At 52.1% G+C, this 55822-nt stretch carries 64 protein-coding genes (2 of these 64 cut by a window edge); 24 read left to right on the top strand and 40 right to left on the bottom strand.

What is annotated here, in order from left to right:
• On the top strand, positions 1-267 hold the final stretch of the coding sequence (locus CWO84_RS05065; protein ID WP_101051953.1) for a ComF family protein. The gene continues 435 nt to the left of window position 1, outside the view; the window shows 267 of its 702 coding nt (coding positions 436-702); its start codon lies off the left edge, out of view; it ends in the stop codon at positions 265-267.
• A gap of 9 nt (positions 268-276) precedes the next feature.
• Here the strand turns inward: CWO84_RS05065 and CWO84_RS05060 are convergent, their stop codons facing one another.
• Positions 277-1878: an AAA family ATPase gene (locus tag CWO84_RS05060; protein ID WP_101051952.1), complete on the bottom strand. Its 1602-nt coding sequence runs from the start codon at positions 1876-1878 to the stop codon at positions 277-279.
• 226 nt (positions 1879-2104) lie between these two features.
• Here CWO84_RS05060 and CWO84_RS05055 point away from each other — a divergent pair, with 226 nt between their 5' ends.
• The 4 genes from CWO84_RS05055 to CWO84_RS05040 all read left to right on the top strand — a co-directional run bounded on the left by CWO84_RS05055 (position 2105) and on the right by CWO84_RS05040 (position 4919).
• Positions 2105-2641: a flavoprotein gene (locus CWO84_RS05055; protein ID WP_033156583.1), complete on the top strand. Its 537-nt coding sequence runs from the start codon at positions 2105-2107 to the stop codon at positions 2639-2641.
• Entirely contained in the window at positions 2638-4032 is a 1395-nt protein-coding gene (locus tag CWO84_RS05050) for a DUF6513 domain-containing protein (RefSeq protein WP_033156584.1), read from the top strand. Before CWO84_RS05055 ends, CWO84_RS05050 begins: the two co-directional genes overlap by 4 nt.
• 156 nt (positions 4033-4188) lie before the next feature.
• A complete protein-coding gene (locus CWO84_RS05045; protein ID WP_033156585.1) occupies positions 4189-4551 on the top strand; it encodes a NifB/NifX family molybdenum-iron cluster-binding protein in 363 nt (120 codons plus the stop codon).
• On the top strand, positions 4548-4919 hold the full coding sequence (locus CWO84_RS05040) for a hypothetical protein (protein WP_033156586.1): 372 nt from the start codon (positions 4548-4550) through the stop codon (positions 4917-4919). The genes CWO84_RS05045 and CWO84_RS05040 overlap by 4 nt, the downstream gene beginning before the upstream one ends.
• A 7-nt stretch (positions 4920-4926) precedes the next feature.
• Here the strand turns inward: CWO84_RS05040 and CWO84_RS05035 are convergent, their stop codons facing one another.
• Complete coding sequence (locus CWO84_RS05035) at positions 4927-6003, bottom strand: PA0069 family radical SAM protein (RefSeq protein ID WP_101051986.1); 1077 nt, start codon at positions 6001-6003, stop codon at positions 4927-4929.
• 451 nt (positions 6004-6454) lie between these two features.
• Positions 6455-6862, bottom strand: a complete 408-nt coding sequence (locus CWO84_RS05030; protein WP_033156742.1) for a flagellar basal body-associated FliL family protein — start codon at positions 6860-6862, stop codon at positions 6455-6457.
• A 62-nt stretch (positions 6863-6924) separates the two neighbouring features.
• Between CWO84_RS05030 and nagZ the strand changes: the two genes are divergently transcribed.
• Genes nagZ through CWO84_RS05015 form a run of 3 tightly spaced genes read left to right on the top strand, consistent with a single transcriptional unit; the run spans position 6925 to position 9216 of the window.
• On the top strand, positions 6925-7941 hold the full coding sequence (gene nagZ / locus CWO84_RS05025) for a beta-N-acetylhexosaminidase (RefSeq protein WP_101051951.1): 1017 nt from the start codon (positions 6925-6927) through the stop codon (positions 7939-7941).
• Positions 7934-8479: a hypoxanthine-guanine phosphoribosyltransferase gene (locus CWO84_RS05020; protein WP_165786271.1), complete on the top strand. Its 546-nt coding sequence runs from the start codon at positions 7934-7936 to the stop codon at positions 8477-8479. The genes nagZ and CWO84_RS05020 overlap by 8 nt, the downstream gene beginning before the upstream one ends.
• Entirely contained in the window at positions 8476-9216 is a 741-nt protein-coding gene (locus tag CWO84_RS05015) for an S-methyl-5'-thioinosine phosphorylase (RefSeq protein ID WP_101051949.1), read from the top strand. Before CWO84_RS05020 ends, CWO84_RS05015 begins: the two co-directional genes overlap by 4 nt.
• 97 nt (positions 9217-9313) lie before the next feature.
• Here the strand turns inward: CWO84_RS05015 and CWO84_RS05010 are convergent, their stop codons facing one another.
• Positions 9314-9508: a hypothetical protein gene (locus CWO84_RS05010; protein WP_033156590.1), complete on the bottom strand. Its 195-nt coding sequence runs from the start codon at positions 9506-9508 to the stop codon at positions 9314-9316.
• 123 nt (positions 9509-9631) lie between these two features.
• Between CWO84_RS05010 and CWO84_RS05005 the strand changes: the two genes are divergently transcribed.
• Positions 9632-10090 (top strand): thiosulfate oxidation carrier protein SoxY, encoded by a 459-nt coding sequence (locus CWO84_RS05005; RefSeq protein WP_133120647.1) that lies wholly within the window; start codon positions 9632-9634, stop codon positions 10088-10090.
• 1 nt (position 10091) lies between these two features.
• Positions 10092-10403, top strand: coding sequence for a thiosulfate oxidation carrier complex protein SoxZ (gene soxZ, locus CWO84_RS05000; RefSeq protein WP_101051947.1), 312 nt, complete (start codon positions 10092-10094; stop codon positions 10401-10403).
• A gap of 8 nt (positions 10404-10411) precedes the next feature.
• Here the strand turns inward: soxZ and CWO84_RS04995 are convergent, their stop codons facing one another.
• Genes CWO84_RS04995 through CWO84_RS04980 form a run of 4 tightly spaced genes read right to left on the bottom strand, consistent with a single transcriptional unit; the run spans position 10412 to position 13937 of the window.
• On the bottom strand, positions 10412-11350 hold the full coding sequence (locus tag CWO84_RS04995; protein ID WP_276308149.1) for a beta-ribofuranosylaminobenzene 5'-phosphate synthase family protein: 939 nt from the start codon (positions 11348-11350) through the stop codon (positions 10412-10414).
• Between the two features lie 55 nt (positions 11351-11405).
• The gene (locus tag CWO84_RS04990; protein WP_101051946.1) at positions 11406-12083 is read right to left on the bottom strand and encodes an HAD family phosphatase; all 678 of its coding nucleotides are present in this window, start codon (positions 12081-12083) and stop codon (positions 11406-11408) included.
• The gene (locus CWO84_RS04985) at positions 12080-13006 is read right to left on the bottom strand and encodes a hypothetical protein (RefSeq protein WP_101051945.1); all 927 of its coding nucleotides are present in this window, start codon (positions 13004-13006) and stop codon (positions 12080-12082) included. The genes CWO84_RS04990 and CWO84_RS04985 overlap by 4 nt, the downstream gene beginning before the upstream one ends.
• 4 nt (positions 13007-13010) lie before the next feature.
• Entirely contained in the window at positions 13011-13937 is a 927-nt protein-coding gene (locus tag CWO84_RS04980) for a diguanylate cyclase (RefSeq protein WP_101051944.1), read from the bottom strand.
• A 158-nt stretch (positions 13938-14095) separates the two neighbouring features.
• Between CWO84_RS04980 and CWO84_RS04975 the strand changes: the two genes are divergently transcribed.
• A complete protein-coding gene (locus tag CWO84_RS04975) occupies positions 14096-15652 on the top strand; it encodes a Re/Si-specific NAD(P)(+) transhydrogenase subunit alpha (RefSeq protein WP_101051943.1) in 1557 nt (518 codons plus the stop codon).
• Positions 15653-15662: 10 nt separating this feature from the next.
• On the top strand, positions 15663-17051 hold the full coding sequence (gene pntB / locus CWO84_RS04970) for a Re/Si-specific NAD(P)(+) transhydrogenase subunit beta (protein WP_033156597.1): 1389 nt from the start codon (positions 15663-15665) through the stop codon (positions 17049-17051).
• Between the two features lie 81 nt (positions 17052-17132).
• Here pntB and CWO84_RS04965 read toward each other — a convergent pair whose 3' ends face one another.
• Positions 17133-17756, bottom strand: a complete 624-nt coding sequence (locus CWO84_RS04965) for a hypothetical protein (protein ID WP_101051942.1) — start codon at positions 17754-17756, stop codon at positions 17133-17135.
• A 176-nt stretch (positions 17757-17932) separates the two neighbouring features.
• Between CWO84_RS04965 and CWO84_RS04960 the strand changes: the two genes are divergently transcribed.
• Positions 17933-18238 (top strand): hypothetical protein, encoded by a 306-nt coding sequence (locus CWO84_RS04960; protein ID WP_101051984.1) that lies wholly within the window; start codon positions 17933-17935, stop codon positions 18236-18238.
• 9 nt (positions 18239-18247) lie between these two features.
• Positions 18248-18670 carry a hypothetical protein gene (locus tag CWO84_RS04955; protein ID WP_101051941.1) on the top strand — a complete coding sequence of 141 codons (423 nt, stop codon included), beginning with the start codon at positions 18248-18250 and terminating at the stop codon, positions 18668-18670.
• A 222-nt stretch (positions 18671-18892) separates the two neighbouring features.
• On the opposite strand, the gene CWO84_RS04950 is transcribed toward CWO84_RS04955, so the two are convergent.
• From CWO84_RS04950 to rpoE, 12 genes are all read right to left on the bottom strand, one after another.
• Positions 18893-20545 (bottom strand): ATP-binding protein, encoded by a 1653-nt coding sequence (locus CWO84_RS04950; protein ID WP_101051940.1) that lies wholly within the window; start codon positions 20543-20545, stop codon positions 18893-18895.
• Positions 20542-21813: an HD domain-containing phosphohydrolase gene (locus CWO84_RS04945; protein ID WP_101051939.1), complete on the bottom strand. Its 1272-nt coding sequence runs from the start codon at positions 21811-21813 to the stop codon at positions 20542-20544. Before CWO84_RS04945 ends, CWO84_RS04950 begins: the two co-directional genes overlap by 4 nt.
• Positions 21814-22172: 359 nt before the next feature.
• On the bottom strand, positions 22173-22700 hold the full coding sequence (locus CWO84_RS04935) for a hypothetical protein (RefSeq protein ID WP_240617966.1): 528 nt from the start codon (positions 22698-22700) through the stop codon (positions 22173-22175).
• Positions 22701-22884: 184 nt separating this feature from the next.
• Positions 22885-23619, bottom strand: a complete 735-nt coding sequence (locus CWO84_RS04930; protein WP_101051936.1) for a hypothetical protein — start codon at positions 23617-23619, stop codon at positions 22885-22887.
• Entirely contained in the window at positions 23606-24670 is a 1065-nt protein-coding gene (locus CWO84_RS04925) for a hypothetical protein (RefSeq protein WP_101051935.1), read from the bottom strand. Before CWO84_RS04925 ends, CWO84_RS04930 begins: the two co-directional genes overlap by 14 nt.
• Entirely contained in the window at positions 24663-25919 is a 1257-nt protein-coding gene (locus CWO84_RS04920) for a hypothetical protein (RefSeq protein WP_101051934.1), read from the bottom strand. The genes CWO84_RS04925 and CWO84_RS04920 overlap by 8 nt, the downstream gene beginning before the upstream one ends.
• Positions 25920-25970: 51 nt before the next feature.
• Positions 25971-26105, bottom strand: a complete 135-nt coding sequence (locus tag CWO84_RS25145; RefSeq protein WP_276308147.1) for a hypothetical protein — start codon at positions 26103-26105, stop codon at positions 25971-25973.
• 118 nt (positions 26106-26223) lie between these two features.
• Positions 26224-26361 (bottom strand): hypothetical protein, encoded by a 138-nt coding sequence (locus tag CWO84_RS04915; RefSeq protein ID WP_205800344.1) that lies wholly within the window; start codon positions 26359-26361, stop codon positions 26224-26226.
• A gap of 13 nt (positions 26362-26374) precedes the next feature.
• Positions 26375-27781 (bottom strand): DegQ family serine endoprotease, encoded by a 1407-nt coding sequence (locus CWO84_RS04910; protein WP_101051933.1) that lies wholly within the window; start codon positions 27779-27781, stop codon positions 26375-26377.
• Between the two features lie 43 nt (positions 27782-27824).
• Positions 27825-28769, bottom strand: coding sequence for a MucB/RseB C-terminal domain-containing protein (locus tag CWO84_RS04905; protein WP_101051932.1), 945 nt, complete (start codon positions 28767-28769; stop codon positions 27825-27827).
• 4 nt (positions 28770-28773) lie between these two features.
• Positions 28774-29280 (bottom strand): sigma-E factor negative regulatory protein, encoded by a 507-nt coding sequence (locus tag CWO84_RS04900; protein ID WP_101051931.1) that lies wholly within the window; start codon positions 29278-29280, stop codon positions 28774-28776.
• Between the two features lie 10 nt (positions 29281-29290).
• A complete protein-coding gene (rpoE, locus tag CWO84_RS04895) occupies positions 29291-29881 on the bottom strand; it encodes an RNA polymerase sigma factor RpoE (RefSeq protein WP_101051930.1) in 591 nt (196 codons plus the stop codon).
• A gap of 127 nt (positions 29882-30008) precedes the next feature.
• Here rpoE and nadB point away from each other — a divergent pair, with 127 nt between their 5' ends.
• From nadB to CWO84_RS04875, 4 genes are all read left to right on the top strand, one after another.
• Positions 30009-31664: an L-aspartate oxidase gene (gene nadB / locus CWO84_RS04890; protein ID WP_101051929.1), complete on the top strand. Its 1656-nt coding sequence runs from the start codon at positions 30009-30011 to the stop codon at positions 31662-31664.
• A gap of 263 nt (positions 31665-31927) precedes the next feature.
• Positions 31928-33649 (top strand): lysophospholipid acyltransferase family protein, encoded by a 1722-nt coding sequence (locus CWO84_RS04885; protein WP_033156611.1) that lies wholly within the window; start codon positions 31928-31930, stop codon positions 33647-33649.
• 14 nt (positions 33650-33663) lie between these two features.
• Positions 33664-34680, top strand: a complete 1017-nt coding sequence (locus CWO84_RS04880; RefSeq protein WP_033156612.1) for a M14 family zinc carboxypeptidase — start codon at positions 33664-33666, stop codon at positions 34678-34680.
• Entirely contained in the window at positions 34673-35449 is a 777-nt protein-coding gene (locus CWO84_RS04875; protein ID WP_033156613.1) for an alpha/beta hydrolase, read from the top strand. Before CWO84_RS04880 ends, CWO84_RS04875 begins: the two co-directional genes overlap by 8 nt.
• 9 nt (positions 35450-35458) lie before the next feature.
• Here the strand turns inward: CWO84_RS04875 and CWO84_RS04870 are convergent, their stop codons facing one another.
• A complete protein-coding gene (locus tag CWO84_RS04870) occupies positions 35459-35776 on the bottom strand; it encodes an H-NS histone family protein (protein WP_033156614.1) in 318 nt (105 codons plus the stop codon).
• 62 nt (positions 35777-35838) lie between these two features.
• Positions 35839-36534, bottom strand: coding sequence for a DUF2914 domain-containing protein (locus tag CWO84_RS04865; protein ID WP_033156615.1), 696 nt, complete (start codon positions 36532-36534; stop codon positions 35839-35841).
• A 139-nt stretch (positions 36535-36673) separates the two neighbouring features.
• On the opposite strand from CWO84_RS04865, the gene CWO84_RS04860 reads away from it, so the two are divergent.
• Genes CWO84_RS04860 through CWO84_RS04850 form a run of 3 tightly spaced genes read left to right on the top strand, consistent with a single transcriptional unit; the run spans position 36674 to position 41389 of the window.
• Positions 36674-39517 (top strand): 2-oxoglutarate dehydrogenase E1 component, encoded by a 2844-nt coding sequence (locus CWO84_RS04860; protein ID WP_101051928.1) that lies wholly within the window; start codon positions 36674-36676, stop codon positions 39515-39517.
• Positions 39507-40691 (top strand): 2-oxoglutarate dehydrogenase complex dihydrolipoyllysine-residue succinyltransferase, encoded by a 1185-nt coding sequence (gene odhB, locus CWO84_RS04855; protein ID WP_033156617.1) that lies wholly within the window; start codon positions 39507-39509, stop codon positions 40689-40691. Before CWO84_RS04860 ends, odhB begins: the two co-directional genes overlap by 11 nt.
• A gap of 59 nt (positions 40692-40750) precedes the next feature.
• Entirely contained in the window at positions 40751-41389 is a 639-nt protein-coding gene (locus CWO84_RS04850; RefSeq protein WP_033156618.1) for an MBL fold metallo-hydrolase, read from the top strand.
• A gap of 182 nt (positions 41390-41571) precedes the next feature.
• On the opposite strand, the gene CWO84_RS04845 is transcribed toward CWO84_RS04850, so the two are convergent.
• Positions 41572-42018 (bottom strand): Rrf2 family transcriptional regulator, encoded by a 447-nt coding sequence (locus tag CWO84_RS04845; protein WP_033156619.1) that lies wholly within the window; start codon positions 42016-42018, stop codon positions 41572-41574.
• Positions 42019-42129: 111 nt separating this feature from the next.
• On the opposite strand from CWO84_RS04845, the gene CWO84_RS04840 reads away from it, so the two are divergent.
• Genes CWO84_RS04840 through CWO84_RS04830 form a run of 3 tightly spaced genes read left to right on the top strand, consistent with a single transcriptional unit; the run spans position 42130 to position 44572 of the window.
• The gene (locus CWO84_RS04840) at positions 42130-42468 is read left to right on the top strand and encodes a hypothetical protein (protein WP_051669963.1); all 339 of its coding nucleotides are present in this window, start codon (positions 42130-42132) and stop codon (positions 42466-42468) included.
• Complete coding sequence (locus tag CWO84_RS04835) at positions 42461-43066, top strand: cytochrome c (RefSeq protein WP_033156620.1); 606 nt, start codon at positions 42461-42463, stop codon at positions 43064-43066. Before CWO84_RS04840 ends, CWO84_RS04835 begins: the two co-directional genes overlap by 8 nt.
• A complete protein-coding gene (locus CWO84_RS04830) occupies positions 43067-44572 on the top strand; it encodes a cbb3-type cytochrome c oxidase subunit I (protein WP_174843452.1) in 1506 nt (501 codons plus the stop codon). It begins immediately after the preceding gene.
• A 91-nt stretch (positions 44573-44663) separates the two neighbouring features.
• Here CWO84_RS04830 and CWO84_RS04825 read toward each other — a convergent pair whose 3' ends face one another.
• From CWO84_RS04825 to CWO84_RS04760, 16 genes are all read right to left on the bottom strand, one after another.
• Complete coding sequence (locus CWO84_RS04825) at positions 44664-44858, bottom strand: hypothetical protein (RefSeq protein ID WP_033156621.1); 195 nt, start codon at positions 44856-44858, stop codon at positions 44664-44666.
• Between the two features lie 246 nt (positions 44859-45104).
• Positions 45105-45233 (bottom strand): type II toxin-antitoxin system RelE/ParE family toxin, encoded by a 129-nt coding sequence (locus CWO84_RS25235; RefSeq protein ID WP_308441640.1) that lies wholly within the window; start codon positions 45231-45233, stop codon positions 45105-45107.
• 119 nt (positions 45234-45352) lie between these two features.
• Entirely contained in the window at positions 45353-45583 is a 231-nt protein-coding gene (locus CWO84_RS04815; RefSeq protein ID WP_033156622.1) for a hypothetical protein, read from the bottom strand.
• Between the two features lie 47 nt (positions 45584-45630).
• The gene (locus tag CWO84_RS24310; RefSeq protein ID WP_165385946.1) at positions 45631-45795 is read right to left on the bottom strand and encodes a hypothetical protein; all 165 of its coding nucleotides are present in this window, start codon (positions 45793-45795) and stop codon (positions 45631-45633) included.
• Between the two features lie 69 nt (positions 45796-45864).
• On the bottom strand, positions 45865-46245 hold the full coding sequence (locus CWO84_RS24800; RefSeq protein WP_230410264.1) for a tyrosine-type recombinase/integrase: 381 nt from the start codon (positions 46243-46245) through the stop codon (positions 45865-45867).
• Positions 46169-47005, bottom strand: coding sequence for an integrase arm-type DNA-binding domain-containing protein (locus CWO84_RS04810; protein ID WP_051669967.1), 837 nt, complete (start codon positions 47003-47005; stop codon positions 46169-46171). The genes CWO84_RS24800 and CWO84_RS04810 overlap by 77 nt, the downstream gene beginning before the upstream one ends.
• A 392-nt stretch (positions 47006-47397) precedes the next feature.
• Positions 47398-47685 carry a hypothetical protein gene (locus CWO84_RS04805; protein WP_101051927.1) on the bottom strand — a complete coding sequence of 96 codons (288 nt, stop codon included), beginning with the start codon at positions 47683-47685 and terminating at the stop codon, positions 47398-47400.
• Positions 47682-48308: a helix-turn-helix domain-containing protein gene (locus CWO84_RS04800; protein WP_101051926.1), complete on the bottom strand. Its 627-nt coding sequence runs from the start codon at positions 48306-48308 to the stop codon at positions 47682-47684. Before CWO84_RS04800 ends, CWO84_RS04805 begins: the two co-directional genes overlap by 4 nt.
• Entirely contained in the window at positions 48305-48808 is a 504-nt protein-coding gene (locus CWO84_RS04795) for a hypothetical protein (RefSeq protein ID WP_101051925.1), read from the bottom strand. The genes CWO84_RS04800 and CWO84_RS04795 overlap by 4 nt, the downstream gene beginning before the upstream one ends.
• On the bottom strand, positions 48805-49281 hold the full coding sequence (locus CWO84_RS04790; protein ID WP_101051924.1) for a hypothetical protein: 477 nt from the start codon (positions 49279-49281) through the stop codon (positions 48805-48807). Before CWO84_RS04790 ends, CWO84_RS04795 begins: the two co-directional genes overlap by 4 nt.
• 354 nt (positions 49282-49635) lie before the next feature.
• Complete coding sequence (locus CWO84_RS04785; protein WP_101051923.1) at positions 49636-51249, bottom strand: phage tail tape measure protein; 1614 nt, start codon at positions 51247-51249, stop codon at positions 49636-49638.
• Positions 51250-51266: 17 nt separating this feature from the next.
• Positions 51267-51584: a hypothetical protein gene (locus tag CWO84_RS04780; RefSeq protein WP_101051922.1), complete on the bottom strand. Its 318-nt coding sequence runs from the start codon at positions 51582-51584 to the stop codon at positions 51267-51269.
• A 935-nt stretch (positions 51585-52519) separates the two neighbouring features.
• The gene (locus tag CWO84_RS04775; protein WP_101051921.1) at positions 52520-54514 is read right to left on the bottom strand and encodes a cell wall-binding protein; all 1995 of its coding nucleotides are present in this window, start codon (positions 54512-54514) and stop codon (positions 52520-52522) included.
• Positions 54504-55442: a toprim domain-containing protein gene (locus CWO84_RS04770; protein ID WP_101051920.1), complete on the bottom strand. Its 939-nt coding sequence runs from the start codon at positions 55440-55442 to the stop codon at positions 54504-54506. Before CWO84_RS04770 ends, CWO84_RS04775 begins: the two co-directional genes overlap by 11 nt.
• The gene (locus CWO84_RS04765) at positions 55439-55705 is read right to left on the bottom strand and encodes a hypothetical protein (RefSeq protein WP_101051919.1); all 267 of its coding nucleotides are present in this window, start codon (positions 55703-55705) and stop codon (positions 55439-55441) included. Before CWO84_RS04765 ends, CWO84_RS04770 begins: the two co-directional genes overlap by 4 nt.
• Positions 55705-55822: the end of an AlpA family phage regulatory protein gene (locus CWO84_RS04760; protein WP_117433613.1), read on the bottom strand. 152 nt of this gene lie beyond the right edge of the window; only the last 118 of its 270 coding nucleotides appear in the window; its start codon lies beyond the right edge, outside the window; its stop codon occupies positions 55705-55707. Before CWO84_RS04760 ends, CWO84_RS04765 begins: the two co-directional genes overlap by 1 nt.

Raw genomic sequence — 55822 nt, 5'->3', positions numbered from 1 at the left:
CGGCATTTATCCCGGCAGCTCCGCATTCCGCTGGATTTGTATAGCTGCGTTCGCCAGCGCGATACCGGCCACCAAACCGGCTTACCTGCCAAGCAACGCCGGAAAAACATGCGCCTGGCTTTCAAGATTGTTAAGCCACTGACGTTTCAACATATTGCAATCATTGACGATGTCATGACCACCGGCGCCACTGCCTCGGCGCTGGCCGCCACGCTAAAACAAGCCGGAGTCGGTAAAGTCGATGTATGGGTTTGCGCGCGAGCCTAAAATACCGTCTTAATTATCCCGGACGGCCGAGGCGGCCAGCGGTAAACCGGAATTTTGCAAGGCATTAAGAGTGGTCAGCAACTTTTCACGCCGCGAACCCAACAGCTGAAAACCGTGCATCAGCATCGTGATTTCATCCTGCAAATTGTGTTGATCGACGCCCATGACATTTAAAGCCTCGACCGCCGACGCCAGCGCCAACTCGTGCCGACTTTGGTAAGGCCGTTTAAAGCGGGTCTGAAAGCCGTCCCGCAATTTTTGCAGCAATTCTTCGAAATGCTGTTCGGTGAAATCGTCGGCCTGCATGCGTTCCAGCAACATCTGCTCGGCATCGAATACCTCGGTGTGAAAAGCCTGCCGATAAGCCGCGCATAATTGTTCCACCAAATTTTTATGCTGTTCTTGCTGTCCTTGCAGTTGCGCCACCAATCGCGCCGCATTTTCTTCCAGGCTGAACATTGGCCGTTGATAACGCATCGCATGCAAAGCCTCCAGCGTCGCCACCAATTCAATCAATCTGGGCTCGGCATAATTTTCGGTTTCCAGCCAGCGATAAAACAGCGGCTTGAAGGCATTCGGAAAACGGCCGAATTGCTCGCAGTAGGTTTCTACAAATTCGCCGATAAAGCGTTCCAGCGCCGGTTGATCGAGCAGTTGCTGCTTCATCGCCAACAACAACCTCCGACTCAACTCACTGATACTCATTTCCGCTCTATCAGCAGGACTTAGCGCGTTAACCGGCTCAGCATCGGCATCATCACCCACAATTTGCCTGGTCGGCGTAGCACTTAACAGCCTTTGCCAGTACTCCACCAACCCGGTACCTGCGGTTTCGCACCCGATGTGCTTGATAATATTGTCCGCCAAGGCCAACAAACAGCGACTGGCCGGGGAATTGACAGCCAAATCCACAACCGACATCTGTAAAGCCACGGCTTTGGGCAGATTCTCGTCGCGAATCACAAAGCCGCCGTACTCCACTTTCAATTTCAAGCATTTTTCCGCCACGGCGGCAAACCGCCGATAGGTATCGGTCGCAGCCGGGTAATCCACGGCCTGATTGACCACGACGCGCAGGCTGCCTGTATACTGGCGGGTATTCAAAGACTTCAGCAGCGCAAAGGCATCGGTTAGCGCCGCAGGATCACCGCTGACCACTAAAAAAGTTGATTGCGCCAATTCGATAAAGCGCAACAGCGTTTCGGTATGCGTCGCAGCCGTGTCGATCAAAAAATAATCGAATTGCGTTTCCAGATCCGCCAACGCAGCCGCCAGCCTATGTGTCTGCTCGGCGGAGACCGGCGCACCACCCATTAGATGCGCAGCTGACACGACGCCAACACCGTCGCCGGTTTTCAGCAACACCTCAGCAATGGCCTTTTCACCGCGTAACACCTGCTCCAGGCGATGTGCCGGCCGCAGCCCGAGCAATGTATTGATATTGGACAAGCCGGTATCGACATCGACTACGCAGACCCGCTTGCCGCGCAAAGCCATTGCCGCCGCTACATTAGCCACCACACTGGTTTTACCGACGCCGCTCTTGGCACCGGCAAACACGATAAGGTGCGGTTTTGATGGGCCCTGTTCTGAGATATATAAACTGTCCATGATGGCAATGAAATAGGCTGTTTAGGTCGCGTACAGATCGGCAAACCAAACCAGCCGAATTCGGGCAATATTGTAAGCCCAAACTTATAAATTCATGAATTCATACAACAAACCAAATTGTAAATGTCGGCACATAAGCGACAGCCCGGACCGTATCGCCGGCGAATGGTCGATTAACCACCGTCTTCACGTATAATGCCCCGTCCACAAAACGACTACACATGCTATGACCACACCGCGTCTCGCCTGGGCTATTACCGGCTCCGGACACTATATAGAAGAATGTCTTGAATACATGCTAACGCTGGATAATGTTGATTTGTATTTGAGTCAGGCCGGCGAGGAAGTTTTGAAAATGTACGGTATTCGCCTGGACGACATCCGCGCCAAGATGCCGGTGTATCGGGATAAAGCCGCCTCGGCGCCACCGGTCGGTTTGTTCTACAAAGGTCATTACCACACCTTTGTGATGGCCCCCACTACCTCCAATACCATCGCCAAATGCGTGTTGGGCATCGCCGATTCGTTGATCACTAACCTGTATTCCCAGGCCGGCAAATGCCGCGTGCCCAGCATCGTTTACCCTTGCGACACCCAGCCGGAGATTGAAACCACCGCGCCCGGCAAGAAAAAATTCATGGTCTATCCGCGCCCAATCGACCTGGAAGCCACCGACAAAATCCGCAGCTTTCCTTACACCCAAGTGGTTGATGATGTCGAGCAGCTAATCGTTGCCGTCAACACGCGATTGGCCAGTCTATGACCGAACGCATCCTGTTCATCACCGGCCGGCTGGCGGAGAAACAAGTCCGGCAAGTATTGGAAAAAATGCAGCCCGACTTTCAATACAAGGTGTATGTGATGGGCGTAACGGTGGCGGCGTTGATTACCAGCGACATGATCATCCGCCGCTTGCCGGACGCGCAAGGCGCTGACCGGGTGATTTTACCGGGCCGCTGCCGCGGCGATCTTTACGCATTAGCACAACACTTTGGTGTGCCATTCGAACGCGGTCCGGAGGAAATCAAGGACTTGCCGCAGCATTTTGGCCTGGCCGCTCAGCATTACGACCTCAGCCAATACCAAACCAAAATTTTCGCGGAAATCACCGACGCGCCTAGCATCAGCGTCGAGGCGGCGATTGAGCGCGCTTATTATTACAAAGCCAACGGCGCGGATGTGATCGATATTGGCTGCCTGCCCGGCACGCCGTTTCCACATCTGGCTGAGTGCATCCTCACCTTGAAACAAGAAGGCTTTACCGTCAGCATCGACTCGCTGGAAGACGCCGATCTGCTCGCAGGCGGCCAAGCGGGTGCCGATTACATGCTGAGCCTGACCACCAAAAGTCTGTGGATTGCCGAGGAGGTGGCGACAACGCCGATTCTGATTCCGGAAACGCACGGCGACTTGGACACGTTGGACGAGGCCATCGCGATCTTACAGCGTAAAAACCGCGCTTTCATCGTCGATCCCATCCTCGATCCAATCCACTTTGGTTTCACCGACTCCATCGTCCGCAATCATGAATTCCGCCGCCGCTATCCGGACGTGGAAATGATGATGGGCGTCGGCAATCTCACCGAACTGACCCACGCCGACACCTCCGGCGTCAACGCGATTTTGTTGGGGATTTGTTCGGAGTTGAATATTAACCATATTCTGGCAACGGAAGTGAGTAAACACGCGCGCCGCGCCATCAAGGAAGCCGACAGCGCCCGCCGCATCATGTACACCGCCAAGCGGCACAATACCCTGCCCAAGCATATCGCGCCGGATTTGCTGACCGTGCATGACAGCTCGCCGTTTTTGAACAGCCGCGAGGAAATCGAAAGTTTGGCTGCGGAAATTAAAGACCCCAGTTACCGCATCCAAGTCAGCAGCGACGGCATTCATGTATTTAACCGCGATGGCCTGCACACCGCACAAGACCCATTTGATTTATACCCCAAACTGCACGTCGAAACCGACGGCGGCCACGCCTTTTATTTGGGTGTGGAACTGGCCCGAGCCGAGATAGCCTGGCAGTTGGGCAAGCGCTTCACCCAGGATCAGCAATTGAGTTGGGGCTGTGCCGCGCAAGGCACCGAGCCGACGGTGGATTTACATACATTCAAACCCGCCGGCAACACCTTAAAAAAGCACGAAGACTAAGCCGTTTGTCGGTTGCGCTTGTCGTAAACTCGACAAAGCCTCAATCCGGCTTTGCGTTAGTCTCGCCAAACCCCCGCTATTTCGGCCTCAGTTCATTTGGTATTGGTCTTGCTTGTTTCTTGGCTAAATCCCATTCACCCGAACGAGCCCTCGCACATGCCCGAGTTTCCGTTAAAACTGGCGGTCGCCACCAAGGACAACATTTCCATCAACGAACATTTCGGCCATGCCACGAAGTTTTCCGTGTATAGCGTCTCCGAAGCCAGTTGCGAATTATTAGAAACCCGCGAAGTGGCCAATTACTGCCTGGGCCAGCATGCCGACGAGTCCGCAATGCCCGGCATTTTGGCAACCATTAAAGACTGCTACGCAGTGTTCGTGGCGCGTATCGGCGACGGTCCCACCGCCAAAGTCCATGCCATCGGTGTGCGCGCGGTTTCTGAATACGCCTATGCGGCGGTTGAAGAATCCTTGCTGGACTATGCCAAGCGCACCGCAGCCGGCGAGGAGATCGGATGACCCCTGAGCATGTGCAGCAATGGGTAAAAGATCACCCCATCAGTCCGATTCACGTCGATTGCGCGGTGACGGTGATGCTGAAAATCATCGACGGCAAATGCAAGATGCGGCCGACTGAAAAAGTGGTGATGGCGCTGCTGTACGACTGCGTCAAACACTTGCCTGGGCAACTGCTGCCAGCCGATCTACATCCTTTGATTGCGACCGCCCGCACTCGTGAAGACGACGAAGCCCTGAAAAATCTGATTTACGAAAAACGTCTGATGGCGGAAACCGCGATTTCCCGGCCGGTGATGAAAGGTTTTAAAGCGATGATCCGCGAGCAAGGCTTGCTGGAGCGCCGGGATGTAGAAGAAACGGAAGCCTAAGTCGCGTTCAATCGAAAAAATCGAAACTCAGCTGTCCGCCCAAGCTTGGTGGACGAAACAAATCGCTGCGCAATGCCGGTAGAGAACCCGTTAGTTCCAGCTTTCTGGTAATCAGCTTGAAACGCTGCGCCAGCAAATCGGCGTAACTACCACTACCCGTTTGGCGTTGATGAAACGCCGCTTCGTAAGCTTTGCCGCCGCGGCTGTCTCTGACTCGATTCATCACGTGCTCGGCTTTCAGCGGGTAGTTTTGTTGCAGCCATTCTGCAAATAAATCCGCCGTTTCCAAGGGCAAGCGCAACAGAATGTATTGCACGCTTTGCGCGCCGGCCGTATGAGCCGCGCTGACGATGCTTTCCAGTTCGTAATCGGTGAGAACAGGGATTAAAGGCGCCAGCATCACGCCAACCGGAATCCCGGCTTCCCGTAAGCGCGCTAATGCCTCCAAACGACGTTGCGGCGCAGCGGCGCGCGGCTCCAGCGTCCTGGCAAGCGTTCTATCCAGCGTGGTAATCGACAGGTAGACGCCAACCAAACCCTGCCCGGCCATCGGCGCTAAAATATCGATGTCGCGTTCGATCAAGGCCGATTTGGTGACGATACTGACTGGATGCCGGGTCTCTGATAGCACTTCCAAAATCTGCCGCATGATGCGCTGCTGCCGTTCCAGCGGTTGGTAAGGATCGGTGTTGGTTCCCAAGGCCAGCGGCGCGCAACGATAACTGCGTTTGGCCAACTCTTCGCGCAACAAACGTGCAGCGTCAGGCTTAACCAGAATTTTGCTCTCGAAATCCAGACCGGCAGAATAGCCCAAGTAGGCATGGGTCGGCCTGGCAAAGCAATAAATACAAGCATGCTCGCAACCGCGATACGGGTTTATCGACCGATCAAACGGAATATCCGGCGAATCGTTATAGGTAATCACCGATTTGCTGCTATCGATAATGACTTCGGTGGGCAACGGCGGCAACGCTGCATCCAAACAGCCCCAGCCGTCGTCTTCAGCCTGCCTGTTCAATTTTTCAAACCGACCGACTGCATTACTGATACTGGCGCGACCTTTGTAAATTAATGGCTTAGGCATAGCATCATCTTCAAGCAATTGATAACTGGGCAAAGGGATTATACCCTGCACGCGCCAATCTCCAGATAGTCGCACAGATTTTGCCACCCGACATTGGCTCTACCGGTTCAGCGTCTAATCTTACATCCGCTCTTGAAAGCTCATCAGACGAATGCCAGACAAACGATGAAAAAGCCGCTGATTAAATATACCACCGGGTTAAACTAAATTTATCTGCTGCCAAATCGACGGTAACAGCGGTTGCTATCAAAACGGCCTCACTGGCACACTCATTCTGGCAGGGAGCTATCTATTGAAATGGGAGCGCCGACCGCGAGAAAAATCCAAGCCTCATAACCGTCAAGAACATAAAGGCGAACGGTATTTAAACAACGGCAAAATCACAGCGCAAAAAAAAGCTCGCATCGCTGCAAGCCTTAGTTTTGTTTGGGGACAATAATGACCGCGGCGTCTAGTTAATTAAAAACTCCGAGAAAAACACATCACGAAAACCGTCGCTATTTTGAATTTTGCTCAACAGATCAGTTATCACTTGTTTGGTTTTCAAGCGTAAGGCTTCGCGCTGTTCCATGCTTTGCAGGTCGGCACTTTTCATGCCGCTAAGCATCATTATCATTTCATGACGCAGAACCGGCATGTGCTTTTTAATGACTTCCAAATGATCGGCACCTTCCACCAGTAACTGCACGTTCAACATCAGGTATTTTTTGGGCTCGGCCAGATTGACGGTAAACTTGGGTTTCATCTCCAGATACTCAATGACCGGCCCGGCGCTTTCGTCGGCTTTTTTCTCGCCGGAGTTCGCCCAGGTCATCGCCGGCAACAGCATCAAACTGATCAACAAAATAAATGTTCGCACGGATTCCTCATATAATGTAGTGACTACACCAAAAGTATATTCCAATTTCGCCATTTGACACCATGAAACCACAAGCTATCGGCCCGGTCATGATCGACATCGAGGCCCACAGCCTCAGTGCGCTGGACAAAGAAAAAATCGCTCATCCCAATACCGGCGCCTTAATCCTATTTTCCCGAAACTACGACAATCCTCGACAAGTCGCTGACTTAATCAAACAGATCCGCGCTGCACGCAACGGTGACATCCTGATCGCCGTCGATCAGGAAGGCGGCCGCGTGCAACGCTTTCAAAATGGCTTTACCCGCCTGCCGGCCGCGGCTTTTTACGCCGAGCAACCTGAGTTGGCAGAAGCTGCCGGCTGGCTGATGGCCAGCGAACTGCTGGCCGTGGATGTGGATTTCAGCTTCGCGCCGGTATTGGATGTGGATTGCGGGGTTAGCGAGATCATCGGTAACCGCTCGTTTTCCCAAGACGCAAAATTAGCCGCAGAACTGGCCGGCGCATTTCGGCAAGGCATGCGCGGCGCCGGCATGGCTGCCACCGGCAAACACTTCCCTGGTCACGGCGCGGTGGCACTGGATTCGCATTTGACGCTACCCGTCGACGAACGCGATCTGGAAACCATCCGCCAACAAGATTTACTGCCGTTCAAACAATTGATAGCACAAGGCCTGGAGGCCATCATGCCGGCTCATGTGGTTTATCCGCAAGTAGACCGTTACCCGGCCGGCTTTTCCAGCTTCTGGCTACAGACCATTCTGCGCGGCGAACTGGGTTTCGATGGCGCCATATTCAGCGACGATCTGAGTATGGAAGGCGCGGCCAGCATAGGCGATTTCACCGAACGCGCCGGCTTAGCCCAACAGGCCGGCTGCGATATGCTGCTGGTTTGCAATAATTCGACAGCGGCGGAGCAAGTGCTGGATAAACTGCCCATCAGCCAAAACAGCAAACGCGAACAACGCCTGCAAGCGATGCGCGGCAAATGCCAGCTCGATAAAGACGCCTTAGCAAAAAGTGACAAATGGCAAACCATTTCCAAACAAATCACGGAGTTTTATGAAGCCCATGCTTGAAGAAATCGGCATTGTTAAACAGCAAGCACTGCTGCTCCACAGCGCCGAGGAAGTCGAAGCGGCATTGGATAGCATGGCGGCGGCGATCACCGACAAACTGCAAGACAGTAATCCCTTGGTGTTGTGCGTCATCAACGGCGGCATCATCGCTACCGGCAAGTTACTGCCGCGCCTGGACTTTCCGTTGAATCTGGACAGCGTCCACGCCAGCCGTTACCGCAACGCCACCTCGGGCAGCGATATACATTGGCTGTTCAAACCGACTACGCCATTGGCCGGCCGTACCGTGTTGGTAGTCGATGATATTCTCGACGAAGGCCATACCCTACAAGCGATAGTCGAATATTGCCGGGAAGAAGGCGCCAGCACCGTTTATACCGCTGCGCTGTTCGACAAAGATTTGCAAGTTACCAAGCCCATCGAGCCCGACTTTATCGGTCTCAAGGTCGCCAATCATTATTTGTTTGGTTACGGCATGGATTACAAGGGTTATCTTAGAAATGCGCCAGGCGTATTTGCCTGCAAGGAAGTACTATGACATTGGCTATCATTGGCGGCACCGGCCTCACCCAAATCGAAGCACTCACCATCACCGGTGAGGAACGCCTGACCACACCTTTCGGCGAGCCATCCTCGCCTTATTTGCTGGGTGAGCTAAATGGGAAGAAATTGGTGTTCCTGGCCAGACACGGCAATCCGCATCGAATCCCACCGCACAAGATCAACTACCGGGCTAATATCTGGGGATTAAAACAACTAGGCGTTACTGAGATTATCGGTGTAGCGGCGGTCGGCGGTATCGGCGCGAAAATGGCGCCGGCCGTTATTGCCATTCCGGATCAATTGATAGACTACAGCTACGGCCGCGAGCATACGTTTTTTGCCGAAGATCTGGAGCATGTCACGCATATCGATTTCACCGAGCCCTATACGCCTTCATTACGCGCCAGAATTATTCAAGCCGCGCAACAGGCAAACATTTCCCTCACCCCATCAGGCACTTACGGCTGCACCCAAGGGCCAAGGCTGGAAACGGTTGCCGAAATCAAACGTATGGCTAACGACGGTTGCGATTTGGTGGGCATGACGGGCATGCCGGAAGCCGCGTTGGCACGGGAATTGGGTTTGGCTTATGCCAACATCTCGGTGGTAGCCAATTGGGCGGCTGGTGTGGTGGAGGGCGAAATCACCATGGCCGAGATCGAGAAAAACTTGGAAGTTGGCATGACCAATGCCATCGCCTTGCTGAAAGCAACGGTATTATTCAACGACTAGCAGAAACAGAAACGGATTTTGACGGGGCCCGGATGCCCCACCAAAATCCGCGAATTTGGGAAACGTAGATTACATTTCCCGAACCTTTGCAAAGCGCTTATCTTTTCGTGCCACCGCTGTGAAGTACATCATTGCGGTAAGCTGAGTTGGCGGAGTCTTCGGCGATATTTTTTGCCGCAGTAGCATATTTATCATGCTCGGCATTTTTTACCATCAGTACGGCGCCAGCCGCCAATACGACAGCAATGACGATATAGAGCCAGAAATTATCTTTTTCTTGTACTTCACTCATTTTGTACCTTCCTTTTGTTGTTTGTGATGGTGGTGCTGAAAAAAATTTCAACGGGGCAAAAGATAACAAACGGAAGCTTATATTTTTTGATATACATCAAACTTTTTATGGTTGTTGAATTTTATGCCTAGTCGCCGCCTATTTCTAAAGCACTCCGGTATTTTGCTGACCGCGGCTTTATTGACCGGCAAATTCGCAAACGTCCTTGCCGAGAGGTTGGCAACGCATTTTGCCGCCGATGACTTCGTCGCCCTCTACTCGCAGCTTATCGATCAGCGAACGGTGATTGATAGCGATAAACTCAATTTGATCCTGCCCGAGATTGCCGAAGATGGCGCGGTGGTGCCGGTTAGCATTGCTAGCGAGCTGGACGACATCGAAAAACTGTATCTGTTCGCCGATAAAAATCCTACGCCGCTGCTAGCAGAATTCGAACTCACGCCGCTGATAGCGCCCTTCCTTAGCGCGCGGATTAAATTAGCCGAATCTTGCAATGTGATTTTGCTTGCCGAACACGGCGGCGAGTTACTGCGCACCAGCCGCTGGGTGAATGTGATGCGCGGCGGCTGCGGTACAGGTTGATATGGCTAACAGTATTAAAATCAGAAGTCAGCGGCGCGACGGTTACACGGAAGTTAAATTACTGATCACGCATCCGATGGAAAACGGCCGCAATCGCGACGCCAACGGCGAATTGATTCCGGCGCATTTTATCGAGCGGTTACTGGTTAAATTAAACGATCAACTAATCCTAACCACCAATATGGCCGGCAGCCTATCCAAAAATCCGTTTTTTACGTTTAGATTAAAAGCAGGAAATAGCGGCGATAGACTCAGTGCCGAATGGACTGACAATAGACAAAACCAAGATCACGCCGAGCACGTGCTCGACTGAAGCATAGGCTAGTTAAGAATAATTTCGGCGGTCTGATTTCGGGCGCTGGCTACCAGAAAACTCAACGGCGATGCAGCAAATTGCCGTTCCAACTGCGCCAACAGCTCTGCCGCGCGCAGCGGATCGGCAACCGCGCAAAATCCGGTCGGCCCCCACGAAGTTTGACCTATCGCCACCGCGCCTTGCTCAGCCAGACTAGCCATCGCTGCCGCGACATCCGGACTGGTAAACACCCCACCCTGCACCGGCGCGAAGTGTTCGCCCACCGCCTGCTGCAACGCAGTAATCACTTCGCCGAATTTATTAAGATCGCCTTCAGCCAGCGCCGGCAAACCCTGCATCAATAGCAAGTAACATAAGCGCTCGGCCTGGGTTTGCGGAAACGGCGGCAATTGCTGAAAAGCGCTGACCTCCTGTTCGCCATGCAAACCTTGGCCGCGTTGATCAAACACCAAAATAAACCGCCAGTCTTCCGGCACCGCCATTTGCGCGATCATGGGCGGAGTTTTGGTGTCGGGTCCGCGACCGCCGTCAACCACCAAGCCGCCTGTTTCGAAGATACCAATACCAATACCGGAACGCGCGCCGCGATCAGAGAGTTGCGCTATTTCCCGCACCGACAACTTCAAACCGTAAAAAGCATTCAACGCCGCACCAACAGCCAGAGCCATTTGCGTACCGGACCCTAAGCCAATATGTTCAGGAATGGCATGGTCGATAGTGATATTAAGTGCATCGGAAACGCCCAGCAGCTGAGAAAATTGCCGGGTACATTTCAGAGCACGCTCGGCGGACGGACCGCTGACTTGCAGGGTATCCGCGGCAGTTATGGTGAGCTGGGTATTGATTTCGTTCAGCGCCAAACCGATGCTACCGAAATGCCGCCCCAAAGCCCCGCTCAAATCGATAAAGCCCATATGCAAGCGAGCCGGTGCTATGACCGTCACTGATTGGTACCGCGCTTTCACCACCTGGATTCCGTCAAATAATAAGGAGCCGGCATTATAGCGGATGATGTTGGCGGGCCGAGATAAAATCAGCCACTTGGTGTAGATCGGCCATGAGAAAATCGGCGTGTTCGGCAGCCCAGGTGTCCGCCGGCTGTAATGACGGCACGAAGACGCAAGACGCGCCAGCGGCCAGAGCAGCACTGACGCCTGTCGGCGAATCTTCCAGCACCAAACAGTCCTCGACCGGTTGTGTCAGCTCCGCGGCAGCGCGCAAAAAAATATCCGGGGCCGGCTTTGCCGCGGCGACCATATCGCCGGCAACGATATAAGAAAAAACATCCATCAATCCGGCCCAGGCCAGGCATTGTTGCGCCGCCGCCAGCGCGCTATTAGTGGCCAGACAGAACGGCAATTGGTACTGAGCCAATACCTCCAACACGGCAAAAAAACCGGGCTTTACGGCGATACCGTGTTGCTGCACATGTGCGAGCCAATAATCGCTACTTAAATGTTGAAACTTGTCCAGATTGAGGCCAACGCCACATTGCTCCTGCAAACGGTGCGCAACCGTCTTTCCTGAGCAACCGGACAAGCTATCCCAAAATTCAGCCGGCAGCGCAAAACCAAGCTCATCGGCCCCGGCCCGCCAAGCCTGAACATAAGTCGGTTCGCTATCCAAAACCAGACCGTCCATATCGAAAATAACCGCCCGCCAATGCCGATCTGTCACCGGATGACCTTAATAAACTCGCCTATGGCTTCCCGATTCGAACCGACTACTATGCGCTGCACACCATCTTGATCAACTTCCAACTGCCCGGCCACGCGAATCCGTTCGCCGATTTGTGCCTGGCCGTTGTAAGTGGCGGTAAAACACACCACGCTATCAACTTGGGGATGCTTGATAGCAAACCGAGCGGGATAATCGAAACTGAATTGGTCTTCACACACTTCGGCGTCGATAGTGATGAAGCCCAGTTTACGATAGCTTTTATCCTGTGCTTCCTGATCGGCAACCACCAGAGACAAATCGAATTTTCGCGCATTGATCATGCCCTTGTTGTACTTGCGCTGCTCGTGCCAGACATATTCGTCAAAGGCAAAATCGCTGGCTCGCCGCTGGTAAGCCTCCAACCAGTCTTCATCGTTTAATGCCTGGCAACGATCTTCGGCAATCAAGGCTTGGACGATATTGCGCGCACGATGAAACTCGCCACGCTCGTAACACACCAGATCAATATCGGAACTGTGTTTTTGCATACCCACCAGCAGCGAGCCGGTCACGCCGAATCGGCTAAGGTCCAAGCCATTGGACCGCAACAAACCACACAGTTTGTGCAAATCGGCCAATACCGGATCGCCGGGCTCCTCAGCCAACAATCTTTGCAATAATTTTTGAGGCTGATAATGCCGAACAATAGCGGCACTGGGCACGGCGTGTAAATGCGCGTCAAGCAGCGTCGAATAATGCAGGTACTGCGGGCAATATTGCTCAAGATGTTGGTTCGCCAGTGCGGTGTCGACCTTGCGCCAAACGCCCTCCACACAGAGGTAGCGCAGAAAACATAAGACCTTCCCATTTTCCTGGCCCTTAACAACGACCGCGAAAATCAATCCTTCCGCAGTTTCTATAAAATCTTTGGCTCGATACACGGTTTTAATTGAACTCCACCCGGTTACGGCCGCTTTGCTTGGCCTTGTACAAAGCGGCGTCTGCCGCCTCCAGCATCTCCAGCGCGGTTCTATATTGGCCAACATAGGTTGCCACACCCAAACTCAGGCTAACACACTGAGTCTCGGTGTCGCCGTAAACGATGTTTTTTTCAAAAACTTGCCGGCGAATATTTTCAGCAAGCTTAAGGGCATCTTGCAAAGCCGTATCGGGCAAGATCGCCACGAACTCCTCGCCACCGTAGCGACAAATGAGATCACTGCTACGCTCCAATTGCTCCGTGAGAACTTTCGCCACCGCAATCAAACAGCCATCGCCTTGCGGGTGCCCTAAGGTGTCGTTATATTTCTTAAAGTGATCGATATCGCAAATAATCAAAGACAACGGCGTTTTATTGCGACGGGACAGCGCAAACTGCATGGCAAGATTGCTATCGAAATGGCGGCGATTGCCCAAGCCGGTTAATTGATCGCGCAATGATAAACGCTCCAATTCCCGATTGGCGGCCTGCAATTCCCGCTGAGTGGTTTGCAGCTTTTGCCGCATCACATAAATCCGCTCCATCGCGATCACTGTCAATCGCAAACGGGTAGGATTCAGCGGCTTAGGCAGATAGGCGTCGCCGCCGGCCAAAATACCGTTAACGAACGACTCATCATCGTCGTGCATCGTAAAAAAAATGATGGGAAACCAATCGGCCTTTTTTAGCTCGCGGATGGCTTTCGTGGCCTCGAAACCGCTCAGCAAGGGCATTTCCACATCCATCAAAATTAAATCCACGTCTTGGTCGGCGACATATTGCAAGGCTTCGGAACCGTTTTCCGCATAGGACACCGCATGCCCCATTTCTTTCAGGCATTCCGCAACCAGCTGCCTGATCACTTTACTATCATCGACCACCAATATTTTCATTGTTCTTTTAGTTGGCTTAAGCAGACTCTAGGATTCTAGCGTAATTAATTGAACTCACAGAAAACAATTGATAAAACCGAGTCAATCCCCTATCCTCGCCCGCTGGCTTTTCAGCCTACCAACAATCCGTTATTCCCCTCCAAACCTTAGGAGAAATCATGAAGATCGGTGTTCCAAAAGAAGTTCACGACGGCGAAAAGCGCGTCGCTACCACGCCCGAGGCCGCTGAAAAAATCATCAAACTAGGTTTTGAAGTACTGGTGGAAAGCGGCGCCGGCGACAATGCCAATATTTCCGATGACGCTTATCGTGCGGCCGGCGTGCAAGTGGTCGCCACAGCGCAGGAATTATGGCAACACAGCGATATTGTCATGAAAGTCCGCGCTCCCGAATTTCATCCGCAACTGGCTATCGACGAAGCCGACTTGCTGCGCGAAGGCCAGCAATTGATCAGCTTTATCTGGCCGGCGCAAAACGAAGCACTAATGCAAAAATTGGCCGCCAAAAAAGTCTCTGTGTTGGCCATGGACAGCGTGCCGCGTATGTCCCGCGCCCAAAAAATGGACGCCCTGAGTTCCATGGCCAATATCGCCGGTTATCGGGCCATCGTAGAAGCCGCGCAACATTTTGGCCGCTTCTTCACCGGTCAAATCACCGCTGCCGGAAAAATCCCGCCCGCCAAAGTGTTAGTGATCGGTGCCGGCGTCGCAGGTCTGGCCGCGATTGGCGCTGCGAAAGGCATGGGTGCCATTGTCCGCGCCTTCGACACCCGGCCGGAAGTGAAAGAACAAATCGAGAGTATGGACGCCGAGTTCCTGATGCTGGACTTTCAGGAAGACGGCTCCGGCACCGGCGGTTACGCCAAAACCATGTCCAAGGAATTTATTGAAGCCGAGATGGCTTTGTTTGCCCAACAAGCCAAGGAAGTGGACATCATCGTCACCACCGCCTTGATCCCCGGCAAACCGGCCCCCGAGCTGATTACTGCCGAAATGGTGGCGTCAATGAAGCCCGGCAGTGTGATCGTGGATTTGGCTGCCGAACAAGGCGGTAACTGCGCGCTCACCGAGAAAAACCAGGTGGTGGTAAAGCACGATGTGACCATTATCGGTTACACCAATTTGCCCAGTCGCTTGGCTAATCAATCCAGCCAGCTTTACGCCACTAATCTGCGGCATCTGCTCACCGACCTTACCCCTGGCAAAGACGGCAACACTGTCATCAACATGGAAGACGAGGTGATACGCGGCGCGACCGTGATTAAGGAAGGCAATATCACTTGGCCGCCGCCACCGCCCAAACTGTCCGCTGCCCCCAAACAAGCGGCAGCCGCCGAAGCAGCCGCCGCAGTGGAAACCAAATCTTTGATACCGGAACCGATAAAGCAATGGTTGCCGATTGCCTTGGCTGCTCTGGTGTTCTTTGCGGTCGGAGCGACGGCACCTACGTCGTTTTTGTCGCACTTCACGGTGTTTGTATTGGCTTGCTTTGTAGGCTACCAGGTGATTTGGAACGTCTCACCGTCGCTACACACACCGTTAATGAGTGTGACCAACGCCATCAGTGGCATCATCGTGATCGGTGCTCTGGTGCAGGTGTCCTCGCCTGACTCCATAATCGGAATTTTGTCGGCGGTGGCCATTCTGATCGCATCCATCAATATTGCCGGCGGCTTTCTCGTGACACGCCGCATGCTTGAAATGTTTAGAAAATAAGGAGAGCTACATGTCAAACGGTCTAGTTACGATGGCATACATCGCAGCCTCGATTCTATTCATTCTCAGCCTCAGCGGCTTGAGCAAGCAGGACACAGCGCGGCGCGGCAATTATTACGGCATGACCGGGATGGCGATTGCGATTGCAGCCACGGTATTCGGCGGCAGTGTGACCGCCTACGTCATACTCACGATTGCCTTGCTGATCGGTGGCTTCATCGGCACCAAAGCCGCCGCCAAAGTGGAAATGACGCAAATGCCGGAGCTGGTGGCACTGATGCACAGCTTGGTTGGGATGGCGGCGGTATTGGTCGGCTACGCCAACGCCATGGATCACTCCAACAGTTTGGTCGGCGCCGAAAAAACCATCCACGAAGTGGAAACCTACATCGGTATATTTATTGGTGCGGTGACCTTTTCCGGTTCGGTGATCGCCTTCGGCAAGCTCTGCGGTCGCATCAGCGGCAAGCCGGTGTTGTTGCCAGCACGGCATTGGCTAAACCTGGCCATGCTGGTCGTTACCGTGATTTTGGGCGGCAGCTTTCTGAGCGCGGCAGAAAGCGGTGGCGGTATGCTGCCGCTGGCGATTATGACGGTGATTGCTTTGGTATTTGGGGTACACATGGTGATGGCCATCGGCGGCGCCGACATGCCGGTGGTGGTATCGATGCTGAACAGCTATTCCGGTTGGGCGGCAGCGGCTACCGGCTTCATGCTCAGCAATGACTTACTGATCGTCACCGGCGCCTTGGTCGGCTCCAGCGGTGCGATTTTGAGTTACATCATGTGCCGGGCGATGAATCGACACTTTCTCAGCGTGATTGCCGGCGGGTTCGGTAGCGCGGGTGGTGAAGCGGCAGAAGTGGTCGGTGAGGTACAACCCATTGAAGTGGAAGAAACAGCCCAATTATTGCTGGATGCCAAAGACATCGTGATCATTCCCGGCTATGGCATGGCCGTAGCGCAAGCACAGCACACGGTCAACGAAATCACCAAATTGCTGACCGGTCGCGGCAAAAAAGTTCGGTTTGCCATCCATCCAGTGGCTGGCCGTATGCCGGGGCATATGAACGTCTTGTTGGCTGAAGCGAAAGTGCCGTATGACATCGTGTTTGAAATGGATGAAATCAACGAAGACTTTCCACATGTGGATGTCTCCATCGTCATTGGCGCCAACGACATCGTCAACCCCTCTGCTTTGGACGACCCCAACAGCCCGATAGCCGGCATGCCGGTGCTGGAATGCTGGAAAAGTGCTGCCACTATCGTCCTGAAACGTTCGATGGCTTCAGGTTACGCCGGCGTCGGCAATCCCCTGTTCGTGCATGACAACACCCGCATGCTATTCGGAGATGCTAACGATAAATTGCAGGGCTTGTTGAAGGCTTTGCAGGGGTGACCTAAGTAATCCCATCGGTGACCGCCAATTTAGATAATTGGCGGTCACCTCAAACTGGGGAGCCGCAAAGGACAAAGAAGATTAAGCCTGTTTACGTTTCAGGCCCAGGAAACCCAGTAATCCGGTACCCATAAACCAGATCGCACCAGGCACTGGTACAGCGGCTGGCGTAATTGAAGTGACCAAATAAACGGTACTATTATCACTGCCCCATGCTCCTGCGCCATTGGTATTGATACTGTTATAGTACCAGACCCATTGCGCGCTGGAATCGATACCGGAGTGGAAGCCCCAGGGCGATATTCCATTGGCACCCTCTGCGACAATCGGGGATGCCGGATTCGCCAGCGAATCTACATACATACTCCAACCGGTACCGCCAGTTGAAATAGTATTTGCGCCATTGCCGAATAAATAGTCGTTATTCGACAGCGTAAAAGTACCCAATGCCGCACCTGGGCCGCCTTGATTGGTGACTTTTAAAATCAGATAGGAAACAGACGTGGTGGTTAGGTTGTCGACCGAAGAATACGTGCTGCCCCAATCGTTGCCGCTTAGGATAGCAGCGCTACTAATCGAGGTTGCGCTGGAGCTGACGTACGCTTCAAAAGCATTATCGGCAGTAAAAACGCTGGTCAGTAAAGTAGATGCTTGCGCGCCTGATATTGAACCAGCCAGAATAAGAGCCGAAGTCAGTTTTTTCATTTTTCAGATACCTTTAAGTTATGTGAGTAGCGTAAGGTTATCACTTGGTCGTTATCGATCATATTGCCCAAAAGCATTACGACCAAGCCTCCGGTAGTAATAAGCGCTAGTAGCCTAAACCCTGACTAAATAGAGCAGAGGCTGGTTTTGCCACAAGTTAAAAAGTTGGAGTGAATTTGTTTACCTTACCATCAATCTGGAACCTGATCATTACCACCCTCGTATTCATCTGGGTAGCCAAACGTGCCCAAACTTTGCTGGATAAGCAAGATTTGCCCCAGGGTACGACACGCAGCTTGCTGGTGTTTACCTTGGCCTCGCTGCTATCCTGGGGATCAGGCGAAGCCGTCGACTGGACCGAAGCAAAAATCCAGGGCAAGCCACAAATCGGCTCTCGCTCAACGGAAGAAGAGATTGCTCAGCTGTTAGAGGTTTTCAACCAAGTTCAAACGGCAACCCAAACTAAATCATCAAGCTATTGAAGAGACATTATGAAAAGACTGCTATTGGCATCAACGCTGGCCTTTTGTGCCCCCACCTATGCTGACAACTATTTATCGTTTAAAGCACCGAATAAAGCCGATGCGGAAACTTGGCTGAATGCCTTTACCGATGCTCAAGATATGACCCGAGACGGCATGGTGTTAAAAAGTAATTTAAAGCGGGAAGAACTCTCGGAATCGCTGAAATCGCTTCGGGCAAAAGCGGAAACCTTGTTCGGTGATGTCGTATCGCCGTTCGGCGATTGCACCAAATCGGTCGAGTCGGTCAATTGGTACTGGCAAACACAACTATCGCTCATTACCGATCCAACGAATGATACCGATAGCAAGGCGCTTAGCTTGGTTACCCTGGCCTGGGAAGGCGGCGAATATTATGCGATATGCTCACGCATGATCAGGGCTTTGCCGTAACGCTGACCCGAATTCTTCTAGCTTTAGTTAGGACTAGTTGAGACAAAAGCGATAAAGACCTGCCTTCCACGACCTTTAGCACCAAGGTCTGTTATTGCTCTGAAAGCGGCCTTGCTTCTGATCTATCACTTAAATCAGTCTGGTAGCTGGGCACCGCTATTTACCGGGGGGAATTGGCAAAAATATTTACGCCCTCATAACGGCAAAATGCTGAAGCGCCTGTCAGCCAGCCCGCGGCAAACATACGCGAAAGCACGTACCCTTCCCCAGTTCGCTCTTCACCTCTATTCGCCCATTGTGTTTTTTGACGATCCCATAGGATAAAGACAGGCCCAGGCCTGTGCCCATGCCAACTGATTTGGTGGTAAAAAACGGATCGAAGATTTTTCCAAGCTGTTCGGGCTTGATGCCCTTGCCGGTGTCCTCCACCTCAACCCAAACATTTTGCTCGTCATACGCGGTGCGAATCGTAATTCGGCCGTGATCCTCGATGGCTTGCACGGCATTGATCAAAAGGTTCATAAACACTTGGTTGAGCTGGGACGCGATGCAGTTAATCTCGGGGATTCCGCCGTATTCCTTGACGACGTCGGCCTTGTACTTGATCTCGTTCCACACCACGTTAAGCGTACTGTCGAGACCGGCCTCAAGATTCGCCGATTGCTGTTCCAGTTCGCCGACGTGAGAGAAATCCTTCAGATCCTTAACGATGCGCCGCACTCGCTGCAGGCCGTCGAGGGATTCCGCCAGAAGATCGCCAATATCTTCACGCAAATAGCCGATATTGATTTCCTGCTTCAGATGCGTGATATTTTGCAAGGCCTCATTTACCAACGACCCTTCAATCCGTTCGTAAGCCGCCAGCAGTGCCAGCATGCCATCGACATACTCTTGCAAGGTGCTCAAATTGGAGTTGACGAAGCCAATGGGATTATTGATTTCGTGAGCCACACCGGCCGCGAGCTGACCAATCGAAGCCATTTTTTCGGATTGCAGCAGTTGCATCTGGGTTTCTTCAAGCTGCCTGATCAGTTCCTCTTGACGCGCCTTCTCGGCCAGTAATTGCGTATTGGCCATTTGCAGGGATTCAGTGCGCTTTCGCACCTGTTCTTCGAGCTCGTCTCGGGAATCGCGCAATGCTTCCTCGGCCCGTTTGCGTTCGGTAATATCGTTAAAGCCGAAGACGCGGCCGATGATGTGCTCGCCTAGATATTGCGGCCGGGATCTGCATTCGAAAATCCGGCCATCATTGAGGCTCAGAATATCTTCGGTTTCGCTGTTGCCGACGAGTTCCTGTAGGCGCATACGAAATATTTCCGGCTCGGCAACCAGCCCGGCAATAAACTCGAGAATATCCGCTTCCTCACCCTCCAGCAGCAACTCGTCGGAAATGCCCCACATGCTGCTGAACTGGCGGTTCATGTTGGCAATCTTGCCATGCCAATCGATGACCAGAATGCCATTGCCTGTCGATTCCAACGTCGCGCGCAATTGGGACAATATCTGGGCCAGAGCATCCTCGGCCTTGTGCTCGTTCTGTACATCCCTGGCCTGCACCAGAATCAAAGGGCTTCCTTCGTGATCAATGACTTTGACGGATTTGGTCACCGTCAGCATCGAACCGTCGGCGCATTGGTAAAGTCCGTCCTGGGTCTCGATATCCTGGTATTGGCCGTTACGGACGTCCTCCCAATAAAACACGTCTTGCAATGAACTTTCGATGTTGGTGATCGGCATGGCCAGCAATTCGGCTTCCGAATAGCCCAGCATTTTCTCGACAATCTTGTTGGCAACGATGATCCGCAACTCACCGGGTTCAACCAACAACATCATATACCGGCTGTAATCAAGCATCAGATGTTCGAGGCTGATCATCCGGCTCGCTCCTGCCCAGGCGTATTCGGATCGAAATAGTAATTGACCCGTTTGCGCGGACTGAGATAGTTGTATATCTCCCGCGGGACCTGCGCCGGCCTGATCGCCTTTGCGATATTCGCATCCGCTTCGCACGCCGTGTCCACCAGAATCGCCTCATCCCTGGGAATATCCGCGTCGTAAATCAGCACCAGCGGTTTCATCGGCTTGGCGGTATTGACGGTGACGACCATGCCGATCACGCCATTGGAAAACTGCACGATGGTGCCGGGCGGATAAACGCCAAGACAACGGATGAAGACCTGGAGCAGTTTCTGATCGAATTTGTTGCGCAACTTGGCGAACATGGTCGACAGCGCCTCGTGGGGCGTCAGCGCATCGTTAATATTCACCGGATTGCACAATTCATCATAGTGGTTGGCAATGACAACAATCCGGGAAAGCAAACCGATAGCCTCACCCTTTAGTTTATTAGGGTAGCCAGTCCCATCGAACCATTCGTGGTGTTCGCGGATGATGGTCACCACGGCCGGCGCCAATCCCAGCCGCTGGCCAATATCCGCGCCGTACTGGCAATGCATTTCAAACAAATGCCGCTCAGCCTCATTAAGCGGCTCCTTTTTCATCAGAATTTTTGTCGGAATTTCCTTATGGCCAATATCGTGAAACAGCGCGCCTATACCCAGGCTGCCGACCAGTTCTTGCGGAAGCTGGATGTCGCGAGCCATCATCAGGGACAGCATGGTGACGTTCAAAGAGTGGTAATACATTTCCTCGGCACCCGCTTTGCCGATCATGACATGTATAGCAAGTTCCGGTGCGCAAAGCAGCGAGTCGACAATTTGGTCCACCAATTGCCCAGCCTTGCGCACGGTTTCCGCCGGCATGGTAAACAGGCTTTTCTCAATGCCGTGTATCGTTTTAGCGGTATCGATAAAGGCATTTTCAATCCGCGCCGCCACCTCGCGCTGCTGCTGGATCCGCTCGACCAGCGCCAGTTTGGCTGCCAACGCCGGCGAAATATCCGGCTTGGCGGCAACCTGTGGTTGCTCTACCTGCTGTGTTTTTTTAGGCAGCGGATGGACATCGCTGAGGGCCGGATCGTAACGAATCGATTTCAGCCCAAGACTCTGAAGGGTCTTGATCTGCGCCTCGTTTTTAATCTTGAAATGGCTGAACGAGAATGGGTGATCAAACCACTTGAGATTGAGGTGGATATACAACCCGACCCGCAGCTGATCCATGGTGATGTTGAGGTCATCTTGCATAGGGATTGGCAGTTCGATCAACTTTTGTCAGATGGAAAAATGTCGAATTCATACCGTCTCTACCCATACGCCGCCCCAGACCACTCCCGGTTTTACGATCATCTTCATACGGAAGGCGCCGCTTCAGTGAGTTTGACCGGAAGCGTAGGGGAAATAAGGAAAATAAGCAAACCAGGAGTCAAATCCAGTTGGACCCTATGCCAATCAAAAGCTTGGGAACTGAATAGCAAGTCATTCTCCTCATACCCTCTTAGCAATTGAGCCATGTGTTTCCCTCCTTCTGCATCCGGACGATGATCCATTAGAAGATAGCTAAGAGTGCCGGTGCTTGCGTTGGCAATTACCTGAAGGTGTTTAGCTTAGCGAGATCTTTTATCCCGTTCCAGTTCCAAATATTTATGCCGCAAATCGACATAATTGCCGCCTATCCATTGCCAAAATGTCGCCGCCGCTTCCGGGTCAGTGCTGATTAACTTCACGGCTATCGCGCCGTTGCTGCTGATGTCGGTAATCTGTGCGTCAATATCAATGCTGGCTTTGGTTTTGACGACGCGCCTGTCGGTATCGACCCGAAAAGTCACCGGTTCGCCTACTTGAAACAGGATGTCGCGTTTTAAGCCGCCCAAAAACTTCAGGCTATACTCCGAAACCGATTGAAACGGCAACACGAACTCTGCATGCCAACGAAACGGCGGACACTGGATAGGCCCGGCGTTCTTGGGAAAGTGCACGGTATAGCCGTCATCGACTTTGGCTTTAACCACCCCCCGGGTATAAATTTCGTGGCAATTGGTCAGTACCGCATCGCCCGGCTCCAGACCGTATTTTGCAGCGTGTGCAGTCAGGCTGTTGAAAGCCAAGACAAATCCCAAAACGATTGTTTTCATGCTGCTCTCCTGATTATTATTGTTTACTTTCATCCTTAAACTTTCGGCTCGGCCAACCGGATACTGGAGATCAAATTCGTCCCACGGCTTGGCTGGGTACCCTCAGTCTGTATCCGCCACCAAGCATTGTCAATATGTTGCCTACAATGCAGCTCAGCAGCAGGCGGACAACCCAATCCCTTCTTTATCGCGGTTGCGGTGTGCTGGGTTGATATGGACCCAGCAGGCTACGCACCAAGGTATTGGTTTCGTCTATATCCACAGTGATCATATGCCCGGTGTTAGTGCCTAGATAGGGCTGCATTGCGGCTGCCATATACGGGAACACCAGACGTAAGTCGTTACTGGAACCGTTACTTTGTACGCTGGTTTTCCATAACTGTTTGCGTTGCTGCTGTTGCAAATAGGCTTCTTTATCGCAGGCTTCCAACACCAGATAGCGCCGGAACGTCGTGTAGGATTCGGTGCGTTGCGAATAGCCGCCGTAACCCCAACCAAAACCGGGATAATAGCCATTGTAAAATCGGGACATGCGGTACGGATAGTAATAACCCATGTCGTTCCACAATGGTACTTCGTAGCTATACTGGTGGACTTCCGGCGCACCGACGCCGTAACTTAAGAACATCACCAAGTTGCTGTCTTGCAGACTCGCGGCCTTGCTGTAGCCGCGATTGGCCAGGACTTTTTCGATATAGCTTTTAAACTCGATAAACTGCAAATCCTGTTCATTGCCGCCGGCATTGCCCGGCAATACTACGAATCGCATATTGCTTTGCGGAGCGCTAACGGCGACTAACGAATCGATTTCCGTGCGGAATTGCAGAGGACGCGGTGTACTGCTACAAGCCGCCAATAATGCAGTCATTAATAAAACCAACAACCGATAATTTACACTTATGAATTTATTGCTGTGCATGGTCACTCCCTGTTTCGTTCGTTGAAGCATTCTCTTGCCATAAGCTTTGCGTGCGTTGCTGCAAGCGAATATCGGCAAGTACCTTTTTATCGTGCAATTCCGCCTGGTGGGTCAATTGTTCCGAGAGCTGCTGACTTTCCGCAAGCCTTTGCCTGGCCTGCTGGGTTTCCTGGGCCAGCAACTCCGCTTCCAGACGCATCGCCTTTAACTCGTTTTCGTGGCGTAGCTGTTCGGCATACAAACGCTTCTCAAGTTCCAACTGCTGAGTAAGCTGATCTTGTTTGTCTTCCAACAAGCGCCGCTGCTTTTCGGCTTCCTGAGCCTGCATCAGTAATTCCAGCTCGGATATACGGCGCAAATGTTCCAGTTGCAGGCGTTTTTCGTGTATTTCCTCTTCCTCCTGCAACCGCTGCTGCCGGGAGAGTTCGCGGGTGCGTTCTTCATTCAACTCAAAAGTCTTTTTCAACACGTTCAGATAAACGCTGTCCCGGCCCAACTGCACGTTCGGAAATTCGTTAAAGCTGGCAGTAAGGCTACACAGGGCTTGCGATTGAATATGCTGTTGCATTAACACTTGGTTAATGGCCAGCGCAATGCGTTTCTCGGTTTCAATTAGACCGGCTTGAATCCAGTTGCCATCAGCCAGCGTTTGCAACTCAAGATTGACCACATCATCAATAATATCGGCATACAACTGCTTGATGTGTTGGTTAATCGTAGGCAGCATTTCGCTGTTTTTCAGCACATAAGCCAGGGTGGCCTGAAAGCGCAAATCCAGCGCCAAGTCCACAGTGCAAAAATCGTCGAACATACTCAGCTGCCGCCGGTATTGCCAGCTTTCTATCGTCAGCGGGTGAATATGGTGATAAAAGCGTTTGACGAACTTTTTTGGCCGTAAAAAGAGTTTTTTATACGGCCCGAGTTTTAGCTGCACCACTTGCCGGTCGGCGTCGAAACCAGCGATCCATTGCTCCGCCGCATCGGCCAGCGACTCTTCAAATAAATCGCCGCCGGCCAGCCAGACTTCTAATTCGGTGCCAGCGCTATTCATGGCTGACAACACCGGCTGCAGCAGCGGCTTTTTGTTTAAGCGCGGCGATTTTGTCGGACATTTTTTCGGCAATCAGCGGGTAAAGATTCGGCGCAAACTCCACGGTTCTATCGTCTACTTTACGCAAGAAACCGCGGCTGAGCAGCAAGCCGACCACGAACATTCGCGACCAATCCGAGTAACGGCGGGCTTTTTCCAAGTCGGATTTTTCGATGACCATTTCCAGTTCATCGTTCTCGTTGATCCGAAACTCGGTGAATTGTCGCAGGCATTCAAACACCAGTTCTTCTTCCTGGATCGTCAACGGTCCCGGTGCTGTAAATTCCAAGCGATAAGACAGTAACACGGTGAAAAAATCCACCATCGCCGCGCAGGCAAATGCAAACCAGGAAAACCCGCGCCACATCGCAAACGAGGGTTTAACTTCCTCAACAAACTGTTTATAGGTCATCAGCAAGGGTGCATCGGGTAAAGACATACCCATGCTGCTGGCAAGTTGGTTCACCCCAAGCTGTATATCCTGATAATTTTTTAAGAATTGTGTATAGGTGGCTTCCTTGTCGTTAGTCACATCCAATTGGTTCAGGTTGCTTTGCAACAGTCGGATATTACTGTCCAAGGTCTGAAAAGCTTGTTCCTGCTGTTGCAAGGCCTGCTTCTTTTCTTGGTAAATTTGGTTGTAATGGCGCCAGAACGGTCCCTCGCCTACCTGATTTTTATAGCCGGGGCCGATTTCATTATGCGTTCCAAAATACGCCTGACTGGCATCCAGCGAAGCTTTTTCCAGATCCTGTTTTTGTTGGTGCAGCATCTGGCTTTTAACTTGCAGAATACTGTCCAGATAATTTTTGGTCTGCTGTCTTAACTCGTTCAGCCTATTAATATGCAGCGTTTCCTGCTCGGATATTTCGTAAAATTTGAAATAGGAAAAAGTCACTGAAGCCGCAATTGCCACCGCCAAAGACGCCACCACGGTAAAGTAGCGCATCCTGTTGGCCTTCCAATGAATGCCGGCCATTTCCAAAGAACAGATAACGATGATGGATTGAATGGCGACGGTAATCACCAACGCAATCCAGGGCGTGATGAAATGCGATAAACCGTAATAGGTGGTAAAGCCGGACGACAGGCTGAGCATCAGAACGATGGGTATCGTCCAAATACGCAACATGCTGACAAACAGGGTTTGAATGCGGTTAATAAAGTAACCGAGTCCGGTAGAACGGATTTTGATGCTGGGATTTGTCATTATTATTTTTTGCTCCAGCAGAATGCCGGATAAAACGGCGTCAGCTCATACTTAAAAGCGCTCGCCAGTGTCATGAACAATGGTCACCACGGCTTTCTCCACGCCCATCAATGCCGTGCTCGCGCCGCCCGAGATAACCGGAGTTTCGACTAGCTCCACCGCCAAATCAAAACGGTTTTTGATCATGTCGGCAACCCTGGATATAGCGCCCAGGACTGCCTGACGATTTGCTGGGCCTTGACAAAAGCGCCCTATTTAGCAAGCGCCCCGCTTGCTCCGCGACTTGAATCATAGCCACACCGATTCAGTCCATAACCGAGCCGCCGGGGTTTTGCGATGCCAACTTTGCCAGCACAGTCGTGGAGTTTTCCAACACGACTTCATGTAATTTCACTACCGGCGTATTGCCGATCAAGTGCATTACATCGCTGGCAACAGGCATTGAGTTACCCCTATTATTTCTCGATTTTAAACGCTAAAAACACCGGGCTGCCATTACGTTGTACCAAAAGTGCTATCGATTTTTCAACCGGTAATTTCGCGACGATAGAGTTAAACTCGGCGGCATCACGCACCACATTATTTTGAATGCGCAAAATAATATCCCCTGGCTGAATGCCGGCGTCCATTGCTATGCCTTTGTTAACTTTTTGTACTATTACGCCGTTTTTCTCAACCTGCGATTGCTGGCGTTGCTCGGTGGTTAAATCGGCAACAGCCAATCCCAGCCGATTCACAGCGACTTCAGGCGCAGCGGCGGGCGCGTTTGCCAAAGAGGACGGTTGCGCAGGCAACAAGCCAATTTTCACGCTAAGATCCTGCTTATCACCCTGGCGAATAATTTTAACCTTGGCTTTTTCGTCGATAGGCGTCATACCCACTCTAGGCGGCAATTCACCGGACGTTTCGATGACTTGGCCGTTAAACTCAACAATAATGTCGCCAATTTGAATCCCGGCTTTTTCGGCGGGTCCGCCGGGTATCACTTTAGAAACCAAGGCACCGTGCGGCCGGTCCATACCAAACGACTCCGCCAACTGCCGGGTTACATCCTGGATTTGTACACCCAACCAGCCCCGCGAGACTTTACCTTTACTTTTAATTTGGTCGACCACGTTCATCGCCACATCGATAGGTATGGCAAACGATAAGCCCATATAGCCGCCGGAACGGCTGTAGATTTGCGAGTTAATTCCGACCACCTTGCCTTGCATATTGAATAAGGGGCCGCCTGAATTGCCCGGATTGATGGCGACGTCGGTTTGGATGAACGGCACATAATTGCCATCCGGCAGACTGCGCCCTTTAGCACTGACGATACCGGCGGTGACCGATTGATCGAAACCGAACGGCGTACCGATAGCCAGCACCCACTCGCCCACTTGCAATTGCTCCGGCGAACCGACTTCCACTACCGGCAGGTCCTTAGCTTCTACTTTTAATAGGGCCACGTCGGTGCTTTCGTCGGAGCCGATCAGCTTGGCAATCAACTCCCGGCGATCTTTCAATTTAACGACAATCTCGGACGCATTGTTGACCACATGGTGGTTAGTCAAGACGTATCCGTCTTTGGAAATCACAAACCCTGAGCCCAAGGAGTTGGTTTCTCGTGGTGAATTACCTCCACGCCCAGGGCCCTGGAAAAACCGCCGAAAAAACTCTTCCATTTCCGGCGGCATATCCTCAGGCATTTGCTGTTGATCGACGCCCGCTTGCGGATCTGCAGCCTTTTGGGTCGTGCTGATATTGACCACCGCATCCCCATTGGTTTTAACCATTTCGGTAAAATCGGGCAATTGCGCATAGCTTGCATCAATCGCCAATAAAAATATCAAAACTCCATAAAACAGCTTATTAAGCATGTAATCTCCACTCATACATTTGATTTGTTACAAAAATGACACGCTAACGTAGCGCTATGCCGTCAGCAATTAGCTCGACTGTTTTGGCGGGTACTTCACCCAGTACAGTGAATTGGGTATCGCCAATCACCTTACTGAACGAATTGACAGAACCCAGGCTATGCAAACCATTCATACCTTGCGATTCTTTGGCTTCCAGATACACCGACACGGTAGAAAAACCGTCGCTAATCAATAGATGATCTACGGCTTTCTGAGATTGCTGGATGGAATTGCGAATAAAAAATACCGGCTCAAACCCAGACGGCCAATTCTTCAATACGAATGTGGCATTTTCAAACGGTTCGGCTTGAGCGGAGTGGATATGTTTGACATGAAAGCTGTTGTCGTCGACATTGCCGGCGTGGGGCTCGGCTAATGAGTCGGTCATTAAATCGGTGAAAACTACTTGCTCCAGGATACTACCGTCCAAATTGTACACTTCGACTTTCAGCGGCAAAAAATGCTGGGTATCCACCCAGATTTTTCTCGGGTAGCGCAGCGCATCGGTAGGCTCGACACTGACGATTTGCGTAGGCAACATCGCGATGGATTCCTGACCCGACAAAACTAATTGATAATTTTTTTCCAGGTTAGCGGTGTTCTGCGGCAAATTGACGATAAACGAACTATCCAACGGATGATGATTCACCACTTTTTGACTGGTTTCCTTAAATGTACAAGTCACTTCGTTGGATTTACGTGTCACTTCCCGCATCGGCGAATTCAAAGACGCCAAGCGCTCCTGTTCGACGCCGTTTTCAACACTATGCTGATATTTCATCGTATCGAGCTGACCGTTTTTCATGAAGATCACGGTACCCCGGTAGTTGAGGGTTTTCATCGCCCGGTTCATATTATCCAGCCATTGTCGGGCCGTCACTTGATCCTTATCGGCGAAAGCGCTTTGACAAACAACGCACAGCAAAAAGGCTTTTAAAACTCTCACGCGCTTATTCCTGCCGATAGCCCACCACCCGTGCGTAGGGTTGTCCCGCTTGCACGCTATTGACATACATCGCGTTGTCATGGGCTTCCAGATAATCCTTGAATCGAGCATGCATTTCCTCGGCTGATACGTCTTTACCCTGAGCCACCATCTCGACCGAACCGAGCGGGTTATGCATTTGTTTATCCACTTTACTGCTGACCCACACGACGGCCAGTGCCACCGACGCGGCAATCGCGAAAGCCGCCTTTTGCCAATTTACCGCCGATTTTTTACGGGGTAAGAAGTAGGTGGGTTCTTGCCTAATCTGTTCGTGAATCTTGTCCACAAAATCGCTGGTAACGTGAGAATATTCGCCAGTCTTCATAACTTGACTGGCAATTTGATACCGACGCAACTTGTCTTTCAGCAAGCCGTCGTTCTGCAAAGTCTGCAATAGCGACAGCGCCTGTTGGCTATCCAGTTCGTCGTCTATCAGTTGGGAAAGTTTTTCGTTAAGTTGTTCTTGCATCGATACACCTTTAGTCGAGCAATGGGTTTAATTTTTGGTCTATGGCTTCGCGAGCCCTAAAAATCCGCGAGCGTACTGTCCCGATGGGGCAATCCATTGCTTCCGCGATTTCTTCGTAACTCATCCCTTCAAACTCCCTGAGCGTAATTGCAATCCGCATCTCTTCTGGTAACCTCTCGATAGCCGATTTAATGACCGCCACGATTTGTTCGTTCATCAACAAATTTTCAGGCGTTTCTATATCTTTTAGTTGTGGCGCGTTTTCTACTTGTTCGGCATCTTGAACATCGATCTCGTAATCAAAATGACGGCGCGAACGCGACAACAAATAGTTTTTGGCGGTATTAATCGCTATGCGATACAACCAAGTGTAAAAGGCGCTGTCACCACGAAAATCTCCCAAAGCCCGGTAAGCTTTGATAAAGCTATCCTGCGCCACATCCTGAGCTTCGCTCGGATCCTTGACGTACCGATTCACCAAGTGGACGATCTTGTGCTGGTATTTGATCACCAAAAGATCGAAGGCGGCTTTATCGCCTTGCTGCACACGGCGCACCAGCTCTTGATCCAGATCTTCGGTATTCGTTTCTTGTTCGTTCACTGCGCTATTTTGATATTGAAGTGGACAGAATTAAACCTCATTAGTTCTGGCAACACAAAAAAAATTACCGCAGGATTAAAACCAGATATTATTCGAAAACGCTAAAACTATTCATCCGGCCGCAAAGTTGACCACACTGACAGCAAACCAACCCAACAATACCGCTGATTCCCATTACGACATCCTTATCGCCGGCAGTGGCGGTGCCGGGCTGAGTCTTGCGTTGCATCTTGCCGACACCTATAAGGTGGCAGTGCTCGCCAAATTTGCATTGACCGAATGCAGCACTTATTACGCCCAAGGCGGTATCTCTGCGGTATTTGACGAAGAATACGATTCGATAGAATCGCATATCGAAGACACCTTGATCGCCGGCGCCGGCTTATGCGATCCAGAGATAGTCAGACTCACCGTCGCACAGGGCCGGCAAAGCATCGAATGGCTGCGTCAACAAGGCGTGAACTTTACCGAAGAGCGTAACGCCGACGGTGCCAAACAATTGCATTTGAACCGCGAAGGCGGCCATTCGCACCGGCGAATTGTGCATACCGACGACGCCACCGGCAAAGCCGTCTCGCTGTCGTTGATCGAGCGCGCGCAGGCGCACCCGAATATCACCCTCCTGGAATACCACAATGTCGTCGAACTGATCACCGCCACCAAGCTCGGGGCAAGCGAACAACGCATATGCGGCGCCTATGTATTGGACAGCAAATCCGGCAGCATCAAATCGATTGCCGCCAAAGTCGTGGTATTGGCGACGGGCGGCGCCAACAAGGTTTATCTGTATTCGACCAATCCGCACATTTCCAGCGGCGACGGGATTGCATTGGCCTGGCGGGCCGGCTGCCGGATAAGCAATATGGAATTCATGCAATTTCATCCTACTTGTCTGTATCACCCCACCGCGCGTTCTTTTTTAATTAGCGAAGCGGTGCGCGGCGAAGGCGCACATTTGATCCTGCCCGACGGCGAGCGTTTCATGCGCCGTTACGACGAGCGCATGGAACTGGCGCCGCGCGACATTGTCGCCCGCGCCATCGATAGCGAAATTAAGAAACACGGTATCGAATGCGTCTACCTGGACATCAGCCACAAATCGCGAGAGTTCATCCAAAAGCACTTCCCCACTATTTATATGCAATGTCTGGAACTGGATATCGACATCAGTCAGCAACCGATCCCCGTGGTGCCGGCGGCGCATTATACCTGCGGCGGCGTATTAACCGACGCCAACGCCCGCACCGACATCCCCGGCCTTTACGCCATCGGCGAAGTCGCCTGCACCGGGCTGCACGGCGCCAACCGCATGGCCAGCAATTCTCTGTTGGAATGTTTGGTGTTCGCCGAGCAGGCCAATCAGGACATTCGCCGCAATTTCGCACAATTGCCGGAACCTCTGCCGCTGCCGGATTGGGACGAATCCAAAGTCGGGGACTCGGACGAGGAAGTGGTAATCGCGCACAATTGGGACGAATTACGCCGTTTCATGTGGGATTACGTCGGCATCGTTCGCACCAATAAACGCCTGGAACGCGCCATGAACCGCCTGGTGTTGCTGAAAGACGAAATCGCCGAATACTACGGCCAATTCCGCATCACCAGCGATTTGTTGGAACTGCGCAATCTGGTTATCGTCGCCGAGCTGATCATCCGCTGCGCGCAACAGCGCAAGGAAAGCCGGGGCCTGCATTACACCAAGGATTATCCGGATCTGGACAACAGCCAGCCACCGCAAAACACCGTGTTGACACCGGAAAAATCCGGCCGGAAAGCTCACTAATTGTCGTTATCAGGTTGTAAAAAACAAGAATGAAACGCGGGCCGGACGCGCTGTTCCGACCCGCATACATCAGATAGCCCGAACTATAATTCCAGCTTCGAATACACGCCAGCGACATTACCCTCTCCCGAGATGGCGCAATTTGTTACGCGCCAGCCAACCATTGATTGATCAGCTTTTATATAAGCCCACGACTGACATATTTCTGACATATTCGCTCACTAGAATCCCCCGCCATACTCCTTTTTCCAGGACACTGAGCGATGATCGATGCTGAACGCATTCTGCAAGAAACCTATCCCGACTTTAAATTTGGCAAAGACAATAAGCTGGTCGTACAAGCTTTAAAAAAACTGATCCACGAAGACGATTTCAACGACGTTATCCGTAAAAACCAACATCTACGCGGCTTCGCGTTTCTCGACAAACTACTGAATTATTTCAAGTTTAATTATCAAGTCAGCAACGATTGTTACAACAATATCCCCTCCGAAGGTCGCTTGCTGATCGTCGCCAATCACCCGATCGGCACATTGGATGGCTTAGCCCTGGTGAAATTGATTCGATCAGTAAGACCCGACGTGCGCATCGTCGCCAACCGGGTCTTGTCGCACATGGAGCCTTTGCAATCAATCTTCCTCCCGGTTGATGTGTTATCCGAGAAGAAAAAACTGAAAGACGTCTATAAAGTGATGCTGGATGCGCTGGAGCATGAAGAAGCGATCATTTTCTTTCCGGCCGGCGAAGTCTCGCGCATCACCCCTAAAGGCATCCGCGACGGTGCCTGGCAATCCGGTTTTATCAAGCTGGCCCGCAGGGCGCAATGTCCAATCCTGCCGATCTTTATCAAAGCCAAAAACTCCGCCTTGTTTTATAGCGCCTCGACGCTATACAAACCGCTGGGCACGATGCTACTAGTCAAGGAGATGTTCAACAAAAAGGGCCAGGAAATTAAATTCATGGTCGGCGCACCCGTACCTTACCAAGTTATTGCCGATAGCGAGGAAAGCAACAAACAGCTTAGTCAACGCTTTCGCAAGCACGTGCAAAACCTGGGCAGGAAAAACAAACCGGCACTATTCGAAACCGTCGCCACCGTAGTGCATCCTTCTGACACCAAAGCGGTGAAGAAGGCCTTGTACCAATCGCGTCTGCTTGGCGAAACTCGCGACGGCAAAAAGATCTTTTTATACCAGTTTCAAGACGATTGCCCGGTGATGCGGGAGATCGCCCGCTTGCGCGAGCTGACCTTCAGAACGGTCGAGGAAGGCACCGGCCTGGCTTTGGATCTGGACAAATTCGATATTTACTACAGCCATATCGTGCTGTGGGACGACAACGATCTGGAAATCGTCGGCGCATATCGAGTCGGCGAAGGCTCGGCTATTATGGCCAGCCACGGCGTGGACGGCTTTTATACGCAAACCCTGTTCGATTTGCGTAGCGAATTTGAAACTTATCTGCCCTACAGCATTGAATTGGGCCGCAGCTTTGTGCAACCGCGTTATTGGGGGCAACACAGCCTGGATTATCTTTGGTATGGCATCGGCGCGTATTTGCGCGAACGGCCGGACATCAAATACCTATTCGGCCCGGTTAGTATCAGCAACGCCTATCCACAGGCCGCCAAAGAACTGATTATCGGTTTTTATCAACAACAATTCGCCTCCGATTTACAGCACACCAAAGCCAGAACACCGTTCGTAATTTCGCAACAAGGCAAGGCATTTGCCGCCACCGAATTCAGTGCCGACTACTCCACCAGTTTCAAAATATTGAATAGCGAACTAAAAAAACTGGGCGTCAAAGTCCCTACGCTTTATAAACAATACGTGGAATTATGTGTCGATAAAGGCTGCCATTTCGTCGCCTTCAATATCGACCCGGACTTTAACAATTGTATCGACGGCCTGATCATGGTGGAGGTCGATAAAATCGCACCCAAAAAAAGACAGCGCTACATCGAAAAATCACTGGCGGGGTAGATTGGCGCGAATTCATGGAAAATCGTTCATTCCCGGAGTTGGATCAGCTCGAAGCACTGATCCGGCAATTCGGCGACCGCGCCCATTGCGAGATCGTCGAGCAAATAAGCTACAAAGACACGCAATTTCCCATCCATTGCCTCAGCCTGGGTTCAAACAGCCCGGACGTCCCGGTATTGGCTTTTTTCGGCGGCGTGCATGGCCTGGAGAAAATCGGCTCGGAAGTCATATTGGCCTACTTGCAAACCATACTGCAATTATTGGATTGGGATCAGGAATTTAACGCTCGTTTGCAGCATTCGCGATTGGTATTTGTGCCCATCGTCAACCCGGTAGGCGTCTATCGGGGAACCCGTTGCAACGGCCATGGCGTGGATTTGATGCGCAATTCGCCTATCGAAAGTAGCGGCAATACCCGTCTATACAGCGGCCAGCGTTTCAGCGCCAAACTGCCCTGGTATCGCGGCGATGAATCGAAAATGGAAAAGGAAGCCCAAGCCCTATGCCGGGTGGTGCATAAACATCTGTTCAATGCCCCGTTATCGATTGCTATCGATCTGCATTCTGGGTTTGGCATCCACGATAGATTATGGTTTCCCTATGCGTCCTGCCAGACGCCGTTTCCAGGCATCGCCGAAGCGTACGGCTTAAAACAACTGTTTGATCGCTGCTACCCGCATCATTTTTATAAAATAGAGCCTATGAGCCAGGAATACGTCATCAGCGGCGATTTATGGGATTATCTATATGACGACTTTATCGACCGGCACGGTAGACAGCGCGTGTTTCTGCCGTTGACGCTGGAGATGGGCTCTTGGCTGTGGCTGCGTAAAAGCCCGACGCATTTGTTTCAACGTCACGGCTTGTTTCACCCCTTGTTGCCGCATCGCCAACAGCGCATCATGCGTCGGCATCTGACCTTATTCGATTTCCTGTATCGCAGCCTGCTCTATCCGCAAAAATGGGCGACATTGACCAGCCAACAGCAAGAACATAATCGGCAACAAGCGATGGATTTCTGGTATGCCTGAAGCAGCAGCCGGACAACATTGGTTATTACTGCGTGGTCTGTGCCGAGAGGCTGCACATTGGGGAAATTTTCCGGATATGTTGCAACAGGCTTTTCCGCGATCAACCGTCAGTACTATCGATTTGCCGGGCACCGGCCGGTATTACCAAGAACCTAGCCCGGGCAGCATCGAAGCGATAACGGCACAAGTCCGCGGCCAGGCTTTAGACTATGGCTTGCTGGCAAAGCCGGTAACGTTACTCGCACTATCGCTCGGCGGCATGGTAGCCTGGGAGTGGTTACAGCGCTATCCGCACGACATCGCCGCTGCCGCCCTGGTCAACACCAGCTTTGCAGGCTTAAGCCCGTTTTATCGGCGCATGCGTTGGCAGAGTTATCCGCAGTTTTTTCAGTTATTACTGGAAAGGGATTTGTATCACAGAGAACTGGCAATCCTTCGGCTGGTTAGTAACCGGCCAAATCTCTACGCGGAAACGGCCAAGGCCTGGACCGCCATACAGCAAGTTCGGCCTATCAGCCTTGCTAATGGAATCAGACAGCTAAAAGCAGCGGCACGCTATCGGCCTAGTCAGAAAAAACCCGAGACACCCTTGCTGATATTGAACGGCCGGGGCGACCGTTTAGTCGCACCGGCTTGTTCCGACGCCGTTCATAATAAATGGCAAATCGACATCTTCAAGCACCCGTGGGCGGGCCATGATCTATGTTTGGACGATGGAGCCTGGGTAGCAAACCGTTTAAAAGACTGGATAAACCAGACTACGGTTTGAATCCGAAGATTATTTAATTTCGAACTCGGCTTTATTGCGACCTGAGGCCAGTAGTTCCTGCATCCATTTCGGCGCCAATCCACGGCCAGACCAAGTTAAGGACGCATCGTTAGGACTACGGTATCTAGCCGCAACTTTGCCGGTTTTTCTTTCGGATTTTTTTTCGCCGTCTTGAATATCGACCGTTACACCGATAGAAGCCGCTAATTCCTTAATTTGCGCAATAACTTCCTTACGTTTACTGGATTGTCTTTCTTTTAATGCTTTTTCGGCATTATCAATAACAGCCTGTAATTCGGCTTCGGATAGTTTATTAAAGTCAGTCATATTTTCCTCGTTAATCAAAAAACGCAAGCAATTCTATCACCCGGCGTTTATAAATAAAACTATTATTCAGGGTTAACTGAAAAATTGACCTCGGAATATACCTTACCTTTCTTATCCGTCAACTGTACTTGCCATTCGCCTTTATCTTTGGCAGACAAGATTTTACTAGACCATACCTTGGTTATTTTATCTTTCATATCCAATTGTTTTTGATGCACGATTTGACCGTTACGCGACCATCGATGAAACAAAGATCTACCCTTCATGTTTTTTATCTCACTAAAATAAAAAACTTCCCGGGATTGGTTAGGAATAACTCTCAGCGGCGACTTAATCGGTTCGCCGGGCTCATCATCCTTGGGTTCGGTATTTAAAGAGGCTCTGATAACCTTGCGGTCCAATATAATCGCCGCCGGCTTTTTAACACTGTCTATTTTTTTAACACTTTCTGAGTTAGCTGATGCCTGCTGTACTATCGGCGGCACTGGCTTTTCCAATAGCGCAGGCTCCTGCCGTTCAACCATTTCAACATCCGGTGTATTTAATTTTTGAACTTTTTCCGTGGTATCGATCTGAGTATCGGTATCTTCATCGCCGCCACCAAACCATGAAAATAATACTATTAGCATCAAAACTAACACCAGAACCGCAACCAGTATCCTGCGAATATGCCAAACCGTTACCGTTTGCGGCTCCGCGTTTATGCTTGGGTGTTTCCTATCATAATTAATTTTGATAACTACTTTATTATCAGCCATGTTTTTTCCCGATATTGAATCAACCAAATGAAACTGGAATCACTTGATGCACTAGCCCGTTACAACACATTGTCCTTGGTAATATAACATTTTAGTTCTAACATAATCGGCTGAACTTGCCGAAAACCTGGATGTTTGCATGAGTAGCCTGCTTAAACAATTTGAAGAGTCCTCCTCATTGTACGGAGGCAACGCCCATTTCATCGAGTACTTGTACGAACAGTACTTGAGCAATCCGGAATCCATCAGCCCAAGCTGGCGACAGCGCTTCGACCACATTCGCAGTGGCGCCACCGAAGACACGCCGCACAGCGTGATTGTGGAACGCTTCGAAAAATTGGCGATTGCAGAACCAGGCAGACTGGCCAGAATGCAGGGTTTTACCGAGCAAAGCGTCAAGAAGCAATCGGCGGTAGCCCGTTTGATCAATCATTACCGGGTCAAAGGCCATCAGATAGCCTCTAACAACCCGCTTGGCCAATCGCAAAGCATCCCCGCAGACTTGGAACCTATATATTATGGTCTGACGGATGCGGACATGAGCACCCTGTTCGATACCGGCGGCCTGTGCGGCGTTGATCGCTTGCCTCTAAAAGCGATTATTCAAACGCTTAACGAAATTTACTGCGGCAGCATCGGCAGCGAATACATGCACATCGTCGATGACGAGAAGAAGCGTTGGATCAAGGATAAACTGGAAGGCGCAAAACCGGATTTCAGTAGCCATCCGGAAAAGCGCCAATGGCTTTTAAAGTTGTTGATTGCGGCCGAAGGCCTGGAGCGCTTCCTGCACCGCAAATATGTCGGCCAAAAACGCTTTTCGCTGGAAGGTGGCGAGTCTTTGATTCCGATACTGGACGAATTAATCCAGCGCGCCGGCGAACACAAAGGCAAGGAAATCGTCATCGGCATGGCCCATCGTGGTCGTTTGAACGTACTCATTAATATATTGGGCAAAAGCCCGGCGGTATTGTTCGGCGAATTCGAGGGCACTCACACGTCCTCGCCCGGCGTATTGACCGGCGACGTCAAATACCACCAAGGCTTTTCGTCCAATATCGCCACACCGGGTGGCCCGATTCATTTGACGCTGGCCTTCAACCCCTCGCATTTGGAAATCATCAATCCGGTGGTGGAAGGTTCAGTAAAAGCCCGCCAAGATCGCCATGGCCCGGATGGTTTTGACGCAATTTTGCCGATATTAATTCACGGCGACGCCGCGTTTGCCGGCCAGGGTATTGTGATGGAAACCTTGAATATGTCGGAAACGCGGGCGTTTTCAACGGGCGGAACGGTACATATCGTCATTAATAACCAAATCGGCTTTACCACCAGCAACCCGTTCGACGCGCGCTCCACCCTGTATTGCACCGACGTTGCCAACATGATTCAGGCGCCGGTATTTCACGTCAACGGCGACGATCCGGAAGCGGTGATTTTCATCACGCAATTGGCATTGGATTACCGCAATACCTTTCATAAAGATGTGGTGATCGACTTGATTTGCTATCGCCGCCACGGCCACAACGAAGCCGACGAACCGGCGGCTACCCAGCCGATGATGTACAAATCCATTCGCGATCACCAAACGCCGCCGCAAATCTATGCTCAAAAATTAATGGCGGAAGGTGTCGTCACCGAAGACATGGTGCAGAAAATGGAGCAGGATTACCAACAACTGCTCAACGAAGGTCAACCGGTGTCGCGGCCGATTATCGATAACAATGTTTACTCATACTCAGCGCGCTGGGTGCCTTATCAAAACAAACATTGGGACACGCCAGCCCACACCTCTATAAATTTGGAGTATCTCCAATTCTGTAATCAACGCTTGCAAAGCTTGCCGGAGGGTTTTGAGTTGCACCCCAGAGTCGCCAAAGTCATGGATGACCGCAATAAAATGGCGGCTGGCGAAATCCCCATGGATTGGGGCTTTGCGGAAAATATGGCTTATGCGACGCTGCTACTCGAAAAATATGACATGCGATTGACCGGCCAGGACATCGGCCGCGGTACTTTCTCGCATCGCCATGCTATTTTGCTGAATCAGGCCAACGGTGAAAACTACATCCCGCTGAAACATTTGAGCGAAAACCAGGGCCGCGCCCAAATCTTTAACTCCCTGCTCTCGGAAGCCGGCGTCTTGGGTTTCGAATACGGCTACAGTTCCACCGAACCGAATAAATTGGTGATCTGGGAAGCGCAATTCGGTGATTTCGCCAACGGCGCGCAAGTGGTCATCGACCAATTCATTTCCTCCGGTGAAACCAAATGGGGCAAACTCAGCGGCTTGGTGATGCTGCTGCCGCACGGTTTTGAAGGCCAAGGCCCCGAACATTCCTCGGCTCGCCTGGAGCGCTATTTACAGTTGTGTGCCGACCACAATATCCAAGTCTGCGTACCCACCACCCCGGCGCAAATTTTTCATTTGCTGCGCCGGCAAATGTTGCGCCAATATCGTAAGCCGCTGATCGTCATGAGCCCGAAAAGCTTGCTACGACACAAGCTGGCGGTATCGACACTCAGCGATTTAACCGACGGCGAATTTTTGAACGTGATAGGCGAACAAGACGATATCGATCCCTACCACGTCACGCGCATAGTCTTATGCGCCGGCAAAGTCTATTTCGATTTGTTGGAGGCCCGCCGCCTGGATCAGGAGCAACTGCGCCATGTCGCGATTATTCGTATCGAGCAGCTCTACCCGTTTCCGAACGAACAATTCAAACGCGAAATCGACAAATATCCCAATGTCGAACATATTGTCTGGTGTCAGGAAGAGCCTAAAAACCAAGGCGCCTGGTACCAAAGCAAGCACCATTTTTTCGATTTGCTAGACAAGAATATCCCGATCAGTTATGCCGGCCGGGTCGCGTCGGCTTCTCCGGCGGTCGGCAATTACAAAACCCATCTCAATGAACAACGCGCCGTGGTAAACGCCGCGCTCTATGGCAGCAACGAAGGAAATACACATGAGCTTTGAAATACTGGTCCCCAGCCTTCCCGAATCCGTATCCGATGCCACCTTAGTCGCATGGCACAAACAGGCGGGCGAATGGGTAAACGAAGGCGACAATCTGGCTGATCTCGAAACCGACAAAGTCATCCTGGAAGTACCGGCCCCCAAATCCGGAACTCTGCTGGAACTGGTGGTACAAGACGGCGAAACCGTGGTCGGCGGCCAACTACTCGCCAAACTCGACGCCCAGCAAGCCAAACCGGCCCAGGTAACCGAAAAAACCGAAGAAGCCGTGCTTAGCCCTTCCGTTCGCAAACTGGTTGCCGAAAAGGATCTTGATCCGCAAGCCATCGCCGGCTCCGGCAAACATGGCAGGATTCTGAAAACCGACGTCTTGGATTTCTTAAACACGCAAGCGAAAGACGCGCCACCTGCTCCTACTCCCGCGCCGGCAGCGGAAACCCACTCGCCGTTGTCCGCCACAGCTGTCGCCAGCTTGAGACCGGAGCAGCGGGTGCCGATGACCCGCTTACGTGCCAAAGTGGCCGAACGCTTGCTGCAAGCCCAGCAAAACGCGGCGATGCTGACCACCTTCAACGAAGTCAATCTCAGTGCCGTCATCGATCTGCGCAATCACTACAAAGATCGTTTCGAAACCAAACACAGCATCAAGCTGGGCTTCATGTCGTTCTTCGTCAAGGCATCGATTGAAGGCTTAAAACGCTTCCCGGCCATTAACGCTTCCATTGACGGCAGCGACATCATTTACCACGGCTACTACGACATCGGCATCGCCGTGACTACACCGCGCGGCCTAATCGTGCCGATTTTGCGCGATGCTGACCAACTGGATTTCGCCGGCATCGAAAAAGGCATACACGATTTCGGCAATAAAGCCCGCAACGGCTCGATCAGCGTCGAAGACCTCAGCGGCGGCACCTTTACCATCACCAACGGCGGCATCTTCGGCTCCATGTTGTCCACGCCCATTCTGAATCCGCCGCAATGTGCAATTTTGGGTATGCACGCCATCAAGGACCGGCCGGTGGTGGAAAACGGAGAAATCGTGATTCGGCCTATCATGTACTTAGCCTTGTCCTACGACCATCGCTTGATAGACGGCAAGGAAGCGGTGCAATTTTTGGGTATCATCAAAGAGTGTCTGGAAGCGCCGGCACATTTATTACTAAATATCTAAGATACTGATCTATCACTCCCGCGCGAGCGGGAGTCCAACCTCCAGCCAACATCAATTTCATGCGCTACACCATTATTCCGGTCACCGCCTATCAACAAAACTGCACCTTACTGGTCTGCGAACAAACCAATAAAGCCGCTCTGGTCGACCCTGGCGGCGACCTTGATGTATTGCTGAAGGAAGTCAAAAAGCGAGGCGTGGAGCTGGAATCGATTCTGGTCACCCACGGCCATCTCGACCATGTTGGCGGCGTGGCGGAGTTGGCGGAAAAACTCTCGTTGCCGATCATCGGCCCGCAAATTGAAGATAACTTCTGGATCGAGGCCTTGGCGCAGCAATGCCGGATGTTCGGTTTTCCTGAATCGGTGAGTTTTACCCCACAGCGTTGGCTGAACGACGGCGATACGGTTAAGGTGGGTAATGAAGTGTTACTGGTAATTCATTGCCCCGGACACACACCTGGCCATGTGGTGTATTTCAGCGAGGACGAGCGCCTGGCGCTGGTCGGCGATGTACTATTCAAGGGCTCGATCGGTCGCACCGACTTTCCAAAAGGCGACCATCAAACTTTAATCAACTCGATTGAATTAAAACTCTGGCCCTTAGGAGAGGACGTGAAATTCATCCCCGGTCACGGCCCTATGTCTACTTTTGGCGCGGAAATGCGCAGCAATCCCTTTGTTGGAGCCTACCGCTAACCGAAAAAAACCAGCCCAAGGACAGGTTAAAACGGAGGAACTAGCATTCTGGATAAATAGCTGCCAGCGGATTTTATTGACAATGGTGGATGGGTAGGGGCGATAGCCGAAACCCATCGCATCAGTTTGAGGACACTTGATGGGTTTCGCTTCGCTCTACCCATCCTAAACATTGCAATGCCTCAACCCTGTTTTAGCGGTACGCCATCCAAGCCACTCGGCCGGGGCCCTGGTACCAAATCGCTCAAAACCGCCTTGTCCAAAGTCTGTAAAAACTGCTCGACAGCGCCGCCTAACAATCCTATCAGCCCGCACCCTTTCTCCAGCGCACAACTACCCTGCTTTTTGGGATTAAAACATTCTGCCATCTGAAAGTGCCCCTCCACTTCCCTTACCACATTGCCGACACTGATCTCCCGCGCCGGCCGCGACAAACAAATGCCGCCCCCTTTGCCGCGTACCGTCAGCACAAAACCTTTTACGCCCAGTTTGTGTACCACCTTGACCAAGTGGTTTCTGGAGATGCCGAAAAAATCGGCTAATTCAGTAATTGTTACCCGTTTTTCAGTGTTGATAGCCAGATAAATCAGTACGCGCAGCGCGTAATCGGTATGTGCAGTCAATTGCATGTCGGTGAATTTGGTAAAAGCCGTATTTGAAATAAATGTTAATGACGCTTACACTTGCCCGAAAGTTGCATTTTAAACGCATGTTATAAAACTGTCCGGCGGTAAAATTTAATGTTGATCGAACCCGTTGCCCTATCCGATTTTTTCCTGAGCTTTTTCAGTGCGGCGTTGATCATCTTGCTGGCTACCGTGTATGCGGCGTTGTATGCCTGGTCCAAGATCAGCGGCCGCCGCAAATTCGAGCTCGCCGCCTGGTTAATCTACGCTGCTTTGTTGATTTGCGTCGGGGTGTTCAGCTACGTCAATCATTTTAACGATTATTGGCTGCTGCTGTCCTTGTTAATGGTACTCGGCTACGGCTGGATGCCGCGTTTTATCTGGAAGTTGTGCGCCGCGACGCACGATGCAGATACTCACCACTCTCATCAATCTGGAGATCATCATGACTGAGCAAAGTCCGCCCCGCTGGGCGTCGGAAACATTCTGGAAAAAAACCGCGATCTGGGTGACCGGCGGATCTTTTGTACTGCTGGTTATTTTAAGCTTCGATTCGATGAAACAAATCAGTGCCGGCGGCCCGCGCGTACCCGCCTACAGCGTGATAAACAAAGACATCAGCTATCGTTTCGACAAAGCCAAGCAGCGCTACCAACCCACCATAGGCGAGGACGCGCCGTTGTTCGGCAAAACTTTGAGCGAAGAAGAAGCAGAAAAACTGATCGATCACGGCAAAAAAACCGTACAAGCCAAGAACTGCATGAATTGCCACACCCTGCTCGGCAACGGCGCCTACTACGCGCCGGACTTGACCAAAGCCTGGCTGGACCAAGGCTGGGGGGCTAAAGAATCGCGCGAACAAATGATGGTGAATTTCCTGCTCGATCCGGAAAAAAATGCCCGCACCTACGGCTCCAACCGCAAGATGCCCAATCTGGACATCACACCACCCGAAGCGGAAGCCATCGTTGCTTTCCTGAAATGGATGTCGTCTATCGACACCAATGGCTTTCCGCATAATTTCATCGCGCTGGGCGAAGAGGAACAATAAATGACCTTACAAGCTTATCAAGAAAAAGCGGCGAACTGCTGGGCCGGTTGCAAGCAACGCCATACCGAGCTCATGACCAACCCCCATCTGAGCGGCGGCCAAAAACTGGCGGTACATTACTTTACCGTGGCGATGGTGTTGTTTATGGCGCAATTGCTGTTCGGCCTGTTGGCCGGTCTGCAATTCATCTTCCCCAGCTTTCTCTATGAAATCCTGGATTTCAACGTCAACCGCATGGTGCACATCAACGCCATGGTGGTATGGATGCTGTACGGTTTCCTCGGCTCGGTGTACTGGTTTCTGGAAGATGAAAGCGGCGTCGAAATCGTCGGCCTGAAATGGGGACAATTGGCGTTCTGGGTATTGACCGGCGCCGTCACCGTCGTGGTCTTGGTGTACTTGCTGATTCAAATCGGCAGCGGTACCGATACCTCACTGTGGTTGATCAACGAAGGCCGCGAATACATCGAAGCACCGCGCTGGGCCGACATCGGTATCGTCGTCGTAGTATTAACCTTCTTCTATAACGTCGCCGCCACTTTTGCCAAGGGCAAATGGTCGGGCATCGCCGGCGTGTTGACTTTGGACCTGGTCGCGCTGGCCGGTTTGTATCTGGCCGGCATGTTTTACGTCACCAATATTTCCGTCGACCAATACTGGTGGTGGTGGGTGATTCACTTGTGGGTGGAAGCCACCTGGGAAGTATTGGTCGGTTGCATCATGGCCTGGAGCTTGATGAAGTTGCTGGGCGTGCGCCGCAAAGTCGTACAAACCTGGCTGTATATCGAAGTGGCCTTGATGTTCGGTTCCGGCATCTTGGGCCTGGGCCATCACTACTTCTGGATAGGCACACCGGAATACTGGTTTACCATCGGCGGCTTCTTTTCGGCGCTAGAACCGATTCCGCTGGTAGCGATGGTAGTGCATTCCATCTACGACGCCGGTGCACATCGTTTCAAAAACAGCAACCACCCTGCCCTGGCCTGGATCATCGCCCATGCCTTCGGCAATTTTCTCGGTGCCGGCGTTTGGGGTTTCATGCACACCTTGCCGCAGATCAATCTATACACTCACGGCACACAATGGTCGGCTTCACATGGCCATTTAGCGTTCTTCGGGGCTTATGCCACCATCAACATTGCCTTCTTCTACCTAGCGGCGCAGCAAGCGCGTGGTAAGGTCTGGATGGGTGGCGAGCTTGCCAATGGCTGGCGCTGGAAAACCGCCTCGATACTGTTAAACCTGGGCGTGATGGGCATGACGGTGGCTTTATTGATCGCCGGCTACGAACAATCGTTTATCGAACGCGCGGTGGAAGGCTCCACTTGGGCCGGCTATTTTGCCGCACAAAATCATCCCTGGTTCATGCAAGCAATGGTCTGGCGCATGGTATTTGGCTTGATGACGGCGGCGGGCGGCGGTTTGTTGTTCTGGGATTTATTGGAAATCGGCAAGGGTGAGCAACGGCCCGCGGCAGTGATTGACAGCGAAGCAGTAGCCCAATAAATCAACGGTGTGCTTACCGCTTGGGCATCCACCGATTTTTCAAACGCTTAAGGCGAATACGCTGGCGTATTCGCCTTGTAAAGGTTTTATCTCAAACCGGAGAACATTGCGAACAAGCGGTTGGCTTAGCAAATCTCTCACTGGCCTTCTTCGCCGCACTGACCACGTTGCTGATTGAACCCAGATAATAAATCGCCTCTTTAGCCGGCAGCAAAGAGCAGCTGGATTTATGAATCAGGTGGTCACCATTTTCCTGCGCGCTTATCTCAATAAAAAACTCTGCCATTGTTTGTTCCTCTTGATATAGGTTTTATAAATACAGATCGAACCGCGTGAATGATCGAACCTCTGTAGGCCATCGAACATTCGGCCTGAGCGATGTTATGAAAACGACATGAATAACCGCTAATTCAGGCCATTTTGCGGCTCAGCTAACTGACAGCAAGAAATAAACCAGAACCACCGGTAGATTAGCCCTGCTCATTCCCCGTTAAGCGACACCTTGTTTGGGCATTTGTTAATCAGAGGTTCCTTAACGGTAAATTTCTTTTCGGCGGCCGATTTCGACAATCAAAATCAGCAATTCACCATCCAAGATGCGACAGAGCAAACGGTAGTCGCCAACCCGGTAACGCCATAGACTCGACAGATTACCTTGCAAGGCTTTGCCGGTGCTGCGCGGGTTATCCGAATTCCGCCAACTGATCGATGAATTGCTCGATTCTTTGCTTGGCGGGTTTGTCCAAGCCTCGCAAGTATTTGGCCGCTTTGCCGTCGATCTTAATCTTTCAGGTCATAAAGCCCGGCTTTTACGTCGTCCCAATCCAATAACGCGCTTTCCCCGCTTTCGATACCGGCCAATACGGCTTCTGCTTGTTGGGCGTCGTGTCGGTTTTCCAGGTAGCCGCGAACGATGGCCGCTATAAGCTGGCCGGCGTTTTGGCCGTGCTTTTGGGCAATGCTGAGTATTTCTTGCTCTTCGGTAGTATTGATGGCGTCTATGGTAATCATGCTGGCACCATTGGAATGGATGGGTATAGGGTTGGATTATAGCGTTTTCAATAACAGTCCCAAACCAAGTCTAGCTCTTCGCCATCTTCGGAAAACAAGTCGTATTCGCCTTGGCCTTGGCCTTGTTTGACGACGAATCGCGCCGGTGGTTCATAGGTGTTGGCCATTGCTCGCAAAGCGTCGGGCAACGGCGGCTCATTGATGTCGATCAATATGCCGCCATCGCCTAAATCCCCTTCGCAAAAATCGCCGGCTTTGGGTTTATTTGCTCGGTCATCGATTTACCTCATAGTCTGGTCGTCCAAGCCGCAACTATCAGCCCGACGATTACGAACAACACCACGCCGATCCAGAACCCGATATTGGCACCCCAGAACACCAGCCCGCCGAAACGGTATCACCTCGGCGCCGGCCTTTAGGCCGTCCAGATAGTCCGCCCAAGCCTGCATCATCCGCCGGCGTTCATCCAGGTACTGAGCGCGATTGTAGGCCGCTCTGACAGCATCCTTGGGCATGTGGCACAGTTGCCGCTGTATGGCATCCGGCGACCAGCCTTGCTCATTCAGCAGCGTTGACGCCGTGGCTCTAAAGCCGTGGGCGCTCATCACGTCGCTTTCGTATCCCAAGGTTTTCAGCGCCCTCCGGATGGTGCCATCCGACATGGACCGGCAATCGCCCCGGCTGGACGGAAACACACCGGTGAGCGGCTGGATAGATGCCAGCAAGACGCAGCTGGGCGACCTCTTTAGGCTCGGTTACTGCGGCATTGTGTTTGACTTTTTGCGCGGGTATTTGTTTGGCTACCGGCTGGGCGGGATCATAATCGGTAAAACCGTGGGCAATGGCGTAGGAAAAAGCGGCGCTGATCTCGCTGTTGATCCTATGGGCCGTCTCCAGCTGGTTTTTGCCACTCAGCGGCTTGATGATGCCGAATATATCCGGCGATTTGATTTCAGCAATAGGTTTGCCGCCGATGACAGGGAAAACATACAGCTCAAAACGTCTGATTTTCTTTTGCTGGGTGATTGCTTGAACCGTGTGGTCTGTCCTGGCCGGCCATTCGCGGCAGACATGCTCACAGCTGTTGACGATAGGTATGCCGGCCTCAATGCGTTTTTGGTTATCTGCGGCCTGCTGCCTTTCGATTTTGGCCTGCTTTCTGGTCTCGCTGGGATCGATGCCGTTGGCGATTTGACTCCTAGCCTCTTCGGCTTTGCGTCGGGCCTGTTCAAGCGATACTTCGGGATAGACTCCAAAGCTTAACCGGTTTTGTTTGCGATCGAAGCGATAGATGAAGCGCCACAGTTTAGAGCCGTTGGTTTTGACCAGCAGCGTAAGCCCGCCACCATCGTTGACGGTGTGGTCTTTGTCTTTTGGCTTTGCCGCCCTGTAGGTCTTGTCGGTGTTGAGTTTTTCAACCATAAAGTGACACGATTTGGTGTCACTTTAACCCGTGTCACTAAATTAGCCTGATGTCCCGGCATTTCATGAGATGTCTTTGGACAATAAAAAACCCGCTAAGCCTTACGGCTAGCGGGTTTTTAAATTTCTTTGGACTACCTAAGATAGGTAGGTGGTACGAGGGTCGGAACCGATATGAAATGCAATGACTTGTTTTATAACAATTTAATTATAGAACAGCGCTCACGTATCACTATCCGTATCACTACTTCGAGTTTTGCCTACCAAAATACAATCACCGCCAGCCACTATTCCACTCGTTCGATATAGCCTTGGTATCGGCCACATCCATGCGGATGGCGTGGGAAACTGAGGGGATTGTATCAGGCCCTAATACGGCAAGGTGATTTTCTTCAATCACGGCGGTTACCCGTGCCAGTGTCATTAACGGACTGATCTGAGCAGGTTTTTGCAAACAACAGCGCGTCAGTTAATTCCAACCTAATCGCCTCAGCGGCCGCCCCTACTACAGCGGCATTAAGATTTTCAGCATCCCAACTTGCCGCTGTTTCCAGTAACTCGGCTATGGCTATTGCCCGTAACATCGGAGAATGGATGGCGTCCTCAATGTGAAAGGTCCGCTTCCGGTCATCGTTGCTCCACGGTATCCGGTGTTGGAAATTGATTGGGCTAGTGGTCATGGCTTACCCCCTTGTGGTATTGCGGTTTCGAGCAAAAACGCTCTGACGTGGGTTAATTCGCGAATGGAACGCTGAGATTTTTGGAAAGGCGGCGAACCGCGCCCGCTTGCTTGCGTCGGCTGCTGGCCCAGTGGCCTGGCCGGCTGGTTTGGCAAACGCCGGGTGTGGACAGCGCCAACCTCGCGTGCACGCGCGTTATGGTTATTTGGGTTATATGGTTTGGGTGACGTGGTGTCACTGCTTTTTGCTGAAATGTCACGGGTTTTTGACACAGTGTCACCGCTGTGTATAACTTTTTGCGGTGACACATTGTCACTGGCTGTTGAAAAGTCTGAAAAATCCGGTGACAAGGTGTCATCGGTTGTTGAAAACTTTTCAACCATCAACAGGTACCGGCTTGGCCGGCCAGTCTCCCGCACCACGACCAGCAGCCCCAGCGCTTCCAGCTCGCCAATGGCCCGCATCGCACTACGCCGTGAGCAACCGGCCCGCAGTGCAATGTCCTCCAGCGACGGGCTACAGTAGCCGGCACGGTTGGCACGATCCGCCAACGCGACCAGCACCGCTTTGGACGCCCCCATCAAACGCACCTGGAAAGCGGCGTTCAAATATTCGTTACTCATGCCGCACCACCCTGGATTTGATCACCAAGCGCCTCAGTAATATCCACCACCTTATTTACAGCCACCATAATCGATTCCAGCGTGCCGCTCCGAATATAGTTGGACTTTACTTCGTCCGGAATTTCATCGCCGCAATCGTCATCGACCAGAAATTTAAACAACAGCGATGAGCAACTGGCGATAGCACTGGACGCCGATTCGATGCTTTTCATATAGCTGTCCAGCGTGCTGCGGTCACTACTGCTTAGCGACACAAACCGAGCATCTTTCCATGACGCTTTCGAATCAGCCAATAGGACCTGCAGCGCCCACTGAGAAGCCTCCACCATGCGGACGTTGGCACCGATCAGGTAATGTAAGGCATCAGCCGACAATTCACCTTGCTGGGCTTGCTTAACAGCCTCACCATGGCCGTTGATAACATCGCCAAAGGCTTGAGTTAAAGAATTAACCAAGGCCATTTGTTGCTCGATACGAGCGGAATCGGTTTGCTGACTCATTGCGCACCTCCTTGCGCCCAGCGCTGAAAACAGGTGTCGCCGTTGTCCAGGTATTGATGGATTTCTTTCGCGGTGGCTCTGGCATCTAGGGCCAGCACGGCCATGCAATCATCGAACAGGACTTTATCCAGGCCACGCAAGGTGACTAAATTGAAGGGAAAGCGGTAGCCGTTATACAGGCCCAGTAGAAAGCGGCGCACGGTACCAGCCTGGCCGGTGTCGCGGTTGGCAATGGCGGACAACCTGATCAGCGCCGGCAGACCCGTTGCGGTGACGGTTTGGCGCTCAGCGTCAAGTTCGGCAATTTGCCGGAAAAAATCATTACCGGCTTGGGTTGGTTGGGTGTTGATTGGGCGGATTTTGCCCAAGGCGTGAGTGTTCATATCGGTTACTCCATGACAGGTAGTTAAACCGCCGCCGAAACTTTCCACGGTATCGGGCGACGGACTGAATGGGGTGGAAAACCGGGTCATGGATCCGGCCAGCGCCTAACGCTGCCCAGACAGTCCGCCATAATGTAAACACAATAAGGCTACGCAAATTTTGGGCGTAAAAAAACCGCAATTAATGCGGCGAATTTTCGCCATGACTAGACCAGGTTTCCACGCCCGGCGCCAGTTTTTACTGGCCAAATCATTCTGCGCGTCAGCGGGTTGGAATGTCAATTATTTTTTGGATTTGGCTTTCAATTGCCTAGAACGCCAATAGTCGCCGTAGCTTTGGAAGCCGGCACGTTGCCAGAGTGGCATGAATCCTCCTTGATGGGATGATAAAAACAAGATTCCGCCGGCGAAATACCGGCGGAAGCCTAAGCGCGAACAAATGCCCTACGCATCTCGGGTGCCGACCGTGCGATAACCTACATCGACCGCTTTAGCATTTGCGATGCCCCGAGCCTTCACCGGCTCCACACGCATGCCGGACGGGGAATTACCGAAACTAACCCGTACATCGACAGCACCGCGACCGCCGCCTATTAGGCTTTGCTTTTGGTAATAACCTGGCGGCCGCATGTCGCCCGCGCCTTGCACCGTCAAATCGGGGAAGTCTGGCAACAATTCGCCCACCGAGCGGCCTAGATAAAGCGGCACGCTGCCAATCGCTTTTAACACTTTGTTATCGTTGACCTGCTTAAGAAAATCAACCATCGACTGAGTTAATCCCTCGGCCGATTGCTTGATTTTGTCAAAATTATCAATAATCAAAGGTGCAGCAACGATGACGGCTTGAGCAAACAGCATCCAGGGGTTCATCTTCATGGCGGCTGTCAATAAGCCAACGCCACCCGCAGCAGCCCAAGCAGCCACCTTAACGCCAGCAAAAGCCCCGGCCATCTTAATCAGTGTCTGAATACCTTGCGGGTTTTCGTTGATGAACCCGGCCATTTTTTCCGCAACTTCGGTAAGTGACCCTGAAAGCCGCTTGAGCTCGGGTGCGTAGGTGCCGCCCAGCTGGGCTTGCATGTTTTCCATGGTGCCCGTCAAGGTATCTACCGTGTTGGTAAGGGTGCCCAGTGAATTGTTCACCCGCTGGTAAACGTCGCCTTGATCGCCGAACTTATTCACCATGTCCCAATAACCTCCACCCGCCATCACCATCGCCTTGGATGCATGCTCTTTGCCGAATGTCTTCTCGAACGTTGCAAATAGCTTGGCGGGATTCAGTTTCGCCATTTTCTCGACATCCTTCACCAGATTCTCGACCGTAGTGAATTTGCCAGCGCGAGCGGCCGCGGAAATCATTTCCTTGATGCCGGAGCCTGCCTCGCTGGGATCTATGCCGGCTTGCGTCAGTAATGCCACCATCGGTGCCAGGGAGTTGGCCACCCCTATGCCCTGCACCTTCAATGCTTTCAGCGGACCGCCGGCTTTTGACATGGCTGAAGTGAAGTCTTCGAAGCCAAGGCCAATATGGCGGGCACGTTGCATCGTATCCGCCAAGGCGATGAAGTCACTATTGGCAACGCCCAACACGTTGGAGATTTTAGCGATTCCCAGCGCCGAGCTATCGTAAGTCTCGCCTAGCTCCTTGGTTGCCACGCCCAGATAAGCCGCTGCCTTCAGGCCGCCGCCGATTAGAGTATTAGTGTCCATGCTGTTGGCCTTCATGACGGTAGCCATACGCTGGAAATCCGCAGTATTGCCCGGCAATTGGTTTCCCAATTGGATGGCGACTCTATTCAACGCCTCAAAGCCCGCCGACATGCCGTCTTTGGTCATCAGCGTGTTCTTTAGAGCGGTGCCGGCGTTTTCCAGGTCAGCAAAGGCTTTGGCCGGTACCGCCATCGCTGCAACAAAGCCCGCGCCAAGCATCGGCGCACCATTACCGACAGTTCTTAATTGTCTATGCAATATGTTTAGGTTTTTGGTGATTTGCTTCAAGCCTGGTGACATGCGGTCAACCATGCTTATCACGGCTTTTAAATCGAAATCTTTTGACATGGTTATTCTCCTGTCAGCTATTGGACGGAATACAAGCGGCTGAATCGCTCGTGTTGGGTTTTAAACCACGGTGGCGCGTCGTTCGTTGCCGACCGGCAGAACGCCCGTCCTTGGTCTTTAAATAACTCGACCGCCCAAAGTTTTACCTCGGGATGAGCGGCTTCAAGTTTCTGCTTAATTTCAGCTAACTGTTTGAGCTTTGGCACGGTTACGCTTTTCACGACATCCTTTTCGAAGGATGTATCGAGATAGATGCCTTGTCCCTCCCGTATAAGTTCGCAGCGTGTCAAAAAATGCCCTTCGGCGGTGGTAATGGAAAATCCCATTTTCTTCATAATTTGTTCCTCGATTTGAGCCTAGCCAATGACTAAGCGTGGATGTTTTGCCTATTACAGGCACTATCTAGCAACGTGGTTAATATAACAAAATTAACTATATTAATCAATAACTTATGTTATTTTACCTTCACCAGTTAGCGCTCAGAATTGCGCTTAATTACCTAGTGATTCATACCATTCCCCCCGCCCGTATATCTACGCCAAATGGGTGGCGGGGAGCTTGGCTCGGTGGTTTATTAGGGGGTGTGGACAAAGCCTAAATCCGTGCGCTTTTATCCACACGGGCTTTTTCCCTTCAAAAATTACCCAATAAAAATACGGCTGGCTAACGGGTCACGGACCGCGAAGCCCTAGACTTTTGACCCCCCCTGGGGGTGGGCTATCGGCTGCGGATATACCCCCCTCTCGAAACTCGCGCACCTGCAAAAACCTAATTGCTATCGGTCTAGGGGCGGGGTGTCATTGACTTTTGATACCCCCCCGGGGGCTTGGCTGACCACCTCGGCAAATGACTGTAAAAACATTTCCTCTATACCCTTATGTAAAAAAGTTAGGGAATTTAGGGAGATAGGCCGCTAGCCTAGACACAGCGCGGGATGCACGCTCCCTAAGCACTTCAAAAACCTAGGGAGCTCCCTAAATAAAATCGGCAAAATTTAGGGAATGCGGGGTATTCGATCCGGTTTGGTGGTGGAACTGTCCAACAGGCTTGCGACTCATGCTCCCTAGATTTTCAGGGAGTCTCCCGAACTTTTTAGAAAACTTAGGGAGCCTGCAAGCCTTGCCGCATAAGGCTTTAAGCTATATCTCCCTAAATTCCCTAACTTTTTACATATACCCTTTCGTTTTTATTTGGCTACGTCAGCGGTTGAACAGCCAGACGACCTGTCACCCACTACCCTATGGCGTAACATTGTTGGGGGTGCGGGGAATCAACCAGACTCTACCAATTCGGCGGACAGCACCAGCACGCGAACCGAACGACCGGCAACACTGCGTTTCACGGTGGTTTGCGGCTTGCCAGTTTTACTGTTTGACTCCACCTTCAACAACAATCCTCGCTCAGCCATTCGACGCCATAAAGAGCCGGCAGAAATCAGAAAACTATCCCCTTGATGACGGGCAAATTCTTGAATGATCTTGAAGACGGTATTAGGCTCTAACCATACCTCGGCGGGTTGTGCGTCCCTGGGTTCGGCATACCAGCCGCAACAGTCGCCCATCGGTTTATACATATCGTCGCCGTTAAGGTCTTTGCCGGAACTGCGCCAGCCCCAGCTAAATGGCCGAGTGACCGGCGGCCCTTGCTTGGTCACGGTGGCAATGTGACCATTGCCCGAGCTGAACGCGGCTCGTAAGAGTTGCAAGAAGCGTTCGACTTCATCTTGCTCGGTTTGATAAGAACCCTGTTCGCTGAATGCCTGCTTTAAGCCGCTCTCAAGCTCAGCCAATACCACGTTGGCCTGTTCGCTGGTCAACGTGCCTGCGTCTTCCAGAAATTCCAGAAAGGTTTCCGCGCCGCCTAGCAGGTTGCTGTATATCTCTGGCGCTCTGGGGTGACTGCTGGCGAAGCCGTCGCGAATCGCGGCGTTGCGAAGCTGTTCAACCGCCTTTGGGAATTCAGCCTTCAACCGGTCCATGCGCGGCGCTAGCCATTGCAGATAAGCAGACATCAGCCCGGCAAACTGCCCGGCCTGTGCGGCATGCTGTAGTTTGCTGAGCGTGGGGTTATCAACGTCGGCGCGGCCTAATTCCAGTATCAACAATCGCCCTAATAACGATTGCCCACGGGGTAAATCCTCGGCGGTTACGATCATCATTGATCGATTGAACGGCGCGGCTTGCGCCTGCATATTGGCGGTGCGGCGACCCCGTCCGGCCCCGTTGCCTGTACCGCGAATAATCCGCTCGGCCATCGCGTGCTGCTTCTCGGCTTCGACGCGGTTAACCGAAGGGCGGAAGTCGTCAATACAAAACACGCCGTCTTTGCTCTGATGGCTTTTGGCCTCGGCATCATTCGCACTATCGGACCAGTTCGCCGGAAAGCTGCGGGCGGTGAAGTCGCCATAAAAGGCCTGGGCAATAGCGGCTAGTGCCGACTTACGGGAACCGGTTAAACCGTGTAGCCAGATAGCAAAGTCGGTTTGCTGGCATTCACCCAACGGCGCCCGCGCCACCGCTGCCAACAATGCCGCACCGATATGCGGCCTACTGGGTGCCACGTCCAGCAACAGCAGCGCATCGGCCACCGCCTGCTTCAACTCATCGCCGGCCAACGATGTCGGCAGCGCATAGCGGCCCATATTGCCCGGCCCTAAATCGACTTGAACGCCATCGATCAGACCGGTGGCAGTGATAGCCCCCGAGCTGGTCAGGTAGTGCCATTCACCATTGATTTTTTTCCACCCGGTGAAGCGATAGACCACCCGGCGCGGTATATCGCCCGACAAGCGGCTGAATTGATGCACGGCGGCGCGGAGGTTGTCGCGTTTGGCCGTGCCGGGATAAACGAACACCCGAGAACCCCAAGCCTCGTTAGGCCAGCAGGCTTGTGATGAAAAGAACGACTTGGCCGGTACATCGACCGCCGGCAGCGGCAAACCATCATCGCGCCGGCCTTCAATCCGCAGAAAGGCAGCATCGTTTAAACCGTCTTCGGCGGTGACTTCCTCCTTGATTGAACAAACGAAATCGCATAGCGGAAACTCGACAAAGCCGGAACCATCCGGACCGGCCTTAACGGCGCGGGATTGATGAAACGCACCGTTTTTTATCAAGTACTCGCCGAACTTTTCCGGCCGGGTTGAGCGTCCGCCGCCGCCACCGTTGCCGGTGGGTTTTTGGGTGCCGGCATTCTTGGCGGATGGCGGTTTCTTCGCACCTTTAACCACTTCCAGAATCGGCGGGGTTTTAGACTTATCCGACATGGCCGCCCCCGTTCAGAAAGATTTGGTAGTCGTTAAAATCGGCATTCGGTATCGGTGGCACCATCACCGAACCGCCAACCGCCGCGGCGGCTTCGTTGGCTTTGGTCAAGCCGGGATTGCCGGCTGTCTCAGTATCGTTGTCGGCAGCAAACACAATCTTGGCATTCGGCAATTTTTCCCGCACGGTCAGGCCGACCGCCAACAGATTGTTGGCCGTGAACGCCATATAAGTCTTGATGCGGGTTTTCTCGTACAGCGTGCAAGCCGTTGCGAAACCCTCGCAAATCAACACCGTGTCAGTTTTCGCACCGATCCACCAGAACAGGCCGGCCAGGCCGCCGCCTGGCAAAAAGTCTTTATTCCGCGTGAACAATGGATGCTTATCGGGAAATATCGCTTGCAGACTGCGGAGTGCGCCGATGTGGTCGAATAACGGTATCAGCAAGCTATTCTCAATCGATACCGTTTGCTTAGTGCCGGTGGCGTCGGTAACGGTGCGCTTCCAGGTGCCAACGCGGGCAGCATGCGGCTTGATTTGCTTTGCCAGCAAGTAAGGATGATCTAACGGCGCGGGTTCGGCAGCCGTCCAGATGGCCAAGGCCCGTTTGGCTGCACGATCCATACGGGCTAATTCCTCGGCTTGCCGGCGCTTGCGTTCGCGCTCGATCCGCTGGCGCTCGGCTTCGGATAGTGCGGTGGCTTGACCTTCAGCATTCAAAAAGAATGAACCCTTTTCGCCTGTTTTCCAGTTTTGCACTATTCCGCCTTTACCATCGGCAAAAATCTTTATACGACCGGCACCGTTGCCGCGTTTACCATCTTCGACATCAACCACTTGGAAGGTGTCACGCTTCAAATACTTAGGCTGTACCAGACCATAATTGGCCAGGGCCGCGCGGGCAGCGTCTTCGATATGCTGAAAACTCATTGCGCACCGCCGGTTTCTTCGATTTGGTGGCCGCAATGCGAACAGGCGACCGGCTCCAGCATTTCTATTTCCAACTCCAGAAACAAACAGCCCAACGCATCAATTAACTTACGGCACTGGTTGCGCGATGAGCCGGGAATCTTCAACGCTTCGGCTGCGATGGCTGACTTAATCCTGCATTCCGTGGCGGTTTCAGCCTCAGCCGCCGCAATGGCGCTGCGCATCTTGATAAGTTCGTCTTGAGGGGCTTTTTTGACAGGCATTACGCGCCCCCGATTTTATCGAGCAATGCCCGAATATCGGCGACCGGCCAGACACGGCAGCGCGGGGAAAGCAACGTTCCCGCCGGATACTTGCCCTCTTTTACGCCATTGAGGAAG

Source organism: Methylomonas sp. Kb3 (genome assembly GCF_002834115.1).
Lineage (GTDB): Bacteria > Pseudomonadota > Gammaproteobacteria > Methylococcales > Methylomonadaceae > Methylomonas > Methylomonas defluvii.
The sequence above is the reverse complement of the archived record's forward strand: the minus strand, read 5'-3'. Positions and strand labels throughout refer to the sequence as shown.

What these genes read in the sequence shown, in the direction of transcription:
- CWO84_RS04930 (WP_101051936.1), bottom strand. Translation starts at nt 23,619, where the DNA reads ATGCACAGCAATAAATTCATAAGTGTAAATTATCGGTTGTTGGTTTTA.
- CWO84_RS04910 (WP_101051933.1), bottom strand. Translation starts at nt 27,781, where the DNA reads ATGCTTAATAAGCTGTTTTATGGAGTTTTGATATTTTTATTGGCGATT.
- CWO84_RS04955 (WP_101051941.1), top strand. Translation starts at nt 18,248, where the DNA reads ATGAAAAGACTGCTATTGGCATCAACGCTGGCCTTTTGTGCCCCCACC.
- CWO84_RS05005 (WP_133120647.1), top strand. Translation starts at nt 9,632, where the DNA reads ATGCCTAGTCGCCGCCTATTTCTAAAGCACTCCGGTATTTTGCTGACC.
- CWO84_RS04770 (WP_101051920.1), bottom strand. Translation starts at nt 55,442, where the DNA reads ATGAGTTTTCAGCATATCGAAGACGCTGCCCGCGCGGCCCTGGCCAAT.
- CWO84_RS04780 (WP_101051922.1), bottom strand. Translation starts at nt 51,584, where the DNA reads ATGAAGAAAATGGGATTTTCCATTACCACCGCCGAAGGGCATTTTTTG.
- CWO84_RS04900 (WP_101051931.1), bottom strand. Translation starts at nt 29,280, where the DNA reads ATGCAAGAACAACTTAACGAAAAACTTTCCCAACTGATAGACGACGAA.
- CWO84_RS04800 (WP_101051926.1), bottom strand. Translation starts at nt 48,308, where the DNA reads ATGAGTAACGAATATTTGAACGCCGCTTTCCAGGTGCGTTTGATGGGG.
- CWO84_RS04875 (WP_033156613.1), top strand. Translation starts at nt 34,673, where the DNA reads ATGCCTGAAGCAGCAGCCGGACAACATTGGTTATTACTGCGTGGTCTG.
- CWO84_RS04965 (WP_101051942.1), bottom strand. Translation starts at nt 17,756, where the DNA reads ATGAAAAAACTGACTTCGGCTCTTATTCTGGCTGGTTCAATATCAGGC.
- CWO84_RS05060 (WP_101051952.1), bottom strand. Translation starts at nt 1,878, where the DNA reads ATGGACAGTTTATATATCTCAGAACAGGGCCCATCAAAACCGCACCTT.
- CWO84_RS04920 (WP_101051934.1), bottom strand. Translation starts at nt 25,919, where the DNA reads ATGACAAATCCCAGCATCAAAATCCGTTCTACCGGACTCGGTTACTTT.
- CWO84_RS05015 (WP_101051949.1), top strand. Translation starts at nt 8,476, where the DNA reads ATGACATTGGCTATCATTGGCGGCACCGGCCTCACCCAAATCGAAGCA.
- CWO84_RS04845 (WP_033156619.1), bottom strand. Translation starts at nt 42,018, where the DNA reads ATGCAATTGACTGCACATACCGATTACGCGCTGCGCGTACTGATTTAT.
- CWO84_RS05010 (WP_033156590.1), bottom strand. Translation starts at nt 9,508, where the DNA reads ATGAGTGAAGTACAAGAAAAAGATAATTTCTGGCTCTATATCGTCATT.
- CWO84_RS04795 (WP_101051925.1), bottom strand. Translation starts at nt 48,808, where the DNA reads ATGAGTCAGCAAACCGATTCCGCTCGTATCGAGCAACAAATGGCCTTG.
- CWO84_RS04810 (WP_051669967.1), bottom strand. Translation starts at nt 47,005, where the DNA reads ATGGTTGAAAAACTCAACACCGACAAGACCTACAGGGCGGCAAAGCCA.
- CWO84_RS04975 (WP_101051943.1), top strand. Translation starts at nt 14,096, where the DNA reads ATGAAGATCGGTGTTCCAAAAGAAGTTCACGACGGCGAAAAGCGCGTC.
- CWO84_RS04945 (WP_101051939.1), bottom strand. Translation starts at nt 21,813, where the DNA reads ATGCAAGATGACCTCAACATCACCATGGATCAGCTGCGGGTCGGGTTG.
- CWO84_RS04840 (WP_051669963.1), top strand. Translation starts at nt 42,130, where the DNA reads ATGTTGATCGAACCCGTTGCCCTATCCGATTTTTTCCTGAGCTTTTTC.
- CWO84_RS05050 (WP_033156584.1), top strand. Translation starts at nt 2,638, where the DNA reads ATGACCGAACGCATCCTGTTCATCACCGGCCGGCTGGCGGAGAAACAA.
- pntB (WP_033156597.1), top strand. Translation starts at nt 15,663, where the DNA reads ATGTCAAACGGTCTAGTTACGATGGCATACATCGCAGCCTCGATTCTA.
- CWO84_RS04870 (WP_033156614.1), bottom strand. Translation starts at nt 35,776, where the DNA reads ATGACTGACTTTAATAAACTATCCGAAGCCGAATTACAGGCTGTTATT.
- CWO84_RS05045 (WP_033156585.1), top strand. Translation starts at nt 4,189, where the DNA reads ATGCCCGAGTTTCCGTTAAAACTGGCGGTCGCCACCAAGGACAACATT.
- CWO84_RS05035 (WP_101051986.1), bottom strand. Translation starts at nt 6,003, where the DNA reads ATGCCTAAGCCATTAATTTACAAAGGTCGCGCCAGTATCAGTAATGCA.
- CWO84_RS04935 (WP_240617966.1), bottom strand. Translation starts at nt 22,700, where the DNA reads ATGAAAACAATCGTTTTGGGATTTGTCTTGGCTTTCAACAGCCTGACT.
- CWO84_RS04865 (WP_033156615.1), bottom strand. Translation starts at nt 36,534, where the DNA reads ATGGCTGATAATAAAGTAGTTATCAAAATTAATTATGATAGGAAACAC.
- soxZ (WP_101051947.1), top strand. Translation starts at nt 10,092, where the DNA reads ATGGCTAACAGTATTAAAATCAGAAGTCAGCGGCGCGACGGTTACACG.
- CWO84_RS04850 (WP_033156618.1), top strand. Translation starts at nt 40,751, where the DNA reads ATGCGCTACACCATTATTCCGGTCACCGCCTATCAACAAAACTGCACC.
- CWO84_RS04825 (WP_033156621.1), bottom strand. Translation starts at nt 44,858, where the DNA reads ATGGCAGAGTTTTTTATTGAGATAAGCGCGCAGGAAAATGGTGACCAC.
- CWO84_RS04880 (WP_033156612.1), top strand. Translation starts at nt 33,664, where the DNA reads ATGGAAAATCGTTCATTCCCGGAGTTGGATCAGCTCGAAGCACTGATC.
- CWO84_RS04805 (WP_101051927.1), bottom strand. Translation starts at nt 47,685, where the DNA reads ATGACCACTAGCCCAATCAATTTCCAACACCGGATACCGTGGAGCAAC.
- CWO84_RS04915 (WP_205800344.1), bottom strand. Translation starts at nt 26,361, where the DNA reads ATGCCTGTTGCCAGCGATGTAATGCACTTGATCGGCAATACGCCGGTA.
- CWO84_RS04765 (WP_101051919.1), bottom strand. Translation starts at nt 55,705, where the DNA reads ATGCCTGTCAAAAAAGCCCCTCAAGACGAACTTATCAAGATGCGCAGC.
- CWO84_RS04815 (WP_033156622.1), bottom strand. Translation starts at nt 45,583, where the DNA reads ATGATTACCATAGACGCCATCAATACTACCGAAGAGCAAGAAATACTC.
- odhB (WP_033156617.1), top strand. Translation starts at nt 39,507, where the DNA reads ATGAGCTTTGAAATACTGGTCCCCAGCCTTCCCGAATCCGTATCCGAT.
- CWO84_RS05040 (WP_033156586.1), top strand. Translation starts at nt 4,548, where the DNA reads ATGACCCCTGAGCATGTGCAGCAATGGGTAAAAGATCACCCCATCAGT.
- CWO84_RS25145 (WP_276308147.1), bottom strand. Translation starts at nt 26,105, where the DNA reads ATGATCAAAAACCGTTTTGATTTGGCGGTGGAGCTAGTCGAAACTCCG.
- CWO84_RS04925 (WP_101051935.1), bottom strand. Translation starts at nt 24,670, where the DNA reads ATGAATAGCGCTGGCACCGAATTAGAAGTCTGGCTGGCCGGCGGCGAT.
- CWO84_RS04860 (WP_101051928.1), top strand. Translation starts at nt 36,674, where the DNA reads ATGAGTAGCCTGCTTAAACAATTTGAAGAGTCCTCCTCATTGTACGGA.
- CWO84_RS04790 (WP_101051924.1), bottom strand. Translation starts at nt 49,281, where the DNA reads ATGACCCGGTTTTCCACCCCATTCAGTCCGTCGCCCGATACCGTGGAA.
- CWO84_RS04835 (WP_033156620.1), top strand. Translation starts at nt 42,461, where the DNA reads ATGACTGAGCAAAGTCCGCCCCGCTGGGCGTCGGAAACATTCTGGAAA.
- CWO84_RS04980 (WP_101051944.1), bottom strand. Translation starts at nt 13,937, where the DNA reads ATGAAAATATTGGTGGTCGATGATAGTAAAGTGATCAGGCAGCTGGTT.
- CWO84_RS04775 (WP_101051921.1), bottom strand. Translation starts at nt 54,514, where the DNA reads ATGTCGGATAAGTCTAAAACCCCGCCGATTCTGGAAGTGGTTAAAGGT.
- CWO84_RS05055 (WP_033156583.1), top strand. Translation starts at nt 2,105, where the DNA reads ATGACCACACCGCGTCTCGCCTGGGCTATTACCGGCTCCGGACACTAT.
- CWO84_RS04785 (WP_101051923.1), bottom strand. Translation starts at nt 51,249, where the DNA reads ATGTCAAAAGATTTCGATTTAAAAGCCGTGATAAGCATGGTTGACCGC.
- CWO84_RS04950 (WP_101051940.1), bottom strand. Translation starts at nt 20,545, where the DNA reads ATGATCAGCCTCGAACATCTGATGCTTGATTACAGCCGGTATATGATG.
- CWO84_RS24800 (WP_230410264.1), bottom strand. Translation starts at nt 46,245, where the DNA reads ATGTCGGATGGCACCATCCGGAGGGCGCTGAAAACCTTGGGATACGAA.
- CWO84_RS04885 (WP_033156611.1), top strand. Translation starts at nt 31,928, where the DNA reads ATGATCGATGCTGAACGCATTCTGCAAGAAACCTATCCCGACTTTAAA.
- CWO84_RS04830 (WP_174843452.1), top strand. Translation starts at nt 43,067, where the DNA reads ATGACCTTACAAGCTTATCAAGAAAAAGCGGCGAACTGCTGGGCCGGT.
- CWO84_RS05020 (WP_165786271.1), top strand. Translation starts at nt 7,934, where the DNA reads ATGCTTGAAGAAATCGGCATTGTTAAACAGCAAGCACTGCTGCTCCAC.
- nagZ (WP_101051951.1), top strand. Translation starts at nt 6,925, where the DNA reads ATGAAACCACAAGCTATCGGCCCGGTCATGATCGACATCGAGGCCCAC.